This is a genomic window from Lentisphaera araneosa HTCC2155, assembly GCF_000170755.1.
Classification (GTDB): Bacteria; Verrucomicrobiota; Lentisphaeria; order Lentisphaerales; family Lentisphaeraceae; genus Lentisphaera; species Lentisphaera araneosa.
On sequence record NZ_ABCK01000030.1, the window covers coordinates 1 to 57,671 of the forward strand.

Here is a 57,671-nt window from a genome sequence, read left to right on the forward strand (position 1 = left end):
TAAACAAGCTCAAATCTGAACTTGAAGAATTGCTTGCTATCCGCAAAAGTATGAGCCCGTATCGAGGCTTTAAGAACAGCAAGATTGACAATCAAGGTCTTCATGGAAAAATCATGTGTGGCTATCAGGGTTGGTTTACCGCAAAAGGTGATGGCTCAGGGAGTGACTGGACACATTACAAAGCTGGCAAGGAGCTGAAGCCCGGCTCCATAACCATCGATTTATGGCCTGACATGAGCGAGATGGATAAAGATGAAAAGTACCCTACTCCCTTTAAACATGCCGATGGTTCCACAGCTTATTTATTTAGCTCTTACAATGGCAAAACTGTCGACCGCCATTTTGGCTGGATGAAAGATTATAAAATTAACGGCGTCTTTCTTCAACGCTTTGGCGTCAACCTAAAACGTCCGGATTTGTACAAGAGACGCAACGTAATAACTCATCATGTACAAAGTGCCGCCAATAAACACGGAAGAACCTGGGCAATGATGTATGACCTTACAGGCTTTAAAGCGGGCGATATCAAAAAACACTTAATTCCAGATTGGGTGGCTCTAAAAGATAAAGTGAAAATAACTGAAGACCCCAGTTACCTGCATCACAAAGGCAAGCCGGTCATTTCTGTTTGGGGCATTGGCTTTGATAATGACCGGAAATACTCCCTAAAAGAAACCGAAGAGCTCATTGATTTTCTAAAAAATGATCCGGTTTATGGTGGCAATACAGTCATAGTCGGAACCCCTAGTTTTTGGAGAGAAGAAACTCGAGATGCCTTAAAAAACTCTCGCCTTCACGAAGTCTTGGCCAAAGCCGATATTATCAGTCCATGGACACCCGGTCGTTACAGGACTCCTAAACAAGCCACAGAGCATGCTCAGCAGGTCATTAAACCCGATGTCAAATGGTGCGCTGAAAGAAATCTCGAGCACTACCCTGTGATCTTCCCCGGCTTCAGTTGGCAAAACCTCATGCGAACAAAAGGTCAAGATGCCAAACTTAACCACATCCCCCGCCTCAAAGGTCAATTCATGTGGACTCAGGCATCAGAATACAAAAAAGCCGGAGCCAAGATGCTTTACGTCGCCATGTTTGATGAAGTTGATGAAGCCACTGCCATCATGAAATGTACCAATAATCCCCCAGTGGGAAAAAGTAATTTCATCGATTACGAAGGCTTACCCAGTGATCACTACCTGAAGCTCTGCGGTGAAATCAGAAAAATGCTCAATTCCAAATCGACTCCCCCTCTCAAAATCCCCAGTCCTTTAAGGCCTTAAGGTTTTTTATTCATAACTCCGGGCTGAACCCCGGAGCTTATTACATTTGCCGCCTCCGGCGACATGAATGTAATGTTGTTCAATTATACCCAAGGCTGACGCCCTTGGGCTAAGTTATGGCATGCCTTCGGCATTCAACCCGAGTCCCAAGGGGACGGTATAGTACGGCCTTTGTCACTTAAGAATAGCCTCCAAGTACCCCTTGATATCAATACATACTTGTTCTAAACTAAGGTCAAGCTTTAACTTTTTAGTAAAAGCTTTCCATCGAATTTTAATAGAAGGGTCATCGTAGAAGTATTCAGTGAGTGAACTAATGCCTTCAGAAGGATAGTCTGTGCCACGTCGCTTAAAAGTAGATACAATAGCCTCTTTAAGTATCTCTTCATCAAAACCAAATTGGGTACAGATGATCCAGACATCGTAGAAGTCCTTCATTCTACTATTCGCCAAGTCCAATAAAACCATAGCTTGTAGTTTCTCAGCTATTACAGTTTCACGATTATATACCTTAAGTCTAGGAGCTGGAAGAGTATCTATAAGGACTTTGAAGTCGGCTTCTGTCGCAGGGGGTGTTACGATGTCGCCCGTTCCCATATCAAGCTGCATAGGTATAGGTATATGTCCAAGTTTAGACTTGAGAGTTACTCGAAGCCCTTGATACTCTTGGCTTTCTTTAATGGGGATAATTTTGATACTTTCAGCATCGTATTCCATAGCATCACCTTGCTCTACTTTGGTACTACAAATGTCGATGATAACTTGTTGAATATTGTTAGGAGAAATATCTCCTGTGATCAGGAAATCAGCATCTTTGGTTGGTCGAAAAGATTTATCACTCCACAAGATAAAAAGCATAGCTCCTTTTAAAGTGATTCGATTTTTATGCTCACTTAAACCAAGTCGATAAAGAAAGCGTTCTAAGGAATAACGGACCTGAAGGATGTTTGGGTTGATCCCCTGAGCCTTAGCTTGATTGCGTAAAAGCTGTTGAACTGATGCGGCCTTACTCATTACAGCGACTCGATATAGGGCATCATTATATTTCTCATACGACATTTAGTGGCAAGTTCAATAAGTTCTTTACGTGATGTTTTTTTCAGTTGTATAGCTTCTCTTAGGGCTTCCAAGGCAACATCGATACCGACTTTATTTCGATGTTTGAAACAGTCTACCACTGTTTTAGTAGGGCTGTAAACTTTGATAGTAGCACCTGAAATATCGTGCTCTTCAATTCCCAATTGATAAAGTTCTTTATTTGGGTGAATATACTGGATATCGTATTCATCAAGTTTAGCTTCTTTGACTCCTTGAGGTAGTGATATCCAATGGTCGTAAGGTAGTTGAGTACCTATTTCATGAAAGTGAAGAGCTGATATGAGGCAGAAAACCGCTTTAGGGATCTTATGAGCAAGTTCTACGTAAGTAGAGTGAGCATCCATGCCTTCTTCATTAATCCGATAGAGGCCACGAGAAAGGGAGTAAACCTGACCTCGGTCCCTTAGTCTATAAAGAGTTTTAGGTGCAATCCCAGCATTAAGGATATCACGTGTTCTATGAACTCCATTGTTTGATCGGAGAAATTCTAGTGCTTGTTCTTGCTTCATTGATTGATGATCATAGTTATATTAATTACTATATTTAATTATATATATAGTTTTAATTATAACAAGTTATTTCTGATACCATGGCATTATATCTTATAAAACCGACCAGTATTTACCTAAATTAAGTGCGAAGAATAATTATTGAAAATCAATAATTAAAAATTGCCAAAGTAGCTGGAGAAGTTGACCACTATATCAAACAGGGAGCGAATGTGATAAGGTAGTCCTCGAAGAGGCATACTTGTATACATATTGGCCGTCTTCGACGATCGAGGATTTTTACCTACCTCCGGGCTAAACCCCGATGCTTATTACATTTGCCGCCTCCGGCGACATGAATGTAATGTTGAGCAATTATACCTCACGACTGACGCCATTGGGCTAAGTTATGGCATGCCTTCGGCATTCAACCCGAGTTCCAAGGGGACGGTATAGAAACCTATATCATGCCGACCGCATTCAAATTGAGCCCCACTGTGACGATATAAATCCCTATACCATACCTTCGGCGCCACTTTTACAAAAGTTTCTTTAAAACCACAGGCTATTTTCACACTCTAAAAAATCATTATTTAATTTTTTTCAAAAATACCGTAATAAACACTCAGGCTGTATTATATAGCAATATCGGACATAATGAATTTGCAGGGTAAACATGAACAAAGTTTTAAAATTTTTATTCACTCATTTAATCTTGGGCTCAACTTTTCTCATCGCTCAGGATAAACCAAACTTCATATTTATTTTAGTTGATGACATGCCTTGGTTTGGTACTTCCGTTGAGCAAATGGAAGGTGAAAGTGCATCAAAAATGACTTATAGGCGAACGCCGAATATTGCGAGTATCGCAGAAAATGGTATGACTTTTTCAAATGCCTATGCAGCTGCGGGAATGTGTGCCCCTTCTCGATCTTCGATTCAAAGTGGCGTCAGCCCTGCAAAAACACTTTTCAGTGGCAATGGTGGTTTTGGAGAAAAGTCTCCAAAAGAAGTTGAGTATCCCCTCAGCAAAAAAAATGAAAAGTGCCTGCTCATTGAACCCACTCCACTAGGAAATATTAACACCAAGTACCCAACTATTGGAACTTACCTCAAGAATCAAGGCTACGCTACTGCACACATAGGTAAATGGCATATCTATGGTGGTGGTCCGGAAAAACATGGTTACGATGTCAGCTCTGGTGAAACGAGCAATGACGAGGGTTCTCCTAAAAACATCACAGATCCCAATGATCCTAAACGGATCTTTAGCATTACCAAAAACTCTATAAAATTTATTGAAAAACAAACTAATAAAGAAAAGCCTTTCTTTATACAAGTTTCTCACTACGCAGAGCATTCAGCTCAAATGAGCTTACCAGAAACTTTAGCTTCTTACGAAAATGACCCTGCTATTAAGAAGATTAAAGACAAAAAATTCAAAAAAGAAGTTATCACTCACGGTGCCGCTGTAACCGATATGGATACATCGATTGGGATGATCATCGACAAACTCAAAGAACTCAATATCCTAGACAATACTTACGTCATTTTCACTTCTGATAACGGTAAAGGCTTACTACACGACAAACGCATTCTTAGAGGCAGTAAATGGTCGCTTTGGGAAGGAGGCATTCGCGTTCCGTTTATGATCATGGGGCCAGGCATTGAAGCAAAAAGTCGCTGCAGTGAAAACATCATTGGTTACGATATGCTCCCAACTATCTATGAACTTGCTGGCGGCAATACCGAAGATATGCCAAACGTTGATGGCGAGAGTATTGCTCCCCTGCTTACCCAAGATGAAAGCACTTCTTTTCCTGCTAACAGAGCGCTATATTTTCACTACCCGCACTACAGAAATAACACACCTCAATCCATGATCATTAAGGGTGACTTCAAACTCTTCCGATTCTACGAAATCCCTGATCAGCCTTATTTATTCAAACTCAAAAATGATATCTCAGAAGAAGTTAACCTCGCTTCTCAAATGCCTGAAAAAGTCCAGGAACTTCAAAAAAATCTCGATGAGTACTTGGAAAGCTCCAAGGCTTATTTACCTAAACCCAATACTGCGCTTGCTGAAGCTGTTGAGCCCGTCAATGTAGATAAGCTTTTTCCACCTTTATCTACCATGGGGAAATTTGATCAGGAAACAGTTAAAAAAAGTAGAAAAACTGAAAAGAAAAATGAAAAAAGCAAAACAGCAAAGCAAGAGGTGGAGTCCTGAAACAACTTGCCATTTGTCTTTTAGTCGGGCTTTTTGTAAGTCCGGCCTTTGCTATTCCTAAGCAAACGCAAACAAAAATTGCTTATACAATCGATAAATATGTCGTCCAAGGTCTGAAAGCTAAAAACAAAAAACCCATGCCCGCCCTGGATGACGAAACTTTTGTACGTAGAATTTATCTAGATATTGCCGGTCGAATCCCCACATATTGGGAATATCAGCAATTCATGAAAATGCCCGCCAAAACCCGTCGCTCGGACCTCATTGACAAACTCATGGACTCTCCCGCCTATGTTAGTCATTTTTACAATTACTGGGTAGATACTCTCAGGGCCACAACTTGGATGAAGAAATCTGATGGTGGCCCCTACCTCCATTGGATTAAAAAAAGCATCGCCGACAACAAACCCTACAATCAGTTTGTTTATGAATTAGTTTCAGCTGAGGGCCCGCTTTATAAGCCTGGCAATGGTGCAGCAGGTTATTACTTGCGCGATTATAGAATGCCCTTAGATAATGTGGCCAGCACTATGCAGGTCTTTCTTGCCACCAGCATGGTTTGCGCTCAATGCCATGATCACCCCTACAATGACTGGACCCAAATGGATTTCTACAAAATTGCGGCCTTCACCCATGGCACAGAAACGAACGCCAAAAATGTTGATATGCATACCGTGGCAAAAATCCAAAACCATCTCAATAATTCATCATCCAGCAAGTCTAAAAAAGGCAAAGTGAACGACACCCCATTGCGTCCACTCTTTTTTGGCACTTACAACAGCGGCGCAGGTAAAATCAAACTTCCATCTGACTACGATTACGATGATGGCAAGCCTAATGAGCTCGTGCACGCAGGCGTCCCTTTTTCTCCCAAGGTGAAAATCAATTACGACCCCAGTAATGGTGCAAATGCGCGCGCCTACAAATTTAAGTTTGATAAAAAGAACACCACGACACAAGTCAATTCTCGAAAACACTTTGCGAAATGGATCGTATCGACTGAAAACCCAATGTTCACAAAGACCATCGTCAATCGCCTCTGGCATCGCATTATGGGCGCCCCACTCATTGGTGAAAACCTAGATATAACTCCCGAAGAATTTGGTAAAAACCCCGCTCTGACTAAGTACCTTATCAAAATCATGCAAGGTCTTAAATACGATCAAAAAATGTTTATGAAAATCATTTATAAGAGTCGTATCTATCAACGCCAGAGTCACGACCAAGTGCCAGAAGACTACCTTTTTAGTGGGCCCATCATGACTCGCCTGAGTGCTGAGCAAATATGGGATTCACTCATCACTATCCGTACAAAAACCCCCGATGAGGGACTTAGCGTGCCAGACAAAGTTATCGCTCATTATATTTACGAAAATCTAGCGAGTAAATCTGTCGCTGAGAAAGCTGAGTATATGAAAAACAGTAAATTCGAGATCAAAAAAATAGAAAAAAAACTTGAGCCAAATCAAAACTTTGGTCGTTACAGTAAAAGAAAAAAGTTAGTTCGTGCCTCAGAAGGTAGATCTCCAGCTGATAGCGGCTCGATGCTTCACATCTTTGGCCAATCGTCACGTGAAGTCACTGACGACTCCAAAAAAGAAGCCAATATCCCCCAGGCATTGGCACTATTGAATGACGATCAATTTAGTTTTAATAAAATTTCGACCTATGACTTAATCCAGCAAAAATCTGATAAAGAAGAACAACTCGAGCTTATATACCTATCTCTACTCTCACGTAAGCCAAATGAACATGACTTAAATGTGTTTAAGCAAGCAATCGACAATGGTTTCACAATTGATGACTTTTATTGGGCTCTGCTCAACTCACTTGAGTTTAAACTAAAAAGGTAAGATGCAATGAATAAGAAAACTCAATTTACCAGAAGAAAATTATTGCAAAGTAGTCTTACTTCCGCTGCGGGGCTCAGCCTCCTGCCATCTACAGTGCAAGCTGAATCAGAAACTTTTGACCAAAGTAAAGCCACTGTAAAATCTGTTATTTATATTCATGTTGACGGTGGCCTCAGCCATGTAGACTCCTTTGATATAAAAGAGGCTAACAAAGATGCCATGCGCGCTTCTGAACCCATAAAAACTTCAGCAGATGGAATTCGCATCGGCAGATACTTTCCAAAACTCGCCAAGCAAATGCATCATTGTGCGATCATCAATTCCATGAGCAATACACAGGGGGCCCACAAAGAAGCCAATTACCTACTCAACACAGGCTATGAGCAGCGCGGTACAACTTTACATCCCGATTTAGGTGCCTGGATCGCACGCATGGCTCCCAGAACATCAGGGGAGATCCCTCCCTTCGTTAAAATTGGCCGCAGTAGTAGTTTGGGCTCTGGTTTTATGGGGAGTAAATACGCCGCTTTACCGGTAGGCAATCCTCAACAGGGTCTCAAAAATATTAAACTACCCAGAGATGTCAATCAAGACCTCTTTCATCGTCGTCTCGGTTTAATGAACTCTATTAATGCAGGATTTGCCCAGAAGCACAAACATAAACTCATAGATGATTACAAACAATCTTACTACGATGCCATAAAACTAATGCATAGTAAGGATTTAGAAGTTTTCGATATAAAGAAAGAAAAAAGATCCACTTTTGAAACATACGGCGATGAAGAGTTTGGACAAAGTTGCATCCTCGCTCGACGTTTAGTTGAAAAAGGCGTTCGCTTTATCTCCTTAGCCCATAAAGGCTGGGACTTTCATTATGGTATTTACGATGAATTTGATGAGTACGCAAACAGCCTCGACCAAGGTGTGGCAGCCCTTATTGCCGACCTCGAAGATCGAGGTCTTCTCGAATCAACTCTAGTCGTTGTCAATACCGAGTTTGGTCGTAACCCTGCGCTCAATGATCGTGCGGGACGCAATCACTACCCTATCGCTTACAGTAGTTTCCTTGCCGGGGGCGGCATAATCGGAGGTCAGAAGTATGGTAAAACAGATGAATTGGGTGAAAAAGTCGTCTCCGGAAAAGTTAGAGTTTCTGACTTTAATGCGACCATCGCAAACGCGGTCGGCTTAAACCTAAAACACGTCGTCACGAATACCGATGGACGTCCTTTTACAGTTGGAGACAAAGGTAAACCACTGACTCAGCTCTTTAAAAAGGCTTAAGAAACATTTACGATAGTCCCTTAACAAGTGGATAGCGAAAATCCTCATCGCAAAGCGATGTAACTTTAATTAGCCCCACATGAAATGTGGGTTTTTGTATGAGTATCAAAAATTGTGTGCTTTTAGGTACACGACTTAAACAGCCTGCTTAGTTCCATACCTAGAGATAGTATGAGAAGGCAGCCCTCGGCAAAGTCCACTTGCTAGCAGACCTTGCCTGACGTTAATTAAGTTACCACAACAAACTAACGGAGAACTACCATGTCTAAAATTACTATCACTGTTCCTGAAATCACAATCGGAATTGATCTTGGGAACAAAAAACACGACCTTTGTGTTCTTAATTCAATGGGAGAAGTTGTCGAACAAATACAAATTGATAATCATATCGAAGCTTTACATGAGTATTTTGAACAATATAAGAATCGTTCAAGTATTCGAATAGCTTTGGAAGTAGGCGCTTGTTCAATGTGGGTTTCTTCGATTCTCAAGGAAATGGGCTTTAAGGTTATTGTCGCCAATGCACGAAAACTGCGGATGATTTGGGGGGACACAAATAAATGTGATGAAAAAGATGCAGAGAAAATAGCTCGTGTAGCTCGAATGGATCCTAAACTTTTACATGGCATTGAGCACCGAAGCCTATCTGCTCAAAAAATGTTATCAGTAATTCGTGTACGTGAGCATTTTATTGGGGCTCGCACGAGGTGTATAAATTGTGTACGTGGCATACTAAAGAGCTTTGGTGTAACAGATTTACCCAGTTGTGCATCAAATCGTTTTGGTGAACGAATGCTTGCACATATTCCTGATGACTTGATATCGACTTTAGGAGAACTCTTGGAAGAATCTAAAGATTTAACAAACCGTATTGAGGGATTGGATGATCGGATTTATATGCTTAGTGAAGAGTCATGCCCTGAAGCTATAAAACTTCAGGAACTACCAGGTGTCGGTCCAGTTACGGCCTTAACTTATGTATTAACTATTGATGACCCTAAACGCTTTCAAAAGAGTAGAGATATTGGAGCTTTTCTTGGGTTAACTCCCAAAAGAGATCAATCGGGAGAGATCGACAAACAATTAAGCATCACAAAGCAAGGAGATCGTTATTTAAGGGCTTTATTAGTTGGTTCTGCTCAGTTTATTTTAAGTGACCGTTCACCTGCTTCTGATCTTAAAAATTATGGTCGTAGGATTGCTAGTAGTGGAGGACGAATTGCCAAGAAAAAGGCTGTTGTTGCCATCGCGAGGAAACTTGCGATATTAATGCATCACTTATGGGTCAGTGGGGGAGATTATATTCCATTACACAAACAAGCTTTAAGAAAAGCTTCTTAATTATCCACCAATCCAGCCAACCTCCCCTCCATTTATTTTGAACCAAATTAAGGAATGAATTTAAAAGAAAAGAGTTTAACAAATGTCTTATTCGATGACTGCGGGCCATGCCTAGAACAATAACCACGCCAAGGTTGTAATAAAATAGTTCGTCCTAAAGATAGCAGCATCAGATAGGATACAATCATGCACCGGACTTGGCGGTCCATAAAATGAGTGCGAATGGAAGCAAGACAAAATTTTATCGACATTTGAAAACTGATTTTCTCAATTATCTGAATAATATAACTTTAATGTAAACCGTAACTTGTAATCGCCTTCTCATGGAAGGCATGGTGCATTTTATTAAATCTTATGCACCTTGGATTTCATCCAAGGCTATTTAAAGTTAAATGGTTTCACCATAATTCATCTACATCATTAAATTCATCATCGTATAGTTCTTCATGGTCATCTTGGATTTCATTCAAGGCTATTTAATATTGCATGGTTTCACCATGAGTTTTCTCTGGCATTTTTAATGGATGATATAATTTATCACGATTACCCACAGCCATGATGCGCCCCATACGAGAAGGACGCTGTCCCTCTCGAACTCTCCCTTCAAGGATTTGACAATCCTTGACCAGGCGACTAGCGGCATTGCCCTGTTTTATGGAAAACCAATTTATTTACTGGAGCACTGCTTAATTATTTTTGTGTCGCTTCTTTCTTTTTGCGAGCCGCAGCTCGTGCCGCTTGTTGAACGCGCTTATCATGTTTATTTAAAGCTTTTTTCAGTGCGGGATTCAACTCCATTTTATGCTTCTTAAAATAAGGCAGTATTTCTGTAACCCCGACTTTTGCCTGTGCTGGATAAACTACATTATCTTCATCTTTAGCCCGAACTTCTAAAGCTGGGTAAGGTAAGACATTCTCTGGTTTACCCGTATAAGTTAAAACAACTGACTTTTTATAAAGCTCACCCTTGGTCACATTCACATGCTCATGAAACATATCAGCTGTCCATCCAAAATTTTTGCTACTCCAATCCAAATGACCACTAAAATTCTTATCCATTTTATTATCAAACTCTAGATCAATTTGAATCTTATAAGGATCAAGGGAAAGAACTTTAGCCGTGTGATTTACATACGCACGAAAGAGCTCTTGAGCTGGCGTATTCACATCCTCGGGAATAATGCCATCAATAACTAAATTCGCTAATTTGGGGCCATCATCAGTCATCGTCACCCACATGGCATGATCAAACTCACCAAAATCCGCTCCACGGTAACGACTACCACCACCAGTGGTTGCCAATGAATAATAATTCGTTTGGGGAGCTTCTTGTTTATAGCGGATGTATTGGTGGACGTGACCTGCAAATGCCGTGTGCTTGCGCCCTTTTAATGCTTCCTCAATTACCGCCCAGCCCGTTTCTTGAGGTTCTTTTGACCAACCACCTTCATCGAGTGGAGTCCCTTCGTCATACTTCCATACGGGTTGATGAATAAAGACAAATGTCCAGCGAACGTCGGGATGGTCAGCCAAAACCTTTTTAGCCCATTCCTGCTGATCTTTTTTGATGATAGCGGCAAAAGAAGCATCATCCTGAGCATTCATGCACATGAATAATACATTTTTATAGACAAAGTGATAACGCTCAACTCCAAAGCGCTCCTTCCAGACCTTTTGCATCATTGGAGAACCATTATCGTGATTACCTGCCAAGTAAAAAAAAGGCATATCCAAGTGCGAGACAAAGCCCTCCATTTCATCCCACATATCGTGCAGGTCAGATTCTTTTTTTGTATGGCGATTGCCCGAAATCAAATCCCCCACGGTAATGACAAATTCTGGTTCAAGTAAATTCAACTTTTTCAAAGCCGTCGGAAAAACTCCTGGTCGTACGCTGCCGGTTCTGTCAGAAACTATTGCAAACTGGAAGTTGTCGGGATCATTACGAAACTCTAAATGTGACCAGGGCTTCTTTTCCGTTTTAACATTTACCTGAAAATCACTAGTTGTACCTGCGTTAATAGATGTTAGTAAACCCAAAGTCAAAAATGACAAAAAAGGACGAAACATAAATACCTCATTAAATTTAATTCTTACTCTACTAAGAGTATAAAATACTTAGCTACTTTATTACGTATTTAAAATAAATTAGTTGAAAATAACACGTTTGTCAGCTTAGTTTTTATGAGTCTTACTCATTCACTTCATCGATATTTACATAAGTATCCACATATCTTGCGTAATAATTCACCTTTAATCACTATTACCTTAATAAGAACAAAATTAAGTTAAATTTATTGCGTAATCAGCAATTAAATCCAGCTACTAAAAAGAGACTTATAAAAACGAAGGAACCATCTATGAAATTACTATTTATTATTTGCTTATCTCTCATCACGAACCTTATGGCCTCCGACAACAATAATTGGGTCGAATTATTCAATGGTAAGAATCTCGATGGCTGGACAGAGAAAACAAAAGAAGGCTCTTTCCGTGTTGAGGATGGTGCTATTATCGGAACGGCTAAGGATGGCATGGGCACAACTTTCCTCTGCTCAAACAATAATTATGGCGATTTTGAACTAGAATTTGAAACCAAACTCATTGATAATAAGCTCAACTCAGGTGTACAAATTCGTTCGCGTTTGCAAGAGCCCGATGGCAAACAAAAACATCCTGCTGTATACGGTCCTCAAGTGGAGGTAACTGGCCGAAATTTTGAAAAAAATCAGTCTGGCTACATCTATGGTCAGGCATGGAAAACATGGCTCACGCCAAAAGAAGACAAAAAGGCTCATCAATTTTTCAAAGATGGTGAATGGAATCATTTCCGCGTTCTTGCCAAAGGCAATCAAATTACCACCTGGCTTAACGGCAACAAAATTGTTACCACTACTGTTCCCGCTAAGCGCCAACAATCCAACCCAAGTGGCTTCATTGCCCTCCAGGTTCATGGAATTAAAAAAGGCACTGGCCCCTTCCAGGTTGCATGGAAAAATATCAAAGTCAAAGAGCTTAGCTCTGCTCAGTAATACAGCGAGTCATAGAGCAACTCAATTTACTGTGCGCTAAAAACTCAAAGCTTTTTAGCTCATAGAGCATAATATCTTTCCGAGAACCCTTATTAGCTAGTAAGATTAATTTAGCACAGGCTTCACATGCAAAACAGAAATTATAAATATCACTTTCAAAAACCCTTAAATAAGTTTTTACTCTTCACTAGCTTAAGCCTTTCCCTTAGCACATTTGCACTCGATCAGGATACTAAAAATAAAGTAATTGAAGCGAGTCAATCAAGCGAAGCCGTAAAAGCAAAATCAGAACGTAAGCTCTTAGCACTTTCCACAAGTGGCAAAACTACGCTTAGTCACTACGCCCTGCAGCAACTCGGCGAGCAAAGTTCTGCTTTTAAAGTCGAAGTCAACTCTGATATCGCCAAACTTGATTTAAATACCCTCAAACAGTATGACGGTGTTTTTCTCAGTCAAAAAATGGCGGATTCCATTTTCCAAAACAAAAGCCTTAAAACGGCTTTCCTTAAGTACATCAATGAAGGTGGCAAACTGATTGCTACTGACCAGGCCATAGAAAGTCAATCGGCTGAATATAACACACTGATTGGCGCCATCAGTCAAAAGTACCCCTGGGACGAAAATGGCACCTGGAGCATTGTCAACGAAGCACCAAATTCTGTCAGTACTAAACACCTCGAGCCTCTCTTTAAAATCAAAGACCGCATTTACGCTCTCAAAAATTTTGATCGCTCAAAAATGCGTATCCTCCTTGCCCTAGACTTTGGCGATCGCCTCACAACGGGTACTTACTCCAAGTTAGCCGATGTTCCGGTGAGCTGGGTAAAAGAAGTTGGCAAAGGACATGTCTTTTACACATCCCTCGGTTTTAATGATGAAACCTGGTACAACAAGGACTTTTTACAGCATTTACTCAGCGGCATTCAAATGACTCTCGGTGATCTAGAGGGTGACTTTAGTCCCATCGCCCAAAAACCCCGTTCACCTCATCGCAATAAAGCTCTGCCATTGACTGAAGAAGAATCAATGAAAACCTTCGAAATTCAGGATGGTTATAAAATCCAGCTTAGTGCCGGAGATAATTTCCTTAATGAGCCCGTTCACGTTACCTGGGATGGCAATGGCAATCTCTATGTGGCACAAATGGAAACCTATATGCAGGATATGGCTGCAACAGGTGAAAAAGATCCCGTCTGTTCGGTTATCAAACTTGTGGACACCAATTGGGACGGCGTTTACGATAAAAAAACTGTTTTTGCCAAAGACCTCATTCTACCGCGTAAGTTACTCTGTCTTGATGGCAAGGTCATCATTGGTGAAACAGATACTACGACTCTTTATTCCTACGAAGATACCGATGGCGATGGCATTGCCGATAAAAAAGAGCTCTTCTATAAAGGTGGACCTCAGGGTGGTAATATGGAGCACCAACCCCAGGGCTTCATGTGGAATATTGACAACACTATCAACGCTACTTATGCCTTAAGTTACAGCTATAAAGATGGGAAAATTGCTGAACTCGACTACAAAGCTGGCGTAGGTTCGCAATTTGGCATTTCTCAGACTGAAAGTGGGCAAATCATTTCCGCGATTGCCGGCAATGAAAAAGCCACTATGCATTTCCAGCAGCCTCACGTTTACGGCGGCATGGAACTTGAAGGTGAAAAACCAAAGGAATTTTATGAGCTTTGGCCAATCGACGATGTTCCCGATTCACAAGGTGGTCTTAAACGCGTTCGCGAAGACAATACCTTAAATCATTTTTCCGCAACTTCTGGTGCCGAATACTACCGCGGTGGTGTACACAGCGATTTAAAACATGATTTCTTCCTGGCCGAACCCGTTGGCCGCCTCATTCGTCGCGCAAAAATCGAAAAGAAAGGTGGCATGCGCATTATGCATAATGCTCACCCAAAAAAAGAATTCATTCGCTCCTCTGATCCAAATTTCCGCCCGGTCAACTTGGCGACTGGTCCAGATGGCAACCTCTATATTGTCGATATGTATCGTGGTATTATCCAGCAGGCGGCCTATGCCCGTCCCGGCATGTTTATCTATCGCATTAACGAAGTTTATGAACTAGATAAAAACATTGGTCGCGGTCGCCTTTACCGCGTGACTAAAGATGGTCAAAAAAGCTTCGGAAAGCCCAATATGCTCAATGAAAGCGGTAAGCAGCTTCTCGCTCACCTCAGTCACGAAAATGCTTGGTGGAGACTTAAAGCTCAAAAGCTCATTATTGTGCGAAAAGATCTGTCTGTACTCAAAGACCTTCAGGATATGGCTGTAAATTCAAACTCTGAATTGGCACGACTTCATGCCCTGTGGACAATTGATGGTCTCGGAAAAACTGATTTCGAAATCCTCAAAAAAGCTGTAAAAGACTCAAGCCCACTAGTTCGTGAAGCGGCTATTCGCCTCTCAGAACCTTTCCTGAGAAAAGATCAATCTACCTTACAAAGCTTACTACCCATTAAAACTGAAACAAACAGTCAGGTTCTTGTTCAAATTAAGAACTCTCTTAGAAAACTTGGTCAATCAGACCTACTTAAAACTTTATACGACACACACCGCGACAAACATTATGGTTTAGCTCGTATGGAGCAATTCCACATTCAGCAGGCCAAAGAAGAAGCAGAGAAAAAGCTCGCTCGCAACGCACTTTCTGCGGCCAACGCAAAAATGATTGAGAAAGGTGCTGTTCATTACAAAGCTCTCTGCCAAAATTGTCATGGCAAGGATGGCATGGGTATGAAAGCCGGAGACATTCTTTTAGGTGCACCACTGGTGGGCTCTCCCCGAGTAACTGGTGATGTAAGCCGCCTCACGGCCATTACATTAAACGGACTAAAAGGCCCTATCGATGGCAAGGACTATGGCGTTATGATGCCGCTTAGTAACAACTCAGATGAGTACATAGCTGAGGTTCTCAGTTTCATTCGTCATAGTTGGAATAACAAAGCTTCAATTGTGTCCACCAAAGAAATTCAGACTGTTCGTAAAGATCTTAAAAAGTACAAAGAAATGTTCACTATTGACACATTATATGAGCGCTACCCTGCTTTGCTCAATAACAAAAAGAAATGGCTTATCACAGCCAGTGTAAATAATGACAAAAACGCCCTTAAAAGGATTAATGACAACAAGACCAAAGGTCGCTGGACTAGCATGAAAGTTATTGAAAAAGGCTTCTACGTTCAAATTGAACTACCTTCCGCACAGGGAATTAAAGGATTGAAAATGAATGCCAATGACTACCCTGCTGAATTTGAAGTTCAGCTTTCCACCGATGGTCAGCAGTGGTCAAGTGTCGGAAAGTTCAAAGGCAAAAGAGGTTTGAGTATTGCTAAATTCGAAAAATCTGAAGTCAAATTCGTAAAAATCATTAGTACCGTTAAGGGCGACACGATCTGGGCGATACGCGAAATTGACCTTATGTCCTCAATGTAAAAACGAAATTAATTCTCTATTAGCTAACTAGCCCATAAAAAAATCTCTTAACACAAACATAAGGTAAAACATGAAATTCACTATTGCTCTATTCGCATTCTTACTCTTCAGCTTATCAGCTGTAGCCGAAACTTTTGCAGACAAAGATGCCGACCAGGACGGTAAACTTTCTATCTCTGAGTATGCTGGCGACGATAAAAAGCTCAAAAAGAACTTTAAAAAATTGGATGCCGACGCCGATGGTGCTCTAAGTGAAGAAGAGTACGCTGCAGGCGAAAAGAAAGGTAAAAAAGACAAGAAAAAGAAAGACAAGAAAAAGAAAGATAAGAAAGGTAAAAAAGATGATAACAACATCTAATTAGTCTTTTAAATATTTTGACACACATTTAAAGCCCTCAGGTCCTAGATCTGGGGGCTTTAAATGTTAATATCTATAAAAGCCAAAAGAGTTAAAATGAAAAATTTATTAGTCCTTGCACTACCCTTGTTGTTACTTGCCTGTAATTCCAAGCTAGGTGCACAAATCAAAAAAGATTTTGATCAGGCTCAGCACAGCGAAGAATTGACCAAAGGAAAAATTTTAAGTCGCTCATATTTTTTCAAAGAAGCTAACAAGGATCAAAATTATGTTCTTTATATCCCAAAGAATTACGACTCTTCAAAACCTGCTCCATTAATAATATTACTCCATGGACTTCGCAGTAACCCCAAGCAAATTATCAATTACAGTGGCATCATCTCTGAGGCTGAAAAACGCGGCTATGTCATTGCAGCTCCTTTCGGATACAATGACCGTGGTTGGTATGGCAGTCGGGGAAAAGGCAAGGAGGGCTTTGCTTTTGGGAAAGCGGGCGACCCTGAGAACCTTGGTGAGTTAAGCGAGATGGATGTGATAAACGTTTTAAAAATTGTGCAAAAAGATCTGTCTATTGATTCCGACCGCATCTTTTTAATGGGACATTCCATGGGCGGCGGTGGTGCTTTATACCTAGCTTCTGCTTATCCCAATACTTGGTCTGGCTTAGCCTGCCTCGCCCCCGCATTTCAAAAACAGTCAACTAAGCTTGAGAATGCCAAACACTTGCCGGTATACGTCACGACCGGAAATATGGATTTTCTAGTTCCAGTTCGAACCGTACGCCGTTGGGTTGACGAGATGAAATCTTTAAAGATGGATGTGCACTATAAAGAAATCAAAGGGGGAGGCCACTTCCGCACTATTACCCGGAACCCTGAGATGATTTCAGAAGTCTATGACTTCTTTGATCGATACAACAGAAAAAAGCTTGCTAAGCCCCAAGTGCAAACGCAATAAATTCATAGATTGGTATTCCTTCCTAAGTGATACAAGCCCTTTAGTTAATTAGGGTAGCTAATTTCAACTGACTCAGTAAGTGTTTTTTCTTTGAATAAGAGATTTTTCTTGCCAAGCATTGTACCTGATTTATTCCAAAACATTAATTCGACTTCTTTAAGTTGCCCCTTCACCTCTATTGGAGGGCTTCTTTTCTTATCTTTCTTTTTCTTGTTTTTCTTTTTCTTAGGCTTTTTATCCGCGTCTTTTTTACGTTCGGTAAAATGGATCTCAAGCTTTGCTTTCCCCACCTGAAGATCTTTGAGAACTTGTTCAAAGTTATTTCCGGACTGTTCAACGAGTCGAGTCAGGTCGATGCCCCACTCAAAATCTTTATTTTCTTCGCCGGGACCACCTAATGGAACTGCACCGGAATTTTGAAACATGGCATGCGTGTTCATTTCATAGCGCTTATTATTATTTCTATCAATAAGGCTCAAACCCAACTGAATGTTATCGCGCTTATTGTGAAGTGCTTTAAATCGAATTGTCGCCCTTGGCTGCCTATTAGACGGCACGGCGTATGCCATAAAAGGTCCACGATCCCAAAAAGAGCTGCGACTCATTAGGCAGCGGTAAAGAACATAAACTTTACCCTCGTCGGCCCAGTTCTTGCCCCAACTATTCGCCACGATAAATGCTCCGCGTTCGTAATCAGCTATAGTGACTTCCCCATCATTATTGATATCTAGGTCATTAGTGATCTTGCCATCATTATTGACGTCATAGCCGACCTCATCGTCGTAACCTACAACACACATCACATGGCCACCGTATTTAGAACCCCAATCAGTCCAAATATGTTTGCCGGCCTCATGCGATCTTTTAGGGATCTGCTTGATTTTCTCATCCCCAAGACCTGTAGCATCAATAGTTAACATTCCGCCTCCACGACTCTTGAACCAGCCGGCATGATTATGTATCCAGGCTTTGGCAAACTGCAGCTTTTCAGGCGTCGTCACTTTAACAAAGTCATAAGCGGCAATGCGGTTTTTCATGGCATCATGCCAGATTCCATAGCCATTTGGCCAGTGCCCAACTAGGTCATTATAACGACCTCCATACAATTTTTGTGATGGGATACCAATGGTGTAGGCGGTTTCGAGACCGTGAATCATTTCGGCGCCACCATTTTTGGCTTTATTGAAAAAATTCCATGAGAAGTGGCTGGGCAGGCTATTTTCTGCTTTTCTACCATCTCTATTTCGATATGCATTGATCTCGTAGGAGAGCATGCCGGCAACTGTGCCTTCCTGTGAACATGAGTTCGTTCTACCTTGATCCCCTATTCCCTGCCAGGCTTTATTTTCGCTGTTATCAACTCTTGAGGGCAAGGCTTTCAGCTGCTGCTTTGTGAGTGCTGTACGCGCAACTTTACTCTGACTCCAACGATCATATTTTTCCTCCATCCAGGGTAGACGAAAGTACGGAAGTTCACGGGCTTCTTTAAATATATTTTCATTGATTTTCACTGGCTGATTTTCTTGCTGAAGCTCAGAATTTTTAGCGTCAGCAAAGGGCATAATCAAGACAGATATAAGTACTGAAGTTTCAAATAATTTCATATTTACATTCTCACATTTGATTTAGTCAGCAGAAAAATTAGATAAGCTTTCGCAGTTCACCTTTGTTTATTATAAATAAGCAAAGATGATCTAATACAGATAAACTTAAGTGTTAGGCATTTGAGCAACTTAAACTTTTACGCCAAGCTTAATTAGAGTTTATCAAGACCTTAAACTATTTCTTTTTTTTCTTATTCTTCTTCCCATTAGTTTTCGAGCGGTCCTTTTTAGGTGCTTGTAAACCATGTTTCTTAAGCACATGATTCAATAAACCGGGACGGTACTTCTCTGCGAAAGTCGCATTGACGATATTCTCTAACATTGGCTTAGCGTCATCTCCCATCCAATCAATAACACTCAGTGCCAAAAGAACGGCATAAGAGTCATTATTCACTAATTCTTCTAAGCATTTATAAGCCTCTTCTTTATCGCCCATTTTAATTAAAGCCCATGCTGACATAGCGCGTACACTATGTGAATCGTCTTTTAAGGCTTGTTTGAGCTGAGCTTTTGCGGATTGCGCATCTTTCCCCAAGATTTGTAAACCGCCTGCTCCCCAATAACGTACACCTGAATCACTGTGGTTTAAGTATTCTATTAATTTGTCTAAGTTCTCACTCGATGATGCTAAGGCAATATCAGCCGCAGTTATATAAGCACTCAAATCATAAAGTTTTGGCTCGCGCACCATTTCGTAAATAGTCATGTTGTTATCCGCTGCTCGCTTAACAACTTCTCCCTCAGGCAAAATCCCTGAATCGTAAATATTTACTTGCCAGTCTTTAAGCCCCGCACGCATTTTATTGACTATGCTTGCGTGTTCAGGGCTATTAATAATGTTGTTTACATTATCGGGATCATTGCTAGAATCATAGAGCTCTTCTACATAGCCTCTTGTCTCAAAGAAACGGCTACTAATTGGATCGGTTTTGTTAGCTTTATAGTGAGCTTCCCAAGCTTGACTGGCAGGCATATTCCATAAGTAATGTATTTTTTGACCGACAGGACTAAAGGGCATATAATTTTTCACGTAGAGAAATTGGCCATCGTGTACAGCACGTACATTATCGACTCGTTCATCCATGCGTCCTCGAAAACTAAAATGAAGTTTACGCTGCTCTTTTTGCTCACCCAAAAAGATCTTTCCTTGCATCTCAGCAGGAATTTTGGCATCGGCTAAACTCAACCACGTTTTGGGCATATCGATAAAACTTACTAAATCATTAAGTCTAGATCCCGGCTTATCTGCCGGCCACAAATGTTTGAATTTCTCAGGTATGCGAATAATGAGTGGCGTGTGAATACCGCTTTCATAGAGGAATCGTTTACTGCGTGGCATCACACCACCATGATCAGAGCAATAGATCACAATTGTATCATCGGCTAGGCCATCTTCTTCCAGGGCTTTTAATGCGGCCCCGATATCACTATCCATTGTTTTAATACAATCGTGATAAAGAGCATAGTTTTTGCGAATATCCGGTAAATCAGGATGATACTTCCGGAGTTCAACATTGGCAGGGTCGTGATTAGTTTTATTAATATCAGCCTTAAAAGCCCTGCTCTCATGACTCGATGTAGTATTGATCACCGTAAAAAAGGGTTTGCCTTCCGGGCGATTACGCCAAGCAAACTTTGACTTGGGATCATCCCAACATTCTTTGTCATCACGCCCGCCAATATTGTAATCTGTCTTGGTGCAATTTGTTGTGTAATAACCCGCTTCTTTAAGATAATCCACGTAGTATTTTATTTTATCGTGGGGGATTTCATAACGACTGCGCATGGGGTGAGTGCCCATTGATATGGCATGAATCCCCGTTATCCACGTACTCCGGGACGGCGCACAAACAGGGGCATTGGCAAAACATTTTTCATAGAGAAAGCCTTCACTGGCTAGTTTATCTAAATTTGGTGTAATGGCAAATTTATTACCATAGCAGCCGAGCCATCTGGCACTATTATCCTCACTCGTCAACCATAGGATATTCGGCCGAGTGTCTCCCATCGTGATCATGCCAAATAGCAATAAAAATACACTGTAGAATTTGTTCATTCATTAGTCCTTCATTTTGTGAAAAATTATTAACAAAGATTTTATACCAGTTTAATTCACTTAATGAGCTTAAAAGTTTAGGTCCGCTTTCGCAGTTTACCTTTGTTTATTGTTAATAAGCCTTTTTCATCAAACATTATGTTCTAACACAGATAAACTCAGATTAACACAGATGTTTTTTTCACAAACAAGATCAATTTTTGTGCTTTTCCGTGCTCTTTGGTGGTTTAATAAATCTCAAAAACTTAAAGCACTAAAAATCACTAAATAACACAGAAAGTTCTGAGGCAGATTCTAATAAATTAACTTATTATTTTTTGGAAAATACTGGGAGTGTTGATTGTTAATCGGCACCCTATTGCGGACTCCGCAACAATGCTTTTCTTGGCTAGACGGATGCACCACTCCTGGTTCGACTGCGTCCCAAGATCAAGTCCTTTTACTTGAGGGGTTGCCGTTTAAAACCCCTCATTTTGTCGCCTGATCTTTTTTGTTCAAAGACTCAGCAACCTCAGTTTACTCCACAAGCTTATTGCACCTAATTTTGTACCTTGTTGTTCTTCAATTCCTTAAAAGCTTCTTTCAAAGCTTTTTTCATTTCATCAAGTTCACTGTAACATTTATCTTCATTAACTACATCCTTGAGTATTTTTTGGATAGCATCTGCGTTTTCGACCATCTCTTCATCTGTGAACATTTCCTTGAGTACTTCTTGGATGGCTTCAATTGCGTCAGACTCTAACGACATTAACTTTTTTTGATCATCCTTTAAAATATCCACCCAGCCTAGGCTTAAGAGACTGCAAATAAAATCAACAGCTTCCAGCGGTCGCAAACCGATATCTGCCCCAACGAAGCCAAGATAAACAGCTAGTCGAAATTCATCTGCCGGTTTCATAAAACTATCTCCTGACCTTCTACCACGCTCAGTGTAGTCTATACTTTCAAGCAAATTAACTCCACCGAACTTAAAACTGGCACTGAAATTATGTTCATCTTCGTATGGCAGAGGAAACTTATGTGTTGAGACAGTTCCACCCGATGAACTTTCATGCCATACACCGATGCCCCTACCTACCCATCCCAATCGGTAGGCGTCATAGTCATCATATTGCAGTTCTAAAAGTTTGGTAGCTTTTATGTTAGCACCAAAGCCAATAGGTCCGCCTGCAACATTCACCCTACTTATATCGAAGAAGTCGTTCTGGAGGTTGGTAAAGTGAGTTCGAGGACTGGTGGCACACCCAGTCAAAATCGTCATGGCTAGAATGATAATACTTATACGTATCAAGTTGTGGACTGTATTCATTTAATTATCTCTTAGAGTCTATTTTTTGTTAGTGTTTATTTTTTGTTAGTGTTTATTTTTTGTTCTTCTTATTCTTTTTGTCTTTCTTCTTTTTGCTGCCCTTTGCGCTTTTATTTGCGGCTTGAGAACTCGCTGGCAAGCGTTCGATTTGGAAGTTTTTCTCTGCAAGATTTGAAGCATCACCAGCCGGTCTGGAGTTCTTCTTTAATTCAGCCATAAATTTGGCCATGTTTTTCTTCAAAGATTCAGCGATCTCGGGATGCTGAGCGGATACTTCAGTCGTTTCTCCGATGTCTTCTTTAAGGTTAAAGAGCGCTCCCTCCTTGGCTGGTTGCAGTCCATTCCAATCTTCAGGCTTTTTGTTATTGTAGGGATTTTGTTGTTTCGCATAATATTTCCAGCCATTGTGGATAATGGTCGCTCCAGGGACAATTTGCGTCTCACGCAAAGCTTTGCTTTCTTGATCACCAAGTAACTGTGGAAGAATATTAACACCATCAATCACGCGATCATTTGGAACATCAACTCCGGCAAGCTCACAGAAAGTTGGAAGCATGTCAATAATGCCGATCATCGCATCACTTGAGGCATCGACCTTAACTTTTCCGGGCCAACGAATAATGAATGGCACGCGTACACCGCCCTCAAAATTCGTCCATTTACCATCGCGTAGAGGGCCACTTAAACCAACATCATACTTTTTTTGACGTTCAACTGGGGGGCCATTATCAGAGGTAAAAACAACAATGGTATTCTCTTTCAGTCCCAATTCATCCAGAGCATCCATTAAATGCTTAAACTGCCAGTCGATTTCGTGAATGACTTCGCCGTAATTACCGCGTTTTGATGTTCCTTTAAATTGCTCAGAAGGAAAATAAGGCGCATGAGGCATGGGGTCAGAATAAACCAGGAAGAAGGGGTTCTTTTTGTGTTTCGTCATGAAATTAATAGCTGCTTTCACCATACCCGGAGCCTGTCCCTCAGTCTTTTGAATTTTACTGGCGAGCTCTTTTCTGTTTTCAATGAGTGAGGGCTTTTCAGAGCCCTCTATAACTTTGAGGAAGCCATAAAAATAATCATAGCCATGGTTTAAAGGATGAAAGGGTTTCCACTCACCTAAATGCCATTTACCAACGAGAGCAGTGTTATACCCCGCCGTTTTCATTAACTCGGGAAGTGTAATTTCCGATGGATTAAGTCCTATTGGCCCCTCTCTATGTTTGTATATAACTTGTGGCAAGCCCACTCGATGAGCGTATGAACCCGTCATGAATGCCGCCCTACTGGGGCTACAGCGCTGATGCACGTAGAAGCTGGAAAACTTCGTCCCCTCTTTCGCCAACTGATCAATGGCCGGCGTGTACTGACCTTCCGCTCCGTAACAGCCGATATCCCCATAACCGAGGTCATCGGTGAGGTAAAAAAGAATATTGGGTTTTTGCTGAGCCTGCAAACTCACGACGCCAGTGAAAAATGCGAGACATGCTAGGGAGGTAACAAATTGTCGATTCAGTTTTATCATAATGAGATATGTCTTTTTACTTTTCCGCTTTCTTTTTTTCGCGCTTTTTCTTTTTGTCTGCTTTATCAGACTGATCGCTATCTGAGCCCTTTTTCTTGGCCGATTTTTTCTTTTTAGGATCTTGGCCCTGCTCTTTCATTTTGGCTTTTTTGGCTTTCTTGGCATCCTTTGGATCGATGCTTGAAAACTCGTCATTCATTTCTTTCATGTCAGCTTTTAGCTTCTCATGCATCTGCTTAACTACTTGTGCGTATTCCGGATTTGTAGCTAAGTTATTCATTTCCCAGGGATCGTTTTTCAGATCATACAGCTCGAATTCAGGGCTTATTAAAAGGCGGTCAGCTTTCATTTGTGCATCTGAATCCGTCTTAGCTTTTTCTAGCCACTCTCTCCATGCCACAGCAAATATGGAGTTGCGACTGGGGTTCATAATAGTATCTACATAGTAAGGGTTCTCCTGCTTAGGACTCCAGATTAGCTTGAACTCTTTACTACGAATCGCTCTTTGCATAAAACCGCCTGCCTGATGAACTAAAAAAGCATGGTCACGATGGTCAGAGGCTTCACCTTTTAAAACTGAGTAAAAACTTCTACCGTCGATTGCCGGTGCATCTCCACCTGCAATATCGATTAAAGTTGCAGAGATATCGCAGTACATAGCTACCGCATCTGTCACCGTAGGGCTAAATTTACCCGGCCAGCGCGCTAAACAAAGGCCTTTGGTGCCGTAATCATAGATCGACCATTTACCATTGGGTAAAGAGGTACCCTGTTCACTTAAAAAAATAAAAACTGTATTGTCCGCAAGATTCATTTCATCAATAATCTTCATGGTCTCTCCGACCTGTTTATCCAGGTCTTCTACCTCAGCAGCGTGCCTTGCCAGCGATTCACGCGTTGCAGGCGTATCCACCATGTGGGGCGGTATGACAACCTTATCCAGGTAAGTTTTGTAATCGCCAATGGTCCAGGGATGATGAGCATTTACTGAAGCGACAACCATACAGAACGGTTTATTTTCCGATTTAGATGTTTCTAAAAACTGCTTTACCCCACTCATTTCCCAGGTCGGTTCCTCATGATTTGCGTCCTTCGCAAAACCGGGAATATCGATAAAATCAGTCACTCTTTTAAAGTGGCTCTTACCGGCTAAGCCGACTCTGTAACCCAAGTCCCCAAGATAATTAGCGATATTATTGAATTCTCCCGAAGGTTTATTACCATTTGTGTAAATACCACTTGTTGGCGGTAGCAGACCTGTGTAAAGCTCATGTCGTATGGGACCACACTGAGCTACTGCTCCACTAAAGTTTGTGAATCGAACACTTTGCTTAGCCAACTTATCTATATTCGGGGTATTTGTATAAAGGCCTGCATCATTACAGCCAAAGCTTGACCAAGCGACATCATCTGCCAAAACAATGACGAAGTTAGGTTTTTCTTCAGCCAGTATTGGGCTCGTAAAAGATAGTGCGAGTAAAACACCGGTATATAAGGCTTTTATCATAGTTGAGGTTTCCTTTTCATTTTTACCGATATCTTGCATCGGTGTCTAAAATTTCTGGTTTATATCATCGACTTTTTATGATGATCAGTTCGATGATTTGATTATCTAAAATATTCTTTGTGATATGAGGCCAATTAAAGGGACTTACTTATTCTTTTTATTCTTTTTCTCTTTATTCTTCTTAGCCTTGGAGCTTTTTTCTTTATTCTTATCTCCCTTGGAGTTTTTGTCTTTTTTGTTCTTAATCTCTACGTAAGCCGCCTGACCCTCATCAAAGGGAGCCTCCATTGAATTTTCATCGATATCCTTTTGGAAAGCTTCCATAGCCTTTTGGAGCTCCTGTAAAACTTCTGGGTATTTATCCGCGACATTTGTTGTTTCACCAATATCAGCATGCATGTCGTAAAGGCCTGAAGTTTTGGTAGAATATTTGAAACGATGGTTGCGGACTCCAGTAATTTTTGGCGTGTTACCAGCATAAAAGATATACTTATTCGGTGACTTAACATCAGGCTCACACATCATAATAGGGAAAATATTGTTGCCATCAATTTTCTGGGGCACCTCAGGTTCAATCCCGGCTAAAGCTGCATAAGTAGGAAAGATATCCATGAGCGAAGCAATCTCATTAGTCTTTTTGCCTTCCGGTAAAGTTCCTGGCCAGCTAAGGACAAAAGGAACGCGAACACCGCCCTCTTCTGAACTACCCTTCCAGCCTTTTAAAGGTAAGTTTGAACCCTTTTCGGCATGTTCTTTATTTGGTTTTGAATCCGCGCCATTATCTGAAGTAAAAGCAATGATCGTCTTTTTCTCAATGCCATTTTCTTGAAGTGCCTTAATGACTTCACCAACGGACCAGTCAATTTCCTCGATCATATCGCCATAAAGCCCATGATCACTTTTTCCGCGAAATGCAGCATCAACTGTATAGGGGTGGTGAGGAGTACCATGAGCAAAGTAAAGGAAAAATGGTTTATCTTTATTTTCCTTAATGTACCTAACTGCATCGTGAGTATAACGTTTAGTCAATTGAGTGATATCTGTTGGCCACTCGATGACGTTGTCATTTTTCATCAAGATTGTTGAATTCCCGTGCACGCCCTTGCCCTTGTCGGCCCAATAATCCTCGATAGTGAATTCCCCGCTTGGTTTAAAACCCTCGGCTACCGGCAGTTTGTGAGTCTTGGCATCACCGTGGTTAGTGCCTGGAACACCGAAGTAATAATCAAAACCCTGATCTCTTGGCAGGTAACCCGCAGTGTGACCGAGGTGCCATTTACCAATTAGAGCAGTGGTGTATCCTTTCTCTTTAAGCATTTCGGGAATCGTCACCACTTCTTTAATCAAACCTGTCGTTGAGTTTGGGTAAACGATAGAACCAACGCCTACGCGAAAATTAAAGGCACCAGTCATAAGTGAAGCTCGAGCTGGCGAACATTTATGTCTCGCATAAAAATCGGTAAAGCGAACACCCCTATCAGCCATTTTATCAATATTGGGCGTCTTTATAATCGGGTGACCATAGCAACCCAGATCACCATAGCCCTGGTCATCCGTCATGATAAAGATGAAATTGGGCATTTCGGCCTTGGCAGTAAAGCCTAGTAAAAATGAGAGCGAAATTATAAGAGTACGAAAAGTCATATTTATTCCTGAAACAGTTTTTAAAATCATATAAGCCTATAGCGAACTCCGCATAAATATTACGCTATGCTTACATAAAAATCATCAAGCTTTACAATGCCCCATGAGGCAATGTTTTACAAAAAAAAATAGCTTCCCTTGAGAAGCTGGTTTTCATTCGATCCCTTACTTATTTCCTCGGGTGTCCGTAGCGTTTACTTCTTTTTCTTTTTACCCTTATTTTTAGGTGTACTCTTGGGTTTACCCACGTAACCACCAGCTAGGATATGCGCCTTTAAAGTCGCAATCTCCTCGTCAATCTGACCGGGAGCCACAGCGCCAGGGCCTTCAATAAATTCACCAAAGGGGCGATCAAAAGGCTTCAGGTGTGTCAGTAGCTCTGCCTTCATTTCCTTTAGTTTCTGAGCATACTCAGGGTTTTTAGATAAATTTTTCTTCTCCAGGGCATCATCACTCAAATTATAAAGCTGATCATACTCCAAGTACTCTGGATTAAATCTCATGCCGCGCGTCCCCACGCCAATGTGACCATCGGTATAGGTCATTTTTGCCCCTAAGCCCTCTTTATTACTCACTGACTTAATTTTCTTAATCCGGTCTTCTGAAAAACGGTTGGCAATGTATTTAAAACCATCCTTAAGCACCCCGCGAGCACTTCCCAATTGGAAAAAGAGACTCTCGTGAATCTGCTTTTCCGGGTCTTCAAAAACAGGTCGCATGGAAACGCCATCCATTTCGTAAGCCTCTGGAGGCGTAACTCCCGCATAGTCAAAAAAGGTCGGAACAAAGTCAATATTCTGAACAAGGGAATCAGATACAGTGCCGGCTTTAATCCCATTTGGATAGCGCACCACCATTGGCACATTGCTACCATCCTTGCTGAACATAGAGGCCTTTTTCGTAGAGCCATGATCAGGGACGAAAATAAAAATTGTATTATCAGCAATACCCAATTCATCCAACTTATTTAAAATTGCGCCAATGCCATCATCCATCCAGGTCAAGCCTAAGGCATGATCATAGCCGGCTTCTTTTAAACGCTTGGCAATTGTTTCTCTAGGAGGCATTTCAGCATCAAGTTTACGACTTATACGACCTTCTCCAGTAATATTTGGATGCTTAAAGCTCGACTCCCAAGACTGATCTGGGCCGTGCAGTAGAGTTGTAGTGACGTGCAAATAAAAGGGCTTATCTTTATTCTCTTCCAGGAAATCTAGCGCAGCTTCTACCGTCCATTCCAAGTTATGCTCACTGTAGCCACGAACCATATTGCCTTCATACATGTGTTTAGCCCATGACCATCCAAGCTTCTCTGTCACGTGTTTACGTGTGGCCTCTTCTAATGCCATCATGATTTCATCAGATTCTTTCAAAGTGGGGTCTAAGCCCTTGGCTTCACCTAGTTTAGTTTTAAAATCCACACCACCAATATGATACTTACCGGTCCATCCCGTCACGTAGCCATTATCGGCAAGGACTTTTCCAACATTCATACCATCTAGCTCTAGCCCCACATTAAATTCCGGTGAGCCCTGCTTATTTTCCGGAAACTCCTCTATGTAAGACGGGTACTTTGAACGACCAGGATGACGCCCCGTCACAAAAGTATATCGCGAAGGTACACAAACAGTCGAACTTACATATGCCTGGTTAAACACCATGCCTTCCTTAGCTAAACGATCCAGATTAGGCGTCAGTATCTTGGCACCATAGAGACTCACTTGAGACTTATCTGTATCATCTGCAAGAAAGACAACAATATTGGGCTTCTCGGCCCACAAGGACGAAGTCAAAAACGCGGATAATAATAACAAACAAAATTTCATCTTGTTTCCTTAAATGATTTTTAAAAATGATTGATTTAGTCTTGTAAGACAATAACAAAAGTTAAATAATCTTACGCTTAAGTACTAGGAAAATTAAGTTTTTGTTTAGCGGGGCATAATATTATCGAGTTTCCGCTTATTATCATATATAAACTTAAAAGATACAGGAATGTATATGAAACTCATTTTCACCGCTTTGCTTTGCCTATTTAGTCTTCAGGCCGCTGAAAAACCCAATGTCATCTTCTTTGCCGTAGATGATATGAACGACTGGATTGGCCCCATGGGCTCCAAAATGGCCAAAACACCTAATATGGACAGGCTGGCAAAAATGGGTGTTACCTTTACCAATGCTCATACCTCGGGTGTTTACTGTGCGCCATCGCGAACAGCCATCTTTACAGGAAGAAATGCCACCACTTCCGGCTGTTATACCGATCAAATCTATTTTCATAATCATCCCGATTACATTCCACTTCACATGGCGTTCAATAAGGGCGGCTACAATACTTATGGTGTAGGCAAACTCTTTCACCACCCCACGGGGCATATTGACCCACGCGGATGGACTGAATTTCATCTCAGAACTGAAGATCAACGCAAAAATGGCTGGCCAGTGGAAACTTGGGGTTATGAAGCACCGATGCCCGCCCAGGTTCCAGCCAGTAAATTCAATCAAGTCGACAAGAAATGGAAAGGCCGCCCCTTCATGGAAGTGGGAGCTATTCCCAATGACAAAGAAGACGAAATAGTTGATACTCTAAGAACCAAATGGGCCTGCGATATCATCAGCAAAAAACACGACAAGCCCTTCTTTATGGCCCTAGGTCTCTACGCACCTCACTTCCCCAACTATGCCCCTCAAAGATTTTTTGATATGTACCCACTTGAGAGCATCAAACACGGGCCTTGGAAAGAAGGTGACCTAGACGACATCCCTCAACCCGAAAGAAAAAAGAAATTAGCTCGTAAAAAAGGCATTCACGACAAACTCATTGAGCTCGGAATTGTTGAGTCAACTATCCAGGGCTACCTGGCATCCATTTCTTACGCTGACTCAAACCTTGGGCGAGTTCTTGACGCATTAGAGAATAGTCCAAATAAAGATAATACGATCATTGTTTTTTGGTCTGACCATGGCTACGCTCAGGGTGAAAAAGGCAACTGGGGCAAGCACACCATGTGGCAGCGCACCACCAACGTGCCTTTCATATGGGCCGGTCCCGGCATTGCCAAGGGAAAAACGACTTCCTATACTTCCGTACTCATCGATATGTATCCGACACTCACCGACCTCTGCGGCATCACACCCGACAAAGGACTGGATGGAAAATCACTTAAGAATATTTTAGCGAAGCCCGCAAATAGCCCAGAAAGAACCGTCTTTGTTCCCTACACAGAACCTAAGAGTTACACAGTGATTAACGAAAAATGGCGTTATATAAAATACAAAGAAGGAGGCGAGGAGCTCTATAACCACAGCAAAGATTTTCACGAATGGAACAATCTAGCAGACAACCCAGAGTACAAAGCTATCAAAGAAGAGATGATTACTCATGGCCCAAAAAAGTTTGCCCCAATTGGAATGAATAAAAAGAAACTCAAGCTCGTACTGAAAGGTGATTCATATGAATGGATCAAAAAGTAAGCCTTCTTTCATTCAAATTTAAAAAGTATCAATTAAACCAGGAGACCATTTTGCATAAGATTTTATTACTCGCATTATTTTTCCCTCTTGCGATCTTCGCAAAGAGTGAGCGCCCCAACATCATTTTCTTCATTGTCGACGATTACGACAAGTTAGACTGTAGCCTTTATACTGGTCCCAAAGGCCTCACACCGAGCATGGAACGCCTAGCCAAAAACGGCATCACTTTTGATAGAATGCACATGACCTCCACAGTATGCACGCCTTCGCGCTACACCTGTATGACGGGTCGCTACCCGGGTAATTCTTACTCTCCACAATACTTGGAAGATTGTCCAAAAGGCACACAAGGACTCCCTGCTTTTAATTTGGGACTAGAGAACGACAATATGAATGTTGCGCAAGTCTTATCCGACAATGGCTACGTCACTGGACTTGTGGGCAAGTATCATGTAGGTAGCACTCATGGCTTAGGCCCGGAAAAAAACACTCCTTATAGCGACAAAGTAAACGAACAAAAATACAAAGCTGAAAAACACGGCCGTGAACTCATTAAAAAAAGAGGTTTTGACTGGGCTAAAAATGTCTACATGGGCAACCTCAAATCACCTTTCAATACACACAACCCTGAGTGGACTACTGCAGCTGCTTTAGAATTTGTTACAGAGAACAAAAATAAGCCTTTTTTCCTTTACTATGGCACGACACTCTCTCACGGGACTCCTAAAGGCTGGGATAAATCACTTGACGAACCACTCATCACTGGTGAAGGAAGAATCAAAAAACCAATCGGAAATATGAATCGCGATACAGTCCGCAGTCGCGTTGCTGCAATCGGCTTAGACCCTGCAGAAAAAGGTGGAATTCTGTGGATGGATGACTCCCTAGGTGCCCTACTGGATCGTTTGGAAGAACTGGGCATTGCAGATAACACGCTCATCTGTTTTGTTGCCGACCACGGCAGTAAAGGCAAGGCTTCGCTTCATGGAATCGGCACTGAGGTTCCCTGTATCATTAGCTGGCCTGCTGCAATGAAAAAAAATGTTCGCTGCGGAGAACTTGTTCAAAGTACCGATTTTGTTGCGACCTGGTTTGATATCGCTGGTGCAAAGCTTCCGGAAAAATACCTTCTCGACGGCATCAGCTTCAAAAGCCTTTTCCAAAACCCCACTCAAAAACATCGTGACTATGTTTACTGTGAGAACGGCCCTGCGCGAGCGATTAAAACAAAAGACTGGAACTACGTCGCCTTGCGCTACACAAAAGAGCACCTGGAAGCTATGGAAAGCTCAAAAAATTATGCAAAAAGACTTCTTGGCCTTTCCGGTGGGATTGGTCGCTCTTTCATGAAACCAGAAGCCCTTGAATATGACCAACTCTACAATTTAAGCAGCGATTCGGATGAAATGAAAAACCTAGCTCTCAATCCCGAATACGCTCCCAAAGTTAAAGAAATGCAGGTCGTGCTGACCAAGAAATTAAAAACTTTCCCAGAACGCCCCTACGGTGAATTCATCCCCGGCCCTAACACCCTGGGCAAAGGTGATTTCGACATCATCCTAGATTCATTAAAAAACTTGAGACCTTCAGATGGTTCAAAACCTACAAAAAAGAAGAAAGGCAAGAAGAAGGATAAAGAAAACAAAGATGATAATAAAAAGAAAGATAAAAAGAAGAAAAATAAATAAGTTCTCGATTAGGTAGAAGTCATGATGCGACCCATACGAGAAGGACGCTGTCCCTCTCGAGCTCTCCCTGCAAGGATTTGCCAATCCTTGACCAGGCAACTAGGGGCTTTTCCCCGCTATATGGGCAATTATAAATAATTTTGACACAACAAGTCCTTTCTAAGTGATAAATCCTTGGTGTTGCCTATCACTTCCTCAAAGGCAAAAGCTCGGATTAATGAATCCGAGCTTTTTTTAATATAACCCCATATACAGAACCATATAGAATTAGAAATTTTCGCATAAAATTATTCATAATTCATTAAGCTTTTGACTTTGTCTGCATAATAAAGTTTAACACGACGTTATTAACTTTTAATAGAACACAGGTCATAATTCCAAAATGCAGACAAACAATCGAATGCACAAATTACTCATTACTCTTGCAACAATGTTACTAACAGCTCTTAACGCCTTTTGCGAACAGAGTCGCCCCAATGTTATTTTTATGGTCTCCGACGACCTTAATTGTTACCTCGGTGCTTATGGAAACAAAGATGTAATCAGCCCTAATATCGATAAATTGGCCGCCAGAGGAACCGTATTTACTAATGCCGCCTGCCAATTCCCGGTATGTGGTCCCAGTCGTTCATCTTTCATGAGTGGCTTGCGCCCCAATACCACCGGCATTATTTCAAATGGCCCATCACTCTACAAAACTCAACCCGGCGTAAAGACTATCCCATCCTATTTCAAAAATCATGGTTACGTCACTGCACGTGCCGGGAAGGTTTTTAACCATATTGATAACAACGAAAAAACAGACTGGGACTTTATTCTTGACGGAGGAACCTCTCCTGAAGCACGTAAACGTGCTAATACCGGTAATGAAGTCCTTGTTGACGCAGGTCACATTCACTGGAATGCCATGTGGCGAGATCCTGAATGCCGTGATGAAGATCTGGCTGATGGAGCCAACACCCTTTCTGTTAGTAAGTGGATTAAAAAGAAGAAAGACAAACCCTTTTTCTTGGCTATGGGTTTTCTGAAACCTCACAGACCACTCATCGTTCCAAAGAAATATTATGAGCTCTACGACCCAAAAAAACTTTATCACTCCTGGAGTCGATATGCCAATGAAGTCATTCCGGCCACGGCGAAAAACACTGCTGGATCAAAGCTCGAAGAAGCCATTACCGCAGAACAGCGCATGGGACTCAATCATGCCTACTACGCAACAGTCTCCTATGTGGACGCTCAAGTTGGAAAACTCATGCAGGCTCTTGATGATGCAGGACTAAAAGAAAATACTATTGTCGTTCTATTCGGTGATAATGGTACTCACCTTGGTGAGCATCTCTGCTGGGGTAAAAATATGCTTTTTGAGGCCTCGGCAAGAGTCCCACTTATCATTGCGGACCCCGCAAACAAAACAGTTAAGAGCTATGACAAAGTCGTTGAATTAATTGATCTCTTCCCTACTCTCATCGAAATGTGCGAACTTCCGCAACTCGATGAGCTCGAAGGAACATCACTCCAGGCTGCCATGAACGGAACAGCTGATTCCGTTAAAGCCGTAAGTTTTAGCCAAGTACAAGTTCGCGATGGCTGGTCAGTAAGAACTGATCGCTGGAGGCTGATTAATGCAGACCCCGCAAATCAGACTCTCCTGCTCTACGATTTAAAAAATGACCCCCATGAACTGAACAATCAAATCAACAACCCCGAGCGCATCGCTCTGGTTTCTAAACTCAAAAATCTCGCAATCTCTAAAGGATTTAAGGTAAAATAAATGAAAAAATTACTATCGTGTGCCCTTTTTCTGAGCACTCTTTTTCTCCATGCTCAAGAAAATAAAATGAACGTCTTATTTATTATGTCCGACGACTTAAACGTCGATATTGCTTCCTATGGTCACCCAATAGTAAAAACTCCCAATTTGGATAAACTGCGCTCAAAAAGCGTTCTTTTTTCACAGGCCTATTCTCAATACCCACTCTGTAACCCCAGTAGGAATTCAATCCTTTCCGGTATGTACCCGGGAACAAGTGGCTGCCTGAGCAATGCCGACCAACTGCGCAAGACTGCTCCTGATATCACAACCTTGCCCGAAGCCTTTAAAAAGCAGGGCTACGAAGTGATCTCCACCGGTAAAATCTTTCACCACGAAGATCCACAAAGCTGGACAGGGATAACCAACCTAAGAACCGGTAAGCTCCACCCCCAAGGCAAAGATTATAATTTTTATCGTCCCGCTTTTGATGAAAGAAAAACGATTGGTGAAGGCCGCAATCTTACTGAAGGTGAATTAGGCTTTATGACCTGGCGCAGTGTTACTGAAAAAGAAGATATCTTATTTGATTCAAGAACAGCTCGCTGGACAATGCAGCACCTCGAAAAGCTTGCTGAAGATGAAAAACCCTTTTTTCTCGGCGTTGGTTTCAGTCGTCCCCACGATCCCTTTTTCGCACCCAAACGCTTTTTTGACATGTACCCAATGGAATCTATCAAGCTTCCTGAAACACCGCAAAATGCCTCGAAAGTTCCGATGATGGCCTACTATGATGTATTTAAGAGAGCTTTTGATAAGATGGATACTCAAAAACGCTTAGAATTCGTACGCTCTTATTACGCTAGCATTTCCTATATGGACGAACAACTTGGACTCGTTTTAGATAAACTCGAAGCATTAAATTTAAGCAACAACACTCTAGTCGTTTTCATCAGTGATCACGGTTATCAGGTCGGCGAAAAAGGCTACTTCAACAAAACGCTCTTATTCGAACGCTCCTGCCGTGCACCGCTCATGATCAGCAACCCAAAACTTAAATCCTCCGTGAACAAAGTAGATAAGATTGTGGAATTCATTGACGTCCTACCTACCATCACTGAAATCACCAGTGTCCCTACTCCTAAAACTGCCGAGGGACGCAGTTTGATCCCTCTTATGAAAGGCAAAAAAGTAGAATGGAAAGAAGAAGCTATCTCATACGTAAATGCCGATCGCTCCATCAGAACTGAACGCTACCGTTTGATTAACTGGAGAGGTCAAAAAGAAGCCCTTTATGATCATCAACGCGATCCAGGTGAACACTTTAACCAAGTGGATAACCCTGAGTACAAAGAAGTGCTAAAAAGACTGAGAAGTAAACTCAAAGAAATCCCTGAGTTTAAAAAGTAAAAGCGTAATATTTAAGCGAGCGCGTTTATTTACTTACAAGAATTTTTTTGATAAAACACAGGCGTAAACCATGATCAAAATTTTACCCACTGTTGCATGTTCCCTATTTCTTCTTGGGTCTTTAGTTTGTACGGCTGCAGATACGAAAAAGATCACTCGTAAAGATTTGCAGGAACTTATCGACAGCGGCCTGCATGAAGCAGGTCAATACGATTATCTGCCTTACCGGCTGATGAAGCCCATTGATTATGATTCATCAAAATCCTACCCACTCATTCTCAGCCTACATGGTGCCGGTGGCCGGGGAACTAAGAATAAAAAAAACCTGAAAGACTGGCATGTTTATTTAAGTGAAGAAAATCTCCGCAGAAAACACCCCTGCTTTGTACTTTCACCTCAGATGAACTCCAACTGGACCTTCAAACACCGCAGAGATTCCAGTAAAAAAGGACCCTTGACTGTAAGCCTAGAGCTGATAGAAAAACTCAAAAAAGAATACTCGATTGATTCAGATCGTATCTATGTCATTGGACACTCACTTGGCGGTCAGGGCACATGGCTCAGCATTTGGAATCGTCCCGATTATTTTGCCGCAGCTATTCCCAGTGCAGGAGCTGGCTTTCCGGAAGGCTGGCACATCAAACTCGACCCAAAATACGACAAGATGGATTATTCAAAATTTAAAGATGTTCCCGTATGGGCCTTTCACAGTGACGATGACGCTACCATCCCCGTTGATAAGAGCCGCACCATATTTGATGCCATCAAAAAAGTTCAAGGCAACATGAAATACACCGAAGTCAGTAAGGCAGGACACGCTGCTTACAAATATGCCTACAACTATGACGGAGACTCTAACTCAGGCTACAAAACAGAATTAGCAGGTCCTAAATGCGACACAACTGAAAACGTGTGGGATTGGCTCTTCTCTAAATCACTTAATAATCGAAAATAAGGAACCCTCATGATAAATTCATTTACAAAATTATTCCTGGCTTTACTCTGCGTAAATTTTGTAGCTTTAGCCGACTCCAAGCCCAATATCATCGTCATCCTTTCAGACGACCAGGGTTACGCTGACGTAAGTTACAACCCGGAGCATGACGACTACATTAGTACACCTCATACCGATGCCTTGGCTAAATCAGGTGTCATTTTCCATCGCGGTTACACTTCTGGCTCAGTCTGTTCAACGACTCGCTCAGGTTTAATGACGGGTCGCTACCAACAACGCTATGGAATCTACACCGCCGGTGAAGGCGGAACTGGAACTGACTTAAATGCCAAATTCATTCCTAATTACCTTAAAGAGGCGGGCTACAAATCCATGGCTTTCGGTAAATGGCACCTTGGCCATGAAATGAAATACCACCCTCTTCACCGTGGTTTCGATGACTTCTACGGCTTTATGGGACGTGGTGCTCACGATTTCTTCCGTTTGGAAAAAGAATACGACGGCAAGTTTGGAGGGCCAATCTACCGCGGACTAGAGCCCATCGACGACAAAGGCTACCTCACGACACGTATTACTGAAGAAACAGTTAAGTTCATCGAAGAAAATAAGGACAAGCCCTTTTTTGCCTATGTAGCTTACAATGCCGTACACACACCTGCCCAAGCTCCTGCAGAAGATATCAAAGCTGTTTCAGGCGATGAAACCCGAGACATTTTAGTCGCCATGCTTAAACACTTAGACTTGGGCGTTGGTGAAATTGTTAAAACACTTAAAAAGCACGATATCTACGAAAACACCATTATCATCTACCTCTCCGACAATGGTGGGGCTAAATCTATGGTTGCCAATAATAAGCCCTTAAGAGGAGTGAAACACGACATCTACGATGGTGGTATTCGCGTTCCTTTCCTCATGTCTTGGCCCGCACAAATCAAAGCTGGACAAGACACCCAATCTCCCGTGATTTCATTGGATATTCTCCCTACTCTTTTAGATGCTGCTGGACTCCCCGCTTTATCTGATATTGATGGCGAAAGTATGCTTCCTGTTATTCGCGGTGATAAAGACAATCTCGATCGCCCCTTCTTCTGGAATCACGGTGACGGGCAAACTGGCATTCAACTCAACAATTGGAAACTCGTTTTCAATAAGGGTGTAACTGAACTTTATAAGATTTCTGACGATATTGGCGAATCAAAAAATTTAGCTGCTTCACACCCTGAAAAAGTTCAGGCACTACAAAAGATTTATGATAAATGGCTAAGCCAAATGGCCACTCCCATGTCAAAAAACACCATCGTTAAATGGGATCCAAATAAAACGAAAAAAGCTAAGAAAGGCAAAAAAGATAAAACTAAAAAGAACTCAAAAAAATAGCTTAAACTTAAATTTTTTATTTAGAGCTTCTTTTGCGGATTCCGCAAAAGAAGCTCTTTTTTTTTCATGATTATCAATAACGCGGGGCAAAGCCCCTAGTCGCCTGGTCAAGGATTGGCAAATCCTTGCAGGGAGAGCTCGAGGATGACAGCGTCCTTCTCGTATGGGTCGCATCATGCCCTTTATTGTGGCTAATCGTGTGATTTTATACCGACAGCCTCTGTCCCTAATACATAAAACATATGAAATTTTTCAAAAAAAATAAGCTCAAATTGAAAAAAGTAAAAAAAAAATGTTATTATGAGCGTAATATTTTTCGATCCTCTAATATATACCATTATTGGTACACTACATTAAACAGGATCAGGCAATGGTAAAATATACAAAAAAGCAATTTAGTTTAGTTGAACTTCTCGTCGTCATCGCAATAATCGCGATACTTGTTTCATTATTAATCCCAATATTGAGCAACGCACGACTATCTGCCAGAACTGCCGTGTCGGTAAGCAATTTAAATCAAATCTACAAGGGTGCTATGATCTACGCCTCCGACAACGATAAAAAACTGTGTAAAAGTCATGAAAACCAACGTTCAGGCGGCGGTGAAGTTGACTGGCCAAGAATGATTTATGAAAATATGTTTGGACCTTTTTCAGATAATCGCGCCACTGCCAAAGAAGAAATGGCAAACGACAAAACATATAACGATATGATGTTCTGCCCTGTATTAAAAAGTGAACGTACTCTAACCGATCACCACGTTGATGGGCGCTCCAGCTACAGTATGAACAATTACTTTTCAATAGACAGAAACAACTTTAGATTAACCTACGTAGGCTCTATGGGAAAAACCGAACCCTACATCATGCCTGGAACATCGTCAAATAATAAAAATGAACTCCAATCCGATGCCAATCTCGAAGGATCCCGCTACGAGCTAAGTCATGGTTATCCAGCATACTCCTATACGAATCAAAAAACCTTTGGGCTCTTCATTGATGGCAGTATTCAATTCATGAGTATTTCACAGGGCGGATTAATTGATGATTTAATGGGTGATAGAAGAGACTTTGAATAGAGCATTATCAAGAAGCCTGAATCCTTGATAAAAACCCACTTATTACTTTAAATAAAAATTTTCCAAAAAACATATTAGGACCACAAGCATGTACAAAACACTATTGCTAGCTTTATTTTTACTCCCAACAGCAATTTTTTCCCAGAGCGAACAACCCAATATAATTTTTTTCCTTGTCGATGATTACGACAAACAGGACTGTAGTGAATATACGGGACCACGGAATCTGACACCGAGCCTGAAGCGCCTCGCAAAAAATGGTATTACCTTTGATAAAATGCACATGACCTCAACCGTTTGTACTGCATCCCGTTACACATGTCTAACTGGTCGCTACGCTGGCTTCTCATACTCAGAAAAGTATTTAAATGCCTACCCCGAAGGCTATCAGGGTGGACCTGCCTTTGATTTAGGTCTGGAAGACGACAACATGAATGTCGCACAGGTTTTATCCGATAATGGCTATGTCACCGGACTCGTTGGTAAATACCATGTTGCTTCATCTTACAATAGTATAGATGAGCCTGAAAAAAACATCCCTTACAGCGAAGAAGTCAACGATCAAAAATTCTTTGCAGAAAAGCAAACTCGCGACCTCATTAAGGGTAGTGGCTTCGACTGGGCTAAAAACGTTTACCTAGGAAACCTCAAAGCACCTTTCAATCATCACAATCCAGAGTGGACCATTAGCGCTGCACTGGAGTTTGTCGAAGACAACAAAGACAAGCCCTTTTTCTTATACTACGGCACCACACTCGCTCACGGCCCCTCTAAAAATTGGGACGCCTCTATAGACGAACCTTTAACTACTGGAGAAGGCATCATTGACTCCCCTCTTGGAGTCATGGATCGCGATTCCCTACGCGAACGTGTTCTCGAAATTGGCTTAGAGCCAGAAGAGAAAAGTGGTATTTTATGGATGGATGACTCCCTTGGCCTTCTTATGGATCGCCTTGAAGAGCTTGGCATTGCCGATAACACAATCATTTGTTTTGTTGCCGACCACGGCAGTGAAGGCAAAGCATCTTTACACAAAAGTGGAACTGAAGTTCCCTGTATCATGAGCTGGCCAGCAGGAATGAAAGCTGGCAAGAGATGCGATGCCCTACTTCAGAATACTGATTTCGTTGCTACCTGGTTTGATGTTGCAGGCATTGAGAAACCCGAAGAATATCAAATGCACGGTATAAGCTTCAAAAAACTATTTACTCGACCTCGGAAATCCACACGTGATCACGTCTACTGCGAAGTTGGCCCAGCCCGTGCTATAAAAACAAAAGAGTGGAATTACATCACCTTGCGTTACACGAGAGAAGACCTAGAGGCTGTTGAAGAATCAGATAGGTACGCCAAAAGACTCCTTGGTTTATCTGGCGGCATTGGCCGTAGCGCAAAAAAACCCGAAGCTATTGCTTATGATCAGCTCTACAACCTTGAACAGGATGAACTCGAAGAAAGCAATCTAGCCGAAGACCCTGCTCAGGAAGCTATTATTATGGACATGCAAAGTAAATTGCTCAATGCGCTACAACTATTCCCAAACCGTCCTTACGGTGAATTCATCCCCGGCCCTAATACTTTAGCTAAAGGCGAGTTCGACATTATCCTTGATGCGATTAAAAAGCATAATAAATAAAAGCTACCGGGAAATAAACTAAACGCCTTTAACTTCATTAAAGGTCAGAAGTTTTCGAGCTCTATTTTTGCGATCTCCGCAAAAAATAGAGCTCATTTATTTTGCAGTATATCTACTGCTAATACATGTAAAATTAAAATATAAATTCGCTTACTAAAACAAGTTGTTATCAGAAGTGTTCGGCATCTTTGGTCTTTTTTGAGAAAAACACCACGAATCGCAAAAAATGAAGCGCACCTAAAGGCTTATCTCTAATTCTATAAAACACCTATCAGAATTAAGGTCTCATCCGGGCAGGGGTAGATTACAAGACCCCTGCGAAGCATGCGTCTATATTTTAGTTTTGTTTACTTTGTGCAATTGCATCATCAAGTTCTTCAACTGAGGCATAGCGCAGGAAAAAGAACTGTATCATCTCCATTTGTCTTAAAGTTGGTTTCTTGCCAAACAAGTCAAACAGCATGATGGCGGCGATAAGCGCCGAATACATTTGTATTGCGACACCATTGGAAGATTCAGCGAGTAGTTTGCGACAGCCTAAAATGGATTTAAGCCATTTAAAAAACACTTCAATTTGCCAGCGCTGACGATAAATCGTACTGATAATAGCGGCATTCAGTTTTTCAGGAGCTTCTGAGGTTACCAAAAGGATTTCTTTATCATTAAATGCGCCCGTTCTTACCAGTCTTATTGGCTTGAGTTCGCGATCAGTGTCCCCAAGGTAGACTAACTGGTCAGAGATTACCCCTTCCTTGCGATCCTTTTCGGTGATTTCATACTCTTTGATCACAGTAAGTTTGGGTTTATTGCGAATGCGAATAGTAAAAAGTGCTCCACGTTGTTGAAGCTCTTCAAAATAACTGTAATCCAAGCCGTAATAACGGTCGCAAACATACATGACGCCTGGTTGAACCATCTTGAGAAGAGCTTTCCGTTCACAGCTATTCCCGGCAGTTATAACAGCATCAACAGCACTTTGCTTTAGTAGAGAAAAACCCAAATGAAGCTTTGCTGCTTTGTGGTTTTCATCGAGCCATTCAGCCCAGAGCACCCTCGTTAAGGTTTGAAATAAAGATCCATCTACTGCAACTAAATCCTTGACAGCAGCTAAGAGACTTCGATCCTGGATTTTATTAATGGGAATTTTTGAGGATAACTTTTGAACTAAATGTTGTAAAGAAGTCGCATCAAAAACATGTTGTGCCTCGGAAAAGCTTCCTAGACTTATTTTTCCAAGGGTCACATGTTCTTGAACTTTTTTTAACTCACTGGCAGCACAAAGCCCTCGCATAGATTTCAACACAGGGTTAAACAAAGTAAAGAGAATAGCTGAGGCATAATCGAGGTAATGCAATTTGCGTCGAGGGTCATCTTCGGAGGGGTGACGCGGATGGTGCTCAAGCTCTTTTGTCAGTTTCTCTCTGAACTCTTGAACCAAGCACCAGCGCTTAAGGTTTCGTTCTTCTGTTTTGGTCATCTTCTTCATAGTTAGGAAGATATAGATATAATCCAGAAAGTAAAGTGTTCGTAAAGCGTTGATTTAAAGCAGTTTACAAAGTCGCAAAATAGAGTGACCCTAAGTACAGTTAGTCTCTTTTTTTGATCATGACAGAGGAAGAGTCGTGTTAATTACTTACGAGTGCGGTGTACTAAGCCTCAGGACGAAAATAAATTCACCTATAAAAAAATCGCGAATTTTGGCACAATTACTGGTGGGATTAAAAAGGTTTAACTTTTTTCAAAATGCTTAAGCACTAACTTAAGCATTTTCGATGCCGAACACTTCTGAGTTGTTATATATTTCTTTAACATTTTCTAAAAGAGTGCGTAATATTTTTGCATTCTCCTTTATATACCTAATAATGGTAGAAGAATATAAGGACTGGTAGAATGAAAAAATATTGTTTAAAGCAATTCACTTTGATTGAATTACTCGTCGTAATCGCAATTATTGGAATCTTAGCTTCCATGCTACTGCCCGTCTTAGGCAAAGCAAGGAAAACTTCTCAAGCAGCCTTATCTATCAATAATTTAAAACAAATCTCTATATCTGCAATGATTTATGCTGATGATAACAATAGCGTATTACCTTATGCCACAGGCAATGTACACCCAAAAGGTGGAGGTGGCGCCGACTGGCCCAGAACAATCTATGAGCACATCTTTGGAATGTTTTCATTAGACAACGACACCGCAAAAGAAGAAATGGACAATGACTCGAAATACAATGGCATGCTATATTGCCCGGTATTACTTGGTGAACGGGATGCTATCAATAACAGACATGGCGGTCGCTCCGCCTACAGCATGAATGTATATTTTGAAAAACCCAATAATGATTACAACCTAAATGCCCTTTCAGGAAAAATTGAACCTTATATCATGCCCGGAACACCATCAAACAGTCAAAGTGCGGCTCATGCAGACTCAAAACTCGACAACTCAAGATTCGAAGAAAACGACAATGGCTTCCCAGCTTATTCTTATAATGACAAAGCTCTAGCTTTATTCATTGGTGGCCACGTTGAAACAATGTCCGCTGGACATGGCGGGTCAATTGACGCAATAGTGGAAGAAGATAGCGATTTCCAATAAAATCATTGTCTACAATTTTATAATCTCCCTCCACTTATCCTCCTAGAACATAATTCGCTTTCCTAACATTTTTTTAACAAATTTTAAAAATGTGCGTAATATTGTGAATCCTCCAAATATATACCATAAAAGGTATATTAACAAGAGAAGGCAAAATGGCAAAACCTGACAAAAAACAATTCACTTTAATCGAAGTACTCGTCGTAGTCGCAATCATCGGTATCCTTGCTTCCCTACTGCTCCCAGTATTAGGCAAAGCAAGAAAAACTTCACAGACAACATTGTCTATTAACAATTTAAAGCAGATTCATCTAGCTACAATGATTTACGTAGATAACAATAATGACATAATTTTTAGAGCCGATGATAATTTTCATCCAAGAAATAACGGCAACGACACCTACTGGGCAAGAATGGCGTATGAAAGTTCATTTGGAATGTTTTCATTAGACAATGACACCGCAAAAGAAGAAATGGCCAACTCCACTTACAGTAAAATGATGTTTTGCCCCGTTTTACTTGCTGAACGAGATTCTATTGAGCATAATGGAAGTGGTCTTTCTACCTACAGTATTAATAGGTATTTTGGTAAAGATAGTAATAGCTTCACCTTAAACTCACTTTCAGGAAAAATTGAGCCTTTTATCATGCCAGGAACATCTCCAAATAAGGATGCTGAATCCAAAACAAAGCTAAAGAAAACCGAATATGATCCTACTAGCAGTAGCCATGCAGCTTATGCATATAAAGACAAATCACTTGCCCTATACATGGGAGGACACGTTGAATTTATGACTATTGGACAAGGTGCATCTATGAACGATCTAGTAAATGATCAAGATGATTTTCAATAACTAAGTACTGTTGGAATTCAAAAGGCCTATTCTTATAAACGATTGCCTAAGGTAAAAGTCAAAAAAAATTCTAAATTACAAAAAAGCGATTAAGATTTAGAGAATAACTTAATAAATAGAGACAATAGAATATTTAAAATACCACTTTTGCCTAAAAACATAAACAGTCCTTATTCCATGAAAGTTATATTATTTTTTTACGTACTTATCATTTCCATTATTTGTCACGCACAAAAGCCAAACGTCATTTTTATTGTTACAGATGATCAGCTTTATAAGACTCTCGCCTGCTATGGTGGCAATGCTCTTACTCCCAATATCGACAGCCTCGCGGACAATGGTATTCGATTTACTAATGCCAATACGGCAAGCACCGTTTGTTCACCGGCTCGATACGCTATTTTAACTGGCCGCCACCCGGCGCATTGCAATGATAAACACTTCCTCAAACGCATGCCTAAAAACAAAGCTATGCGTATAGAGAATTTTGTCTCTCTGGAAAACGATAAACTCAATATTGCCGGAGAACTGCAAAAACACGGTTATAAAACCGGCTTTGTCGGCAAGTCGCACATCTCAGAACATTTCAGTGCGGGCGGAACTAAACTTTGGGAAAAGCATGGCCTAAAAGTATATGGTCAAAAAGATGATCCTAAAGACCCTGAGGTTAACGCCAAAATGCGCCACAATCACGAGGTCTTATGCAAAATGATGATGAAGCACGGTTTTGATTATGTCGATGCTTATTACCTCGCCAATACTCGTGAGTTATGGAATGATGCCCTAAATGTCCACAATGTCGAATGGACGGCAAAGGCCGCGGCAGACTTTATTGATCAAAACAAAGACCAGCCCTTCTTCCTCTATTATTCCACAACAGCTCATCACGGCCCCGACCCGGATATCATTCAGGGTAAAAAGTTCCCTTATTCACTGGATGCTGACATACGCATGACCAGTGCAGGGTTTTTCCCTGAGGCTTTTGATAATATGGAAGGCAGACAAGAAACGAAAAAAAGAGTTCTAAAAGCCGGCTACCCGCTCAGAACTGCGGCCTATACTTGGCTAGATAATAGTATTGCTGTCATCCTCAATAAACTCCGTGAACATAAAATCGAGGAGAACACCATCATCGTTTACATGAGTGATCACGGCTTCGAAAAGTACCAAAAAGCAACAGTGTTTGAAGGGGGCTTAAAAATCCCCATGATCATTCAGTGGAAAAATAAAATCACCAAAAAAAGTATTAGCCCACAAATGATTCAAACTCTAGACTTGGCTCCCACCATTTTTGAAGCCTGTGGAATTACGCCCAGCAAGGAACTCAAACTTGAAGGAAAAAGCCTCATGCCAATTTTTAATGGCAATACAGAAGAAATCCACGACTTTATCTATGGTGAAATTGGCTATGCGCGAACCGTCAAAACACAGAAGTGGAAATACATTGCCGTTCGCTACCCCGAACAAGTTCATAAACAAATTGCTAAAGGCGGCCAATTCCAATCCTACCGTGGCGATATTTTAGATGTGCCCTATCTCGTGAAGAATAATCACCTCGGCTATTACTCTTCGGCTCAAAACAAAAATTACTTTCTCAAAGATCAACTTTATCGTATCGATAGAGATCCAGAAGAATCTAATAATCTTTTTCAAAAAAATCCCGAAGTTGCAGAAGAGATGAAAAAAAAGCTCTCCAAACAACTGAAAGAATTTGAGCGCCCTTTTGGTGAATTAAATTAATCTATCCAATAAAAGACCAATCCTTTTCCAAATTAGATTAAATAAACTGTTACCTGAATCAGTGAGCTGGCTTTAGAATAATCTCTTAGGGATTTTATTTTTCAGAACTTTGCAACTTTTTGCAGGAATACCCGTAGGTCTTTTGAAAAAAGTTGTAAGTCAATGAAGGTAAAAGACCAAGATGATTAACTTAATGTAGTTCACGAATTCAGGTTTAATTAAAAAAAGTATTTTTTTTTCATAAAATACCGTAATACATCCCCTATCCAGCATATTGTGCTTACATAGAGAAGTTTTAACTGTCGCTTTACGTTCTAGAGTTTTGATTTTTACTCAAACGCTAAGATCGTATAATACGACAATCATGAAGGATTTATTATGGATATTGATCAAACAGAAGAATTCATCGAATTGATGACATCCTTTCAGGGTAGACTATACGCTTTTATTTTAAGTCTTACTGGCGATCCAAACGGCGCCAATGACATACTTCAAGAAACCAATATAATTCTTTGGAAAAAATCTGGCGAATTCGAAATGGGCAGTAACTTCAAGGCCTGGTCTTTTCGGATTGCCAATTTCCAAGTTATGGCTCATCGTCAGAGAAAAATGCGTGATCGCCTCGTTTTTGATGACGATATGATTGAGGAAATCATCGCCGAGTCAACAGAAGCTGATGAACTCTATAACATCAAACAGGGGAAAATTGATAGCTGCATGAGCCAACTACCTGATCGTCAACGCGACCTCATAAAAATGCGTTATACCATTGGCAAAAGCGTTAACCAAATGGCCGAAGATCTTAAAAGCACAGCAAACTCCATTGCTCAAGCACTTTTTCGAGCTAGAAACAATTTAACTCAATGTGTGAAAACTTTGAAAGGTCAGCCGTATGAATAAGGAGGAATTGCAAAAGCTTATCAATCAGCTGCTCGAACAATCAATTTCAGATGAAGATTTCACCCTTCTTAAGAAAGAATTAAAGAGCTCGAAAGAATCACGCCTACACTACCTAGATCTGTGCCAATCTCACAGCATCCTCGCTGAAAAGTATAATGCTTTAATCTTTGAACGACCTCCCGCTAAAACTGTTCAAAGGAAAGTGCAGGAAGAAAGTCATGACTCTATGAATGAGGATGAATTGCAAAAGCTTATCAACCAACTTCTCGAGCAATCCATTTCTGATGAAGATTTCAATATACTCAAGAAAGAATTAAAGAATTCGAAGGCATCTCGACAGCACTACCTCGAGCTCTGCCAAACACATAGCGTCCTCTCTGAAAAGTATAATGCTTTGATATTTGAACGCCCTGCAGTTCATAATAAACGAAACGAAAAGCAAGAAGAGAATCATAAAGTCCGTATCATTTCTTTTGCCACTATGATCACTTCTTTAGCTGCCCTCTTTATTGCTGTCTTTATTATTGGCAACAAACAACAGTCCCTAAGTGTTCAGCCTGAACTTGTCAGTGAAACTCCTTTTAGAGGAGAAGTCATTGCCAAGGTTAACAAAGCCATTGCTACCGAATTTGAATATGGTGGCCTCGATGGCCAAACCATTAAACCCGGATCTTGGTTACCTACTGGCTCATATAATTTAAAAAGAGGTATATTAGAAATTTCCTACAACAATGGTGTGGCTGCTATAATTGAAGCCCCTACTCGTTTCACTGTTGAATCCGACATGCTTATTAATTGCCAATCTGGGCGACTTTCCGCGAATGTTCCTGAAAGTGGTAAAGGCTTCACTGTAGAAACTCCGTGCGCTTCAATCATTGATCTCGGAACTGAATTTTCTGTCATTGTAGAGGAAGATGAATATATTGAAGCTCATGTTTACAAAGGACAAGTACGTGTAGAATGGACTAATCAAGGCGATGTCTCAGACAAATTACTTGATGCTGGGAATGCCCTTCGAATTATTTATCAACAAAGTGATAACAGTAAATTTGTTGAAACCATTGCAGCTGGTATTGACCTCAAGCGAAATTTCTTTATTAGAAACCTCAATGAACCTGAATCTGAATACAGTAAAAATATCCTTGCACTTAACCCTGTTCTTTACTTCCCTATGGATGTAACCGAAGATGGCAACATTTTTAAAGACTGGTCAAATTATAAGAATGATGGCACGGCAAACATCCGTAAAAATCAATCAACCATTTTAGCTCGTGGCAAAAGTGGTAACGCACTAAGATTGGCCGGTGTTAACCATAAATCATTTATTCACGTCAGCAATTATCCAAAAGCTAGATTTAACGAAATTTCCGTTACCGCATGGGTCAATGCTCATAGCCGCCCACAGTGGGCCACCATTCTTAAAAATTGGGATGCATTTAATTACGGTCAATTTCACTTTGGTTTAAACCAATTAGGACATCTGGACGTGGAAATTCAGGACCTTGATGGAGAACGTCATCACATCACTGAAGACATACCCATACCGACAGGTTCATGGCATCATGTTGCTTTTGTCCACGATGGGACTCATGTCACCCTCTATCGAAACGGCAAAAAATTAACTAAAACACGTATCAACGGCTTGAGAGTCAACCCAAACATAAATGGGCTTGGTATTGGTACAAAATTATCTGAAGTGGATGGTCAGGCAGACAAAGGAAATCCGGGCCACTGGAACGGACGCTTAGATGAAATAGCCATTTTTAACCATGCGCTCACTATAGATCAGGTAAAATCACTCAATAGATCAGGAAGGTTACTTAGTAAAATCCAACAAGAACAGGATAGCCAACCATAATCATCTATACGACTAGGTAGTTAACGATTTTCTTTGTGTCTTAGAGATGGAAAGAGACCGTGCCAAAGGCACTGAGCATAACTCAATCGATGGTTTCAACCATAGAGTCTTAGTTTGTCCTCATCATTCCGTTCTGAAGGAACGGCGCATAGAGCAAAATTCATCGTTAACTGCTCAATCGTGATCATATAAGATGACAATATATTCGTCTTTAGACTTATTTATACGCCCACCTAACAACAAGCCCTATTAATGGCGGCACCCTCCTAACTTCATCTATTAGAAGTAGGAATCTTAATTTAACCCCTGATGTAAACATGCAATCCAATAAAATGCTTCACCACAGCTTGCGGTCGAGAGTGCGGTACTGAATGGCTTCGGCAATATGTTGGGCTTGAATCGCAGTGCTAGCTTCCAAATCGGCTATAGTTCGCGAGACTCGCAAAATGCGGTCGTAGGCTCGAGCTGAGAGGTCGAGACTGGAGATCGCTTGTTCAAGCAAGCTTCGGCTTCCTGAATCCAGTTCACAGATTTCTTGCAGTTCTTTGGCATTGAGGCTAGCATTGGTGCGGCTCTCACCAAAGCGTTGGTATTGCAACACCCTCGCCTTTTCAACGCGTTCGCGGATAGGTTCTGAGCTCTCGCCGTTGGCTTTATTCATCAGTTCTTGCTGACTCAAGGGGTTCACTTCCAAATGCAAATCAATGCGATCCAAGAGCGGTCCAGAGATCTTATTTCGGTACCTTTGTATCTGCGTGGAAGTGCACCGGCACTCGTGGCTATGACTTCCAAAAAAGCCACAGGGATAAATCTAAAGTCATTGCGGCTACCTTAAAGCCTTTATTTACAACAACTTAATCATATATATCTTTATCAACAATCTTTTATAACTTATTTTTTATTTAAATTTTTTCTTATCCAGGGTGTTAAGACATCTACGGGCAATGACTTCTATCGATTGACAATCATAAATAGAGGTCATAAATGAGCCAGAACACAAAAAAATTCTCACTAATAGAAGTAATGGTCGTCTTAGCTATTATCGCCATTCTTATAAGTTTCCTAATACCAAGTCTAGGAAGGGCACGAAGGCAAGCAAGACAAGTGCATTGTGCTAACAATCTCAAACAATTATTTTCTTATCAAATGGCTTTTGCTGATGATAATGACAGAAAAGTATATGCCCATAATTTGCGTTCTCGATGGATGATAGAGACACAATACCGACCTGAAAAAGCGAATGATACAGATTTTGTAGAAGTTAACTTTTATCCTAATGGGGAACAAATGATGGAACCCTATTTAGGCAAAGAGGATGGAAGTGACTCCTCTACATTTAAAGACATTTATCGATGCCCCGATACCCAATATGATCCAGATTCTTATACTGCAGGCGTTAGTGCTGGCCGCACTTACAATGGCTTCATGGATTATTTTTATACCAAGCCTTCAAAAGTAGATAAAGTGTCCATAAGAAATTATGGTGGTCCACTTATTTTTGAACATTCGACGAGAAAACCCTTTATGTCTGATTATATCACTTGGTTTTCTGCTTTAGGCACTTCTAAAATACACAATAATAATGATAAACTCAACTTATTAGTAACAGATGGTAGTGTGATTAAATATAGTCTCCCTACGGGTGTATGGGACGATAAACGAATGAATGCTACATGGGTTCCCTATTTTGAGTCTGCCTTGGGAGTAAGTGCTTACTAAATCATAAAATCACCTCGTACATAATACCGCACAAACTGATGAGTTCTCCCAAATTTGAACAGTAAAAAAAAATTTATTTGCTGTTAAGATCCATTAATCTTGTGTCTTCTATAGAAAAGATATAGAATTAACCAATGATAATGAGGTTAGATATGCCACTTAAGAGTTTTAATAAAAAGAAATTCACTTTAATAGAAGTCCTCGTCGTCGTAGCTATCATTGGTATATTAGCCTCCTTGCTATTACCCAGCCTCAGCAGTACTAGGCAGAAGTCACGTGAAGCAGTTTGCAAAAATAACCTCAAGCAATTGACGACCACTCAAATGTTGTTTGCAGATGATAATGAAGGAGCTATGTGGGCTACAAATTATGGTAATGAGTGGATGATCTCCAATCGTTACTATGATGGAACAAATAATTTATATTTTCACGAGTCGCAAGAGCAAGTCCTCGAACCTTATATCGGCAAAGAAATAAACAATCACACAGGTGGCATGGCTATATACAGATGCCCAGCAAGTGATTACGATACTAGCAGCTCTATATGGACAACTAATAAAGGGAGAAGCTACTCTGGTTTTATGGATAAAAATGGTGATAATACGCCCAAGCCAGGGAATGAACTCAATATAAGAAATTACGGCAATCCTCAGCTCATTTTTACTGGATCGAACAGAAGACCCTTGCTCTGGGACTTCGTAAACACTAGCGGTAGTAATATTAAAATTGGGAGTTCGAAAGTACATGGGAACACCGGTAAACTCAATTTAGCCGTAACTGACGGATCAGTAGTGACTCTAAATCTTCCTTACGCAATGTGGAGTGGACGTCGTATGAATAACAATTGGCACCCCTTTTTTGAAAGTGCTATTGGAGCTACTGCTGCTCCTTAAGGTCTTATTTCAAGATTATTTTCTTTTTGTAGGATTTTTAAGAGTTCGGGATCAGTCATTTTTTGACTAATAATAAGCTTTTCTGTAACACTATTAGTCAGCATCCTATTATCTTTTTTTAATGGCATTTCAGTAAGATCAAGGCTTTTTAGTTTCAAAGCATCTAAACTCGCCATATTAAAACGTTTTGATTTTTTAAGAATTAAATGTTCTGGTTTTAAGGTCGATATTAAAGACACTTGGCGATCGAATTGACTGATATACACACTGCAACGAACGAAGTCACCGGAGATGGTTAAGGTCTTCGTTTCGAAATCAAATTCAAATTGCTCTATTTCACTCGTACGATTTATTTCTTTAAAGACCATTTTAACTAACTCTAGATGTTCTAGGTCATTTGCTCTGACTTCACGATCGTACAGCATCATGCGGACCTGTTGTTGAAGGAAGTTTCCTCGTAGACTTTTTATGAGCTTTCTAATGACTGAAAGGGGGGCTGGCTCTTGCCCACTTTTGTAGTCCTCTATAGATTTTAGGGAACTAAAAAGGTTCATATTACTTTCTGCACCACGACCTTTTTTCAACTCGTTCAAGGCTAAATCAAACTCCTGCCTTACGAAGTGCACATCGCCCTTGAACTCGTAAAGTATAATGGCTGAATCATTTGATTGCTTAATACGTTCGAGAGAACGCATAATTTCGTCTAAAGTCTCTTTGGGAGAACTTAAAAAATTTCTATGGTAATACTCTTTGAGTTTCGCTAATACAATAGATGGATCGGTCGACAAGGTAAGGTCAGCTAAGTCTTTTTCTTCTTTATATTTTTGAAAATTCTCCTCGGCTTTTTTCTTTTCTTGTTCAGCAACTAAGCGAAGGCTATGCTCTTGCTGCCGTGCTTTTTCTAGTTTAACGATAAATGCATTGGTAAAAACAACGATCACTAAGACAGCTAGCCCCGCAATGCGACTCGCATTACGGTTCCTTTTATAAAACAAAGAAAACTCTTTTATAAAACCCGCATTTTCTGCGCTGGTCGCAAAGCCAAATAAATACTTCCTCACGTCTTCAGTGAGTTCTGCCACCGTTTGATAGCGCTCATATTTATCTAATGCCATGGCTTTCATCACAACTGCATTCAAACTCTGAGCGATCGATCTGTCGGGGCTACGTTCAATAGGAGGCACGAGCATACCCTCTTTTGTTTTACGCAAAATTTCAATTACATCTGCAGCATCAATGGGTGCTTTTAAGGTGAGAATACTATAGAGTACTGCGCCGAGAGCATAAATATCTGATCGGTAGCCCCTTTTAGATTTGTCTTCTAAAAGCTCTGGAGCAATGAAACCAGGTGTACCGCGTACTTTTCCAACAAGGGTTTCTCCCCTGAGAAAATCCATACTCAAAAGCTCTAGGGTATCATTTGTTTTATCACCTAATTGACGAGCTAAACCCCAATCACAAAGCAAAACCTCACCATGATCGCCCACCTGAACATTCTCTGGCTTTATATCCAAATGCAAGACACTTTGCGAATGACTATAGGAAACGGCATCACAAATTTTAATAAAAATATTTAGCAGTGATTCTCTCGTGTAAGTTTTTGAGTACGCTTCATCTCCTTGCTGTAGCTTATTGAGAATTTCATGGAGTGAATCACCCAATTTGAGATCCATGGTAAAATAAGGAGAACCATCGCCTTGGTAATCAATGTCATGCACTTTAATAATATTGGGATGGTGTAAAGCCGCAGTAAGGCGTGCCTCCGCTAAAAAGGGACCATAGGATTCCGAGCCCAAACTCTCTTTAATAGTTGCCATCGCCACATAGCGGCTTGTCTTTTGATCATAAGCACGAGAAATGATTTTCATCCCCCCAGAGGCAATCTCTTTGACTTCGGTATAGCGTTTCGAAATATCAGAAAGCTCTTTGTAGAGTTGAGTACTCTGAACATCGCGCTCATCTTCTTCCATATCGTAAAAATCAGTTGCCCGATAATCCAGGTTTTTCGGAATCGCGATAAACTGATCCGATTTTTTGTTCATTGGTGATTTTCCAAAAACATTCTTAGTTGACGGATTTCACTTTGGAAACGGGCTTTAACTCGTGATCGCAAAACGTAGACTGAGTTCTCTGACATATCGAGTTCTTCGGCAATGGCAGCAGCATTCTTGCCTTCTAAGGTTAAATAAAAAACCTTGAGCGCATTACCATCAAAATAAGACTTTACTTTTTCTACTGCCAAAGAAGTAACATAGGCCTTCCACTCATCTTCAATCATCTTATCGACTTCACTCTCTTCTGAGAGATTGAGGTGATTATCTGGCAGTTCATCCGTCTGAGTTTTCTTAGTCTTTCTAAAAAATCGATAAACCTCATGTCGAATAACGACGCTGAGCCAGCCTCGAAAATTCGAGTTTTCTCGAGTCGAATCAAACTTGCTGATATCTCTCCAAAGCTTAACTAATAGATCTTGCTTGAGGTCGTCAACATGGCTATCATTCACTCCCATTTTAACAAAAACCATGCTGATGAAATTCTTGTAGTAATAAACAAATTCTTCAAATGCTTCATGATCGTCGGGATTTGATGCTCGTAAGAGCAAAGATTCTCTCGTGTTCCAATTATCCATTAGTTTCCTATTATTTATGTCACCATAAGGGACAAGTTTATTCATGCTTTAATGATCTATTAAATCATCACTAATTTCAAGACTATACTAAGCAGAATGAGTGAATTTTAAACAGATAGCTTAATTATTTTCTACTTTCCTGTTAAGATCTTGATTTAAACTGACTTCTATTATAAAATATAATGAAATCAGAGGCCCTTAATGAAAAAATCTTACATAAAGAAACTGCACTTTAGCCTCATAGAATTATTGGTAGTCATTGCGATTATTGGCATCCTCGCTTCCTTTCTCATGCCTATGCTTTCTAAATCAAGAGGCGAAGCAAGAAAAGCGGTTTGTGTCAGTCAGCAAAAACAAATCAGCATAGCTAACTTCATGTATCTAGATGATAATGATAACCAATTCTTGCCAAGGACCATGGGATATAACGGCAATAACTATTATCGTGGGGGAGGTCACCGTGGGGGGGTTCTTTCAAAAGTTTCTGGCAAATCCTATAAATCGATTTATGATTACAATTATGTCCAAAACATGGACCTATGGTTCTGCCCGTCTCAAAAAAGAGAGGGCTGGCATACAAGTTTATGGTGGGAGTCCAGTTTTCCCATGAATCGCTATCTTAGGGATGGTGAGACGCTCACTGGCTTGGCAAAGCCCTCCGAAGTCATTTTTACCATGGATGCCCACAGCCGTGCTGACATCTATTTCAACACCAATCTTATCGCCCCCCGACATGTGGGCGACAAAGCTAATGGGCTATTTGCCGACGGGCATGTCAAAGCAATGAATTATACGTATATATTCAGCAATCCTCAAATGATCGGCTTTGACCAAAATACCAGTGGTCATCCCTGGAATAATGCTAATAATTGGGGTATTGACAAGTTCCGATTCGACGGCCTTACACAATAGAACTATTAATCCGGCAATAATATAGAATGAAATAAGGCCGATAGCTTTTAGCATACACCGAAAACTGCATGACTGAGAATATCTAAATTATCAGGGCTCACATGTGAGTCCGACAGAGTGTAGCATACTCCGTCAGGGGGATGAAAAAGATCATATAAAAATGCGAGGACCCACAATTGGGTCCGGTATATGCCGGACTCACAGTCGTGAGGTCTTGCCAGACAGGCGGGCAAAAACATTCTCCAGGACATGAAACATTTTCCAGGACGTGTGGCTCACGCCACAATCTCATTTATGCCGGGCTAAAGCCCTCCTTGCTGACTCCCGTTTAGCTGCGAAGCACCGACAGAGAGTAGCATGCTCCGTCAGGGGTATGTGAAACCATGTTCTAATACGAAAAAGGGCTCACTTGTGAGTCCGACAGAGGGTAGCATACTCCGTTAGGGCTATGAATAAGATCATATAAAATCGCGAGGTCCCACACTTGGGTTCGGTATATGCCGGACTCACAGTCGTGAGGTCTTGCCAGACAGGCGGGTGAAAACATTATCCAGGACGTGTGGCTCACGCCACATTATGCCGGGCTAAAGCCCTAAATAATTGCCCAACTTAAATTTTGAATAGGACTCAAGTCTTCAAAAACGCCAACTCATCTTTTGTTGCGACGCTGTTTTATACGCCTTCGTTTTTACTTCGCCATTGAGACGCAAAGCAAATTCATGGCCCTTGAGAGAAGTGATACTCAATTCTTTAATTTTATCCTGCTCCCAAGTGATATCTACCTCAAAACCACCGCGAGCTTTTAAGCCTTTCACACTGCCGGACAACCAGGATTTTGGGAGTGCCGGAAGAACATCAATCACATAACGTCCCTCTGAATCGCGCTCCTGAGATTGCAGCAACATCTCAGTCACACCCGCGGTCGCACCAAAATTACCATCGATCTGAAAGGGGGGATGAACATCAAAAAGATTGGGATAAAGCTTTTCTTTTACTAAATTATTTAACAGTATCATGGCTTTCTCGCCATTGCGCATTCGCGTCCAAAAATTTAATTTCCAGCCTAGAGACCAACCCGTTGCCCCATCGCCACGATGTGCGAGAGTCACTAATGCGGCGTCCGCAAGCTTAGGCGTTTTTAGTGGAGAAATCTGTGTCCCTGGATGTAAGCCCCAGAGGTGATTAATATGACGGTGTTTATTATTTGGGTCATCGCGATCTTCAAGCCATTCTTGAAGTTGGCCATGCTGACCAATTTTATAGGCCAATAAATTATCTTTACGGTTTTTCCATTTCGCTGTACGCTCATTATTAATGCCAAGAATCTCAGCACACTCCAAAGCACATTGCAAGACCTCTCGTGTGGTGGCAATATCAGTAATGGCTCCCTTGGAAATCAAACCATGTTCCGATGACCAGGATGGCATCGATGTGTAGGCTCCATCTGGAAGCTGTGTCAGATAGCCCGCTGCAAAATCTGCGGCCTCTGCTAAAACAGGCCAAATCTCATTTTTAAGTTGACTCTTATCCTGACGGTAGGCAAAGTGTTCATAGAGGTGATGCGATAGCCAGAGCGAACAAGTTGTCAGAGCTTTCCAAGTAAGCTTTCCCTTACCTCGCCCCACACGCGGTGCGGTGTGACCCCAAATATTAGTCGCATGATAAGACATCCAACCCTCAGAGTTGAAGTATTCTTTAGCCGTAATACGACCTGGTTCAACTAAGGACTCTATAAATTTCAATAAGGGTTCTTCACATTCGATCAGGTTGGTTGGGCCCGCAAGCCAGTAATTCATCTGCAGGTTGATATTGATGTGATAATCTGCCGCCCAAGGGGGAGTCAGTGAATTATTCCAAACACCCTGCAAATTGGCAGGCAATGTCCCTGGCCGAGAACTCGCAATCAGCAAATAACGTCCGTACTGATAAATGGTCTCGATTAAATCTGGGTCCGGATTTGCATTGCTCGCCAAACTATCACCATAGTTTTTCAAGCGAGCTTCCATGGGCATATTTCTCAATTCAAGGCTTGAATCTCCGATGTCGATAGTGAGACGATCAAAAAGATCTTTATAATCTTCCAAATGCCTTTCTAAGAGCTCCGCATAAGATTTTTCGCTTGCTTGATTAAGGGTTTTTAAGACCTCTTGATCGGGAGCTTCTCCAATGCGATTGGGAGCCTTATAATCAAATGCGGTATCCGCCGAAAGATAAAACTCTACGACTCGAGCGCCTTCCACAGAGAGTGTCCCCTTACTTGCGCTGAACTTGCCGCCCTCATGCTTCACACGAATGCGTGCATTGACCGGCATGTGGTTCTGCGCAGCCTTTCCGGAAATAACTATATCATTGCCATTGATACGGGGCACCCAGTCTTTGTTGGGTGTTTCGAATCCGAGCTTTATATTTTGTGAGCCCCCTGCGGATACTTCGAATCTAAGCACCAAGCACTGATCCGGGTGTGAGACAAAAGCCGTACGAGTGTATTTATGCTTACCCATTGTGAATTCAACGACGGAAAGGGCATTATTGATATCGAGCTTACGTTGGTAATCGCTCACCGACTCAAACTTGATTCCCGTATCAAAGACTAAGTCACCAAAAGTCTGAAATGTTCCAAAATTACCATCGGCACTTGGACTCGAACCAATTAAATCCTTCGCTAATTTGTGTGCGGCATCATACTCATCTTTCATGAGCATTCCGCGAAGTTGCTCCATACCCTTATAACTGCCCGCAAGGTTTTGAGTCCCATCGACTTTTCCTGACCAAAGACTATCAATCGTGAAATTGATTTTTTCCTGCTCCACGCCTCCATAAACCATGGCACCAATTTTGCCATTGCCAATTGGCAAGCAGTACTTCTGCCAAACGGGGTCTTTGGAATGATAAGGTTTTTCTTTTGCCTGCATCATGGCAGGTTTATCGTGTTTGATATCGTATGTGGTATCCGCAAAAGAGCTTTGCAGTGATGCGCACAAGAAAGCGCCTATTAAGAACTTCTTAGTTTTGATCATTAAATTTATTCCTTAAGTTAAAATCATTAGCTATGTACTTCTTTAGTGAACTCAAATCTTAACATCAGTTAAGGATTAAATCAGCTTTATTATAGAAATATTAAAAGCTCCTGGGAACGCTGAGCTCCAGCTCGGCAAATACCTAAATCAGTCATCATCTCTGGGAAGGCTGA

Annotated in this window: 40 protein-coding genes; 25 read left to right on the forward strand and 15 right to left on the reverse strand. The window is 41.2% G+C overall.

What is annotated here, in order from left to right; all coding sequences use genetic code 11:
• The coding region (locus LNTAR_RS20910) for a glycoside hydrolase family 99 protein (RefSeq protein WP_007280757.1) at positions 1-1,280 on the forward strand (1,280 nt) is incomplete at its 5' end.
• Between the two features lie 174 nt (positions 1,281-1,454).
• Here LNTAR_RS20910 and LNTAR_RS20915 read toward each other — a convergent pair.
• Both LNTAR_RS20915 and LNTAR_RS20920 read right to left on the reverse strand, forming a co-directional pair.
• Positions 1,455-2,294, reverse strand: coding sequence for a nucleotidyl transferase AbiEii/AbiGii toxin family protein (locus LNTAR_RS20915; protein WP_007280758.1), 840 nt, complete (start codon positions 2,292-2,294; stop codon positions 1,455-1,457).
• Complete coding sequence (locus LNTAR_RS20920) at positions 2,294-2,887, reverse strand: type IV toxin-antitoxin system AbiEi family antitoxin domain-containing protein (protein ID WP_007280759.1); 594 nt, start codon at positions 2,885-2,887, stop codon at positions 2,294-2,296. Before LNTAR_RS20920 ends, LNTAR_RS20915 begins: the two co-directional genes overlap by 1 nt.
• Before the next feature lie 655 nt (positions 2,888-3,542).
• Between LNTAR_RS20920 and LNTAR_RS20925 the strand changes: the two genes are divergently transcribed.
• From LNTAR_RS20925 to LNTAR_RS20940, 4 genes are all read left to right on the forward strand, one after another.
• Positions 3,543-5,096: a sulfatase gene (locus LNTAR_RS20925; protein WP_007280760.1), complete on the forward strand. Its 1,554-nt coding sequence runs from the start codon at positions 3,543-3,545 to the stop codon at positions 5,094-5,096.
• Between the two features lie 89 nt (positions 5,097-5,185).
• Positions 5,186-6,949: a DUF1549 domain-containing protein gene (locus LNTAR_RS20930; protein ID WP_274377968.1), complete on the forward strand. Its 1,764-nt coding sequence runs from the start codon at positions 5,186-5,188 to the stop codon at positions 6,947-6,949.
• 6 nt (positions 6,950-6,955) lie between these two features.
• On the forward strand, positions 6,956-8,233 hold the full coding sequence (locus LNTAR_RS20935; RefSeq protein ID WP_007280762.1) for a DUF1501 domain-containing protein: 1,278 nt from the start codon (positions 6,956-6,958) through the stop codon (positions 8,231-8,233).
• A gap of 261 nt (positions 8,234-8,494) precedes the next feature.
• Entirely contained in the window at positions 8,495-9,574 is a 1,080-nt protein-coding gene (locus LNTAR_RS20940; RefSeq protein WP_007280763.1) for an IS110 family RNA-guided transposase, read from the forward strand.
• A 690-nt stretch (positions 9,575-10,264) separates the two neighbouring features.
• On the opposite strand, the gene LNTAR_RS20945 is transcribed toward LNTAR_RS20940, so the two are convergent.
• Positions 10,265-11,644 (reverse strand): metallophosphoesterase family protein, encoded by a 1,380-nt coding sequence (locus LNTAR_RS20945; protein WP_007280765.1) that lies wholly within the window; start codon positions 11,642-11,644, stop codon positions 10,265-10,267.
• Between the two features lie 290 nt (positions 11,645-11,934).
• Between LNTAR_RS20945 and LNTAR_RS20950 the strand changes: the two genes are divergently transcribed.
• The 4 genes from LNTAR_RS20950 to LNTAR_RS20965 all read left to right on the forward strand — a co-directional run bounded on the left by LNTAR_RS20950 (position 11,935) and on the right by LNTAR_RS20965 (position 17,371).
• A complete protein-coding gene (locus LNTAR_RS20950) occupies positions 11,935-12,606 on the forward strand; it encodes a 3-keto-disaccharide hydrolase (RefSeq protein WP_007280766.1) in 672 nt (223 codons plus the stop codon).
• Positions 12,607-12,732: 126 nt separating this feature from the next.
• On the forward strand, positions 12,733-16,056 hold the full coding sequence (locus LNTAR_RS26200; protein ID WP_007280767.1) for a DUF7133 domain-containing protein: 3,324 nt from the start codon (positions 12,733-12,735) through the stop codon (positions 16,054-16,056).
• A gap of 70 nt (positions 16,057-16,126) precedes the next feature.
• Positions 16,127-16,414, forward strand: coding sequence for a hypothetical protein (locus tag LNTAR_RS20960; RefSeq protein ID WP_007280768.1), 288 nt, complete (start codon positions 16,127-16,129; stop codon positions 16,412-16,414).
• 96 nt (positions 16,415-16,510) lie between these two features.
• Positions 16,511-17,371, forward strand: coding sequence for a carboxylesterase family protein (locus tag LNTAR_RS20965; RefSeq protein WP_007280769.1), 861 nt, complete (start codon positions 16,511-16,513; stop codon positions 17,369-17,371).
• 44 nt (positions 17,372-17,415) lie between these two features.
• Here LNTAR_RS20965 and LNTAR_RS20970 read toward each other — a convergent pair whose 3' ends face one another.
• The 7 genes from LNTAR_RS20970 to LNTAR_RS21000 all read right to left on the reverse strand — a co-directional run bounded on the left by LNTAR_RS20970 (position 17,416) and on the right by LNTAR_RS21000 (position 28,839).
• On the reverse strand, positions 17,416-18,975 hold the full coding sequence (locus LNTAR_RS20970) for a C1 family peptidase (protein ID WP_007280770.1): 1,560 nt from the start codon (positions 18,973-18,975) through the stop codon (positions 17,416-17,418).
• A 175-nt stretch (positions 18,976-19,150) separates the two neighbouring features.
• Positions 19,151-21,031 (reverse strand): sulfatase-like hydrolase/transferase, encoded by a 1,881-nt coding sequence (locus LNTAR_RS20975; RefSeq protein WP_007280771.1) that lies wholly within the window; start codon positions 21,029-21,031, stop codon positions 19,151-19,153.
• A 538-nt stretch (positions 21,032-21,569) separates the two neighbouring features.
• Complete coding sequence (locus LNTAR_RS20980) at positions 21,570-22,340, reverse strand: hypothetical protein (protein WP_007280772.1); 771 nt, start codon at positions 22,338-22,340, stop codon at positions 21,570-21,572.
• Positions 22,341-22,392: 52 nt separating this feature from the next.
• Positions 22,393-23,862 carry a sulfatase-like hydrolase/transferase gene (locus LNTAR_RS20985; RefSeq protein WP_007280773.1) on the reverse strand — a complete coding sequence of 490 codons (1,470 nt, stop codon included), beginning with the start codon at positions 23,860-23,862 and terminating at the stop codon, positions 22,393-22,395.
• 16 nt (positions 23,863-23,878) lie between these two features.
• Positions 23,879-25,369, reverse strand: coding sequence for a sulfatase-like hydrolase/transferase (locus LNTAR_RS20990; RefSeq protein WP_007280774.1), 1,491 nt, complete (start codon positions 25,367-25,369; stop codon positions 23,879-23,881).
• A gap of 144 nt (positions 25,370-25,513) precedes the next feature.
• Positions 25,514-27,013 (reverse strand): sulfatase family protein, encoded by a 1,500-nt coding sequence (locus tag LNTAR_RS20995; protein WP_007280775.1) that lies wholly within the window; start codon positions 27,011-27,013, stop codon positions 25,514-25,516.
• 194 nt (positions 27,014-27,207) lie between these two features.
• The gene (locus LNTAR_RS21000) at positions 27,208-28,839 is read right to left on the reverse strand and encodes a sulfatase family protein (RefSeq protein ID WP_007280776.1); all 1,632 of its coding nucleotides are present in this window, start codon (positions 28,837-28,839) and stop codon (positions 27,208-27,210) included.
• Between the two features lie 175 nt (positions 28,840-29,014).
• Between LNTAR_RS21000 and LNTAR_RS21005 the strand changes: the two genes are divergently transcribed.
• The 8 genes from LNTAR_RS21005 to LNTAR_RS21040 all read left to right on the forward strand — a co-directional run bounded on the left by LNTAR_RS21005 (position 29,015) and on the right by LNTAR_RS21040 (position 40,381).
• Positions 29,015-30,487 (forward strand): sulfatase, encoded by a 1,473-nt coding sequence (locus tag LNTAR_RS21005; protein WP_007280777.1) that lies wholly within the window; start codon positions 29,015-29,017, stop codon positions 30,485-30,487.
• 50 nt (positions 30,488-30,537) lie between these two features.
• The gene (locus LNTAR_RS21010) at positions 30,538-32,175 is read left to right on the forward strand and encodes a sulfatase family protein (RefSeq protein WP_157473764.1); all 1,638 of its coding nucleotides are present in this window, start codon (positions 30,538-30,540) and stop codon (positions 32,173-32,175) included.
• Positions 32,176-32,575: 400 nt separating this feature from the next.
• Positions 32,576-33,946 (forward strand): sulfatase, encoded by a 1,371-nt coding sequence (locus tag LNTAR_RS21015; protein WP_162026440.1) that lies wholly within the window; start codon positions 32,576-32,578, stop codon positions 33,944-33,946.
• Positions 33,947-35,335, forward strand: a complete 1,389-nt coding sequence (locus LNTAR_RS21020) for a sulfatase (protein WP_007280780.1) — start codon at positions 33,947-33,949, stop codon at positions 35,333-35,335. It begins immediately after the preceding gene.
• 70 nt (positions 35,336-35,405) lie between these two features.
• A complete protein-coding gene (locus tag LNTAR_RS21025) occupies positions 35,406-36,290 on the forward strand; it encodes a carboxylesterase family protein (protein ID WP_007280781.1) in 885 nt (294 codons plus the stop codon).
• Between the two features lie 9 nt (positions 36,291-36,299).
• Entirely contained in the window at positions 36,300-37,667 is a 1,368-nt protein-coding gene (locus LNTAR_RS21030) for a sulfatase-like hydrolase/transferase (protein WP_007280782.1), read from the forward strand.
• Positions 37,668-38,037: 370 nt separating this feature from the next.
• On the forward strand, positions 38,038-38,745 hold the full coding sequence (locus LNTAR_RS21035) for a type II secretion system protein (protein WP_007280784.1): 708 nt from the start codon (positions 38,038-38,040) through the stop codon (positions 38,743-38,745).
• 88 nt (positions 38,746-38,833) lie between these two features.
• Entirely contained in the window at positions 38,834-40,381 is a 1,548-nt protein-coding gene (locus LNTAR_RS21040; RefSeq protein ID WP_007280785.1) for a sulfatase family protein, read from the forward strand.
• A gap of 337 nt (positions 40,382-40,718) precedes the next feature.
• On the opposite strand, the gene LNTAR_RS21045 is transcribed toward LNTAR_RS21040, so the two are convergent.
• Entirely contained in the window at positions 40,719-41,858 is a 1,140-nt protein-coding gene (locus LNTAR_RS21045; protein WP_040915499.1) for an IS4 family transposase, read from the reverse strand.
• A 413-nt stretch (positions 41,859-42,271) separates the two neighbouring features.
• Here LNTAR_RS21045 and LNTAR_RS26795 point away from each other — a divergent pair, with 413 nt between their 5' ends.
• From LNTAR_RS26795 to LNTAR_RS21070, 5 genes are all read left to right on the forward strand, one after another.
• The gene (locus LNTAR_RS26795; RefSeq protein WP_007280787.1) at positions 42,272-42,976 is read left to right on the forward strand and encodes a type II secretion system protein; all 705 of its coding nucleotides are present in this window, start codon (positions 42,272-42,274) and stop codon (positions 42,974-42,976) included.
• 155 nt (positions 42,977-43,131) lie between these two features.
• Positions 43,132-43,830 carry a type II secretion system protein gene (locus tag LNTAR_RS21055; RefSeq protein WP_007280788.1) on the forward strand — a complete coding sequence of 233 codons (699 nt, stop codon included), beginning with the start codon at positions 43,132-43,134 and terminating at the stop codon, positions 43,828-43,830.
• A gap of 177 nt (positions 43,831-44,007) precedes the next feature.
• Positions 44,008-45,570 carry a sulfatase family protein gene (locus LNTAR_RS21060; RefSeq protein ID WP_007280789.1) on the forward strand — a complete coding sequence of 521 codons (1,563 nt, stop codon included), beginning with the start codon at positions 44,008-44,010 and terminating at the stop codon, positions 45,568-45,570.
• 378 nt (positions 45,571-45,948) lie between these two features.
• Entirely contained in the window at positions 45,949-46,470 is a 522-nt protein-coding gene (locus tag LNTAR_RS21065) for a sigma-70 family RNA polymerase sigma factor (protein ID WP_007280790.1), read from the forward strand.
• A complete protein-coding gene (locus LNTAR_RS21070) occupies positions 46,463-48,328 on the forward strand; it encodes a LamG-like jellyroll fold domain-containing protein (RefSeq protein WP_007280791.1) in 1,866 nt (621 codons plus the stop codon). Before LNTAR_RS21065 ends, LNTAR_RS21070 begins: the two co-directional genes overlap by 8 nt.
• Positions 48,329-48,665: 337 nt before the next feature.
• Here LNTAR_RS21070 and LNTAR_RS21075 read toward each other — a convergent pair whose 3' ends face one another.
• Complete coding sequence (locus LNTAR_RS21075; protein ID WP_274377969.1) at positions 48,666-49,139, reverse strand: magnesium chelatase subunit ChlI family protein; 474 nt, start codon at positions 49,137-49,139, stop codon at positions 48,666-48,668.
• Between the two features lie 173 nt (positions 49,140-49,312).
• Here LNTAR_RS21075 and LNTAR_RS21080 point away from each other — a divergent pair, with 173 nt between their 5' ends.
• Both LNTAR_RS21080 and LNTAR_RS26205 read left to right on the forward strand, forming a co-directional pair.
• Complete coding sequence (locus LNTAR_RS21080) at positions 49,313-50,047, forward strand: type II secretion system protein (RefSeq protein ID WP_083800109.1); 735 nt, start codon at positions 49,313-49,315, stop codon at positions 50,045-50,047.
• 134 nt (positions 50,048-50,181) lie between these two features.
• Positions 50,182-50,940 carry a type II secretion system protein gene (locus LNTAR_RS26205; protein WP_238527788.1) on the forward strand — a complete coding sequence of 253 codons (759 nt, stop codon included), beginning with the start codon at positions 50,182-50,184 and terminating at the stop codon, positions 50,938-50,940.
• Here the strand turns inward: LNTAR_RS26205 and LNTAR_RS21090 are convergent.
• Together LNTAR_RS21090 and LNTAR_RS21095 are read right to left on the reverse strand one after the other, a co-directional pair.
• Positions 50,937-52,982 carry a serine/threonine-protein kinase gene (locus tag LNTAR_RS21090; RefSeq protein ID WP_007280795.1) on the reverse strand — a complete coding sequence of 682 codons (2,046 nt, stop codon included), beginning with the start codon at positions 52,980-52,982 and terminating at the stop codon, positions 50,937-50,939. The two genes, LNTAR_RS26205 and LNTAR_RS21090, sit on opposite strands and share 4 nt — an antisense overlap.
• Positions 52,979-53,569 (reverse strand): RNA polymerase sigma factor, encoded by a 591-nt coding sequence (locus LNTAR_RS21095; protein ID WP_007280796.1) that lies wholly within the window; start codon positions 53,567-53,569, stop codon positions 52,979-52,981. Before LNTAR_RS21095 ends, LNTAR_RS21090 begins: the two co-directional genes overlap by 4 nt.
• 201 nt (positions 53,570-53,770) lie before the next feature.
• Between LNTAR_RS21095 and LNTAR_RS26210 the strand changes: the two genes are divergently transcribed.
• Positions 53,771-54,481 (forward strand): type II secretion system protein, encoded by a 711-nt coding sequence (locus tag LNTAR_RS26210; protein ID WP_007280797.1) that lies wholly within the window; start codon positions 53,771-53,773, stop codon positions 54,479-54,481.
• A 635-nt stretch (positions 54,482-55,116) separates the two neighbouring features.
• Here LNTAR_RS26210 and LNTAR_RS21105 read toward each other — a convergent pair.
• The gene (locus tag LNTAR_RS21105; RefSeq protein WP_007280798.1) at positions 55,117-57,498 is read right to left on the reverse strand and encodes a glycoside hydrolase family 95 protein; all 2,382 of its coding nucleotides are present in this window, start codon (positions 57,496-57,498) and stop codon (positions 55,117-55,119) included.
• Positions 57,499-57,671: the final 173 nt, after the last annotated feature.

Excerpts from the sequence above, each read along its gene's own strand:
- LNTAR_RS21070 (WP_007280791.1), top strand. The coding sequence starts at position 46,463 with ATGAATAAGGAGGAATTGCAAAAGCTTATCAATCAGCTGCTCGAACAA.
- LNTAR_RS21025 (WP_007280781.1), top strand. The coding sequence starts at position 35,406 with ATGATCAAAATTTTACCCACTGTTGCATGTTCCCTATTTCTTCTTGGG.
- LNTAR_RS21060 (WP_007280789.1), top strand. The coding sequence starts at position 44,008 with ATGAAAGTTATATTATTTTTTTACGTACTTATCATTTCCATTATTTGT.
- LNTAR_RS21095 (WP_007280796.1), bottom strand. The coding sequence starts at position 53,569 with ATGGATAATTGGAACACGAGAGAATCTTTGCTCTTACGAGCATCAAAT.
- LNTAR_RS20960 (WP_007280768.1), top strand. The coding sequence starts at position 16,127 with ATGAAATTCACTATTGCTCTATTCGCATTCTTACTCTTCAGCTTATCA.
- LNTAR_RS20985 (WP_007280773.1), bottom strand. The coding sequence starts at position 23,862 with ATGATAAAACTGAATCGACAATTTGTTACCTCCCTAGCATGTCTCGCA.
- LNTAR_RS20940 (WP_007280763.1), top strand. The coding sequence starts at position 8,495 with ATGTCTAAAATTACTATCACTGTTCCTGAAATCACAATCGGAATTGAT.
- LNTAR_RS21005 (WP_007280777.1), top strand. The coding sequence starts at position 29,015 with ATGAAACTCATTTTCACCGCTTTGCTTTGCCTATTTAGTCTTCAGGCC.
- LNTAR_RS21040 (WP_007280785.1), top strand. The coding sequence starts at position 38,834 with ATGTACAAAACACTATTGCTAGCTTTATTTTTACTCCCAACAGCAATT.
- LNTAR_RS21035 (WP_007280784.1), top strand. The coding sequence starts at position 38,038 with ATGGTAAAATATACAAAAAAGCAATTTAGTTTAGTTGAACTTCTCGTC.
- LNTAR_RS20965 (WP_007280769.1), top strand. The coding sequence starts at position 16,511 with ATGAAAAATTTATTAGTCCTTGCACTACCCTTGTTGTTACTTGCCTGT.
- LNTAR_RS21055 (WP_007280788.1), top strand. The coding sequence starts at position 43,132 with ATGGCAAAACCTGACAAAAAACAATTCACTTTAATCGAAGTACTCGTC.
- LNTAR_RS20945 (WP_007280765.1), bottom strand. The coding sequence starts at position 11,644 with ATGTTTCGTCCTTTTTTGTCATTTTTGACTTTGGGTTTACTAACATCT.
- LNTAR_RS21080 (WP_083800109.1), top strand. The coding sequence starts at position 49,313 with ATGAGCCAGAACACAAAAAAATTCTCACTAATAGAAGTAATGGTCGTC.
- LNTAR_RS20950 (WP_007280766.1), top strand. The coding sequence starts at position 11,935 with ATGAAATTACTATTTATTATTTGCTTATCTCTCATCACGAACCTTATG.
- LNTAR_RS20980 (WP_007280772.1), bottom strand. The coding sequence starts at position 22,340 with ATGAATACAGTCCACAACTTGATACGTATAAGTATTATCATTCTAGCC.
- LNTAR_RS20970 (WP_007280770.1), bottom strand. The coding sequence starts at position 18,975 with ATGAAATTATTTGAAACTTCAGTACTTATATCTGTCTTGATTATGCCC.
- LNTAR_RS21065 (WP_007280790.1), top strand. The coding sequence starts at position 45,949 with ATGGATATTGATCAAACAGAAGAATTCATCGAATTGATGACATCCTTT.
- LNTAR_RS20915 (WP_007280758.1), bottom strand. The coding sequence starts at position 2,294 with ATGAGTAAGGCCGCATCAGTTCAACAGCTTTTACGCAATCAAGCTAAG.
- LNTAR_RS26205 (WP_238527788.1), top strand. The coding sequence starts at position 50,182 with ATGATAATGAGGTTAGATATGCCACTTAAGAGTTTTAATAAAAAGAAA.
- LNTAR_RS20920 (WP_007280759.1), bottom strand. The coding sequence starts at position 2,887 with ATGAAGCAAGAACAAGCACTAGAATTTCTCCGATCAAACAATGGAGTT.
- LNTAR_RS20925 (WP_007280760.1), top strand. The coding sequence starts at position 3,543 with ATGAACAAAGTTTTAAAATTTTTATTCACTCATTTAATCTTGGGCTCA.
- LNTAR_RS26200 (WP_007280767.1), top strand. The coding sequence starts at position 12,733 with ATGCAAAACAGAAATTATAAATATCACTTTCAAAAACCCTTAAATAAG.
- LNTAR_RS21020 (WP_007280780.1), top strand. The coding sequence starts at position 33,947 with ATGAAAAAATTACTATCGTGTGCCCTTTTTCTGAGCACTCTTTTTCTC.
- LNTAR_RS26795 (WP_007280787.1), top strand. The coding sequence starts at position 42,272 with ATGAAAAAATATTGTTTAAAGCAATTCACTTTGATTGAATTACTCGTC.
- LNTAR_RS20935 (WP_007280762.1), top strand. The coding sequence starts at position 6,956 with ATGAATAAGAAAACTCAATTTACCAGAAGAAAATTATTGCAAAGTAGT.
- LNTAR_RS26210 (WP_007280797.1), top strand. The coding sequence starts at position 53,771 with ATGAAAAAATCTTACATAAAGAAACTGCACTTTAGCCTCATAGAATTA.
- LNTAR_RS21000 (WP_007280776.1), bottom strand. The coding sequence starts at position 28,839 with ATGAAATTTTGTTTGTTATTATTATCCGCGTTTTTGACTTCGTCCTTG.
- LNTAR_RS21030 (WP_007280782.1), top strand. The coding sequence starts at position 36,300 with ATGATAAATTCATTTACAAAATTATTCCTGGCTTTACTCTGCGTAAAT.
- LNTAR_RS21045 (WP_040915499.1), bottom strand. The coding sequence starts at position 41,858 with ATGACCAAAACAGAAGAACGAAACCTTAAGCGCTGGTGCTTGGTTCAA.
- LNTAR_RS20975 (WP_007280771.1), bottom strand. The coding sequence starts at position 21,031 with ATGAACAAATTCTACAGTGTATTTTTATTGCTATTTGGCATGATCACG.
- LNTAR_RS20990 (WP_007280774.1), bottom strand. The coding sequence starts at position 25,369 with ATGATAAAAGCCTTATATACCGGTGTTTTACTCGCACTATCTTTTACG.
- LNTAR_RS21015 (WP_162026440.1), top strand. The coding sequence starts at position 32,576 with ATGCACAAATTACTCATTACTCTTGCAACAATGTTACTAACAGCTCTT.
- LNTAR_RS20995 (WP_007280775.1), bottom strand. The coding sequence starts at position 27,013 with ATGACTTTTCGTACTCTTATAATTTCGCTCTCATTTTTACTAGGCTTT.
- LNTAR_RS21105 (WP_007280798.1), bottom strand. The coding sequence starts at position 57,498 with ATGATCAAAACTAAGAAGTTCTTAATAGGCGCTTTCTTGTGCGCATCA.
- LNTAR_RS21090 (WP_007280795.1), bottom strand. The coding sequence starts at position 52,982 with ATGAACAAAAAATCGGATCAGTTTATCGCGATTCCGAAAAACCTGGAT.